Raw genomic sequence first — 57,671 nt, forward strand, 5'->3', positions numbered from 1 at the left:
GATGGTCGCGCATAACGGTGAGATCAACACCCTGCGCGGCAACGTCAACTGGATGGCGGCGCGTCAGGCGTCGGTGTCGTCCGCGTTGCTTGGCGATGACATCTCCAAGCTCTGGCCGATTTCCTATGAAGGCCAGTCCGATACGGCCTGCTTCGACAATGCGCTCGAATTCCTGGTCATGGGCGGTTATTCGCTCGCACATGCGGCGATGATGCTGATCCCGGAAGCCTGGGCCGGCAACCCGTTGATGGACGACAACCGCCGGGCTTTCTACGAATATCACGCAGCCCTGATGGAACCGTGGGACGGTCCGGCAGCCGTTGCCTTTACCGATGGCCGCCAGATTGGCGCGACGCTGGACCGGAACGGCCTGCGTCCGGCCCGCTACATCGTCACCGACGACGATTTTGTCATCATGTCCTCCGAGGTTGGCGTTTTGCCGGTTGAAGAAGAGCGCATCGTCCAGAAATGGCGTCTGCAGCCGGGCAAGATGCTGCTGATCGACCTGGACGAAGGCCGGATCGTTTCCGACGACGAAATCAAGCGGCAGCTTTCCACCGCCAACCCGTACAAGGACTGGCTGCACCGGTCCCAGATCGTTCTGGAAGACCTTCCGGGCGTGCGCCAGCGCGCGCCGGTTGCCGGTGAAAGCCTCCTCGACCGCCAGCAGGCCTTCGGCTACACGGAAGAAGACATCAAGCTTCTGATGACGCCGATGGCGACCGTCGGCCAGGAAGCCATCGGCTCCATGGGCACGGACACGCCGATTTCCGCGCTCTCCGACAAGTCGAAGCTGCTTTACACCTATTTCAAGCAGAACTTCGCCCAGGTCACCAACCCGCCGATCGACCCGATCCGCGAGGAACTGGTGATGAGCCTTGTATCCTTCATCGGTCCGCGTCCGAACATCTTCGACCTGGAAGGCATGTCGACCTCCAAGCGTCTGGAAGTGCGCCAGCCGATCCTCACCAACGAGGACCTGGAGAAGATCCGCGCCATCGGCGACATTGCCGACAACCAGTTCTCCGCCAAGACGCTGGACATCACCTACAATTCCGAAAAAGGCGCCGTCGGCATGGAAGGCGCGCTGGACGAATTGTGCGAGCGTGCCGAAAAAGCCGTTCTGGACGGATACAACATCATCATCCTGTCCGACCGTCTGATCAGCCGGTCACGCATCGCGATCCCTGCCCTTCTGGCAACGGCGGCCGTGCACCATCACCTCATCCGCAAGGGTCTGAGAACCTCTGTCGGCCTGGTGGTGGAAACCGGTGAAGCGCGCGAAGTGCACCACTTCTGTGTTTTGGCCGGCTATGGCGCGGAAGCGATCAACCCCTATCTGGCGTTCGAAACGCTGCTTTCCATGCACATGGAAATGGATTTCCCCGAGGAAGTCGATCAAGACGAAGTCGTCTACCGCTACATCAAGTCCATCGACAAGGGCATCCTGAAGGTCATGTCCAAGATGGGCATTTCGACCTACCAGTCCTATTGCGGCGCGCAGATCTTCGACGCGGTCGGCCTCGGTTCGGAGTTCGTGAAGAAGTACTTCTTCGGCACGGCAACCATGATCGAAGGCATCGACCTTGCCGAAGTCGCCAATGAAACCGTCTTGCGCCACGAGCAGGCCTTTGGCGATGTCGCCATCCTGCGTCGCTCGCTGGAAGTTGGCGGTGAATACGCTTACCGGACACGCGGCGAAAGCCACATGTGGACGCCGGACTCCGTCGCCCTTTTGCAGCATGCGGTGCGTGCGAAACTTCCCGAGACCTATCGCGCTTTCGCCAAGGAAGTGAACGAGAAGAGCGGTCGCTACGCCATCCGCGGCCTCTTCCGGATCAAGTCCGCGGACGAAATCGGCCGTTCGCCGATTTCGCTCGACGATGTGGAACCGGCCGAAGCCATCGTCAAGCGCTTCGTCACGGGCGCCATGTCGTTCGGCTCGATCTCCCGTGAAGCTCACACGACGCTGGCCATCGCGATGAACCAGATCGGCGGCAAGTCGAATACGGGTGAAGGCGGCGAGGAACCGGAACGGTTCAATCCGCTGCCGGACGGCTCGTCCAACCCGCAGCGCTCTGCCATCAAGCAGGTTGCTTCCGGCCGTTTCGGCGTGACCACGGAATATCTGGTCAACTCCGACATGATCCAGATTAAGGTTGCCCAGGGTGCCAAGCCCGGCGAAGGCGGCCAGTTGCCGGGTCACAAGGTGGATGCGGTCATCGCGAAAGTGCGTCATTCGACACCGGGTGTCGGCCTGATTTCGCCGCCCCCGCACCATGACATCTATTCCATCGAGGATCTGGCGCAGCTCATCTACGATCTGAAAAACGTCAATCCGGAGGCCGACATCTCGGTCAAGCTGGTGTCGGAAGTGGGCGTGGGCACGGTTGCGGCAGGCGTTGCCAAGGCACGTGCCGACCACATCACGATTTCCGGTTACGACGGCGGCACCGGCGCTTCGCCGCTGACCTCGATCAAACACGCGGGCTCTCCGTGGGAAATCGGCCTTGCCGAAACCCAGCAGACCCTGGTGCTGAACGGGCTGCGTTCGCGCATCGCCCTTCAGGTCGACGGCGGCATCCGCACCGGCCGCGACGTCATCATCGGCGCCCTGCTCGGCGCTGACGAATTCGGCTTCTCGACCGCACCGTTGATCGCCGCAGGCTGCCTGATGATGCGCAAATGCCATCTCAACACCTGCCCGGTCGGCATTGCCACCCAGGATCCGGTCCTGCGCAAGCGCTTCAAGGGCACGCCGGAACATGTCATCAACTACTTCTTCTTCGTCGCCGAGGAAGTTCGCGAGCTGATGGCAAATCTCGGCTTCAAAACGCTGGAAGAGATGATCGGCCGGTCCGACTTCCTCGACAAGGAAGCTGCCCTCGATCACTGGAAGGCAAAGGGTCTCGATTTCTCCCGTATTTTCTTCCAGCCGGAAGCAAAGCCGGAAGAAACCCGCTGGACCGCCCGTCAGGATCACCCGATCCACGACATTCTGGACCGGCGCCTGATTGCAGCCGCCAAGCCTGCTCTCGACAACAAGGAACCCACGATTGTCGACGAGACGATCTGTTCCGTCGACCGCTCGGTTGGCGCCATGCTCTCCGGCGAAATTGCCAAGCGCTATGGCAACAAGGGCCTGAAGCAACCTGACACGCTCAAGATCAATCTGAAGGGCACCGCCGGCCAGGCATTCGGCGCCTTCGTCGCCCGCGGCGTCACCATTGATCTTGTCGGCGACGCCAACGACTACGTCGGCAAGGGTCTTGCCGGTGGCAAGCTGATTGTCCGTCCGCCGGAAAACACCCGGATCGTGCCGGAAAACTCCATCATCGTCGGAAACACGGTGCTGTATGGTGCCACCGAGGGTGAATGCTACTTCCGCGGCGTTGCCGGGGAACGGTTCGCGGTTCGCAACTCCGGCGCTCTTGCGGTTGTCGAAGGCGTGGGCGACCACGGCTGCGAATACATGACCGGCGGCGTCGTCGTCGTGATCGGCCAGACCGGACGCAACTTCGCGGCCGGCATGTCCGGCGGCATTGCCTACGTGCTCGACGAAGACGGCACATTCGGCTCTCGCTGTAACCTGGCCATGGTCGAACTGGAACCGGTGACCGAAGAAGACGATCTTCTGGAGAAGCTGCACCACCATGGCGGCGATATCGAGCACAAGGGCCGTGTGGACCTGTCCTGTGACATGACACGCCACGATGACGAGCGCCTGCGCCAGATGCTGACGAAACATCTGGAACTGACCGGCTCGACAAAGGCCAGGGAAATCCTCGACAACTGGGCACAGTACCGCCCCAAGTTCGTCAAGGTCATGCCGGCCGAATACCGCCGGGCCCTGCGCGAAATGGAAGAACAACGGCTCGGCATGGTCGCCGCAGAATAATCCGGCCAAACACACGAACAGGCTCTCGGCCGCTTGAGGCGGCCGATTGCAGCCACTCTGGACAGACGCATGACATTTTGAGGAGGTCGCCTTGGGCAAGGTAACCGGTTTTATGGAAATCGATCGGCAGGAACAGAAGTATCAGCCTGCCTCTGACCGTATTCGCCATTTCCGCGAGTTCACCATTCCGCTGAACGACCAGGACGTCATGAATCAGGCGGCCCGCTGCATGGATTGCGGCATTCCGTTCTGCCATGGTCCGACGGGCTGTCCGGTCAACAACCAGATCCCGGACTGGAACGATCTGGTCTATCAGGGCGACTGGGACTTCGCGCTCAAGAACCTGCATTCCACCAACAACTTCCCCGAGTTCACCGGACGCATTTGTCCGGCCCCGTGCGAGGAAGCCTGCACGCTGAACCTGGAAGACATTCCGGTCAACATCAAGAGCGTCGAACAGGCGATTGCCGACAAGGGCTGGGAAGAGGGCTGGATCGTCCCGGAACTTTCCGCCACCAAGACCGGCAAGGCGGTTGCCATCATCGGCTCCGGCCCTGCTGGCATGGCAGCGGCCCAGCAACTCGCCCGTGCGGGCCACACGGTGCATGTCTATGAGCGCGAACCGAAGGCCGGTGGCCTGATGCGCTACGGCATTCCCGACTTCAAGATGGAAAAGCACTACATCGACCGCCGCGTGAAGCAGATGGAAGCGGAAGGCGTGACCTTCCATTACGGCGTCAATGTCGGCGTAACGGTTGCCCTCGAGGAACTGGCCGAGCGTCATGACGCAGTCATCCTGTGTGCAGGCGCCGAACGCCCGCGTGACCCGGGAGTCTCCGGCATGGAGCTGGAAGGCTGCCATTGGGCAATGCCATATCTTGTCCAGCAGAACCGCCGCGTCGGCGGCGAGCCGGAAGGCGACGAAGCTCCGATCTGGGCTGGCGGCAAGCATGTTGTCGTCATTGGCGGCGGCGACACCGCCTCCGACTGTGTCGGCACGGCTTTCCGTCAGGGGGCCCTTTCGGTTACTCAGCTCGACATTCGTCCGATCCCGCCGCTGAAAGAGGACAAACTGGCTATCTGGCCCTATTGGCCAACCAAGTTCCGCACGTCCTCCTCGCAGGCCGAAGGCGCCGAACGTGAGTTTTCCGCTGCGACCCTGGCCCTCGTCGGCGAAGACGGCAAGATCATCGGTGTCAAATGCGCGCGCGTCGATGAAAAGCGCCGCCCGATCGAAGGCACCGAGTTCATCCTGCGCGCCGACCTTGTTCTGGCCGCCATCGGCTTTTCCGGCCCGTTGCTGGAAACCTACATCGCCGAAGCCGGCGAGAAGCTGGAACTGGACGGCCGCACCAACGTCAAGGCCAACACCGAGGACTATAAGACCAGCATGGACAAGGTGTTCGCCGCCGGTGACGTCCGCAAGGGCCAGTCTCTCGTTGTCTGGGCCATTCGCGAAGGCCGCCAAGCCGCACGCGCCGTCGATGAATTCCTGACCGGTTCCACCGACCTGCCGCGGTAAGCTCTTTCCGGACAAAAACAAAACCCCCGCAGGCAATTGTCTGCGGGGGTTTTTGCTTTTTCAGGTCCTGATCGTGTCTCAGGGCATCCCGGGTCGCACCGTCACCGAGACCCGGCCTTGTGCATCCTGACTGGCAGCACCGCTCAAAGGTCCCCTCAGGGCGGCCCCTGCAGGGAAAGCTCTATCCTCGTCGGCAGCCACGGGTTCAGATTTCACCACCACAGGCATGCGCGGATCATCCACACGCCCCTGCATCGGCGGCAAAGGCTCACCCTTCACGAAAAAACGATAGGTTCTGGTCGCCGGGTCGATTTCCTCATCGTCCTCCCCCCCCAGAAGCAATGCCTCCGGGGAGGTGGTGCGTCCGGTCAGAACGATGAAGTTGGGGTCATCCTCCACACCCTCGAAGGCAAGTCCGCCATAGCCCCCCAGCAGACGCGAGAGTTCCCGTTCAACGAAGAATGCGACCTTCCGATAACCGGCCCAGGTGAAACCGATCTTGTTGTTGGTGCGCAGTCGTGTGTTCTTGCCGTCGACATCCGGCCCATATGACGAATAGCTGCCGTCTTCTGCCAGGAAGATATCCCAGATATCAACATAGCGAACGCGCCTGTCTTCCGATGCACTCTGGAAGATCGAGTTGAGCTGGGTGAAATCGGCATTCACCAATTCATCGCTTGTCGGCGGCAGGCCGGCCCAAACAAGCGGCTTCTTTTCCTGGCGCACCACGCGTACCAGCGCATCCACCTTCTTGCGGTAGCTGTCCAACCATTCGGCGGTCATGAATTCGACGGGCGGGTCGCCGGGAAACGCTTTGCCAAGATCCTGCCGGCCGATCATCACCACGACGGCCTGAACATCCGCCCCCCGAATTCTGGAGACCACCTGCGTTGCCCAGTCGGGCGATCCCTCGCCCACAAAACCTTCCTTGTCCTCGGTAATGGCCTCGACACGGATCTGCGGTTTTTGCGCGAGCGTGTATTTCAGCCCATCGGCCACACCGCGTGCCATCCGGTCTCCAACCACAAGGATCAGACCGGCGTCTGGGTCTTTTTCGAGAACGTCGAATTTGGGCGGAGCCCCGGCGGGCCGGGAAACCCTCTGTTTTCTCTGGGTCTTTTGTGGCTTCTTGACGCGTTTTTCCGCACCGCCGCCAAACAGACGCTGAAGAGGAGCGAACGGATTGAAGCCCCGGAAGGGCCCGTTCTGCGCAACCACGATCTCACCACGCGGCACATCCTGTGCGGCGGAAATACCGGCAGAACAGAAAACCAGCACAAGACCGAGAGCAACGGCAAACCGGAGCGAGGCGGGGAGCCCGCCTTTGCCTTCCTCTTGCCGTGTCCGAATTCTCACGCTGCGCTCCTGCTGCGGCTGAACTCCACTCAGTTTAGCTGTCCAGCTTCAACCGTGCCAGCAAAACAATGGATGCATAACCGTCGGGAACCATCCCCCGGGAGCGCTGATAGGCACGGATACCCTTGCGGGTAGCCGGTCCGATCCGGCCATCCGCCGTGCCCACGGAAAATCCACGCTGGTTCAAAAGCGCCTGCAGCTCCGCAGTTTCCGAGCGGTTGAGCGGAAGGTGCTCGCGCGACCAATCCCCCTCGATTGGACCGCCGCCGATGATCCGGTCGGCAAGATGTCCGACGGCAAGTGCATAGGCGGTTGCGTTGTTATAACGCTTGATCACGTAGAAGTTCTTCAGCATCAGGAAGGCAGGACCACTTGCACCGGCCGGCAGAACCAGAATGGCGTTATCGGAAGGACGCGGAAACCCTCGACCGTTCGTCCGTTGGACGCCGTATTTGCTCCATTCGCGAAGGGTCAGCGTCTTGTCGCCATCGGCCAGATGATAGTCGAACCCGCGAGGCAGGTTCACCTCGTACCCCCAGGTCTTGCCAGTTTGCCAGCCATGCTTTTGCAGATAGGCGGCGGTAGAGGCAAGCGCATCGGGAATGGACGTCCAGATGTCCCTTCGGCCGTCGCCGTCGTAGTCGGCAGCATAGGCCTTCCAGCTCGACGGCATGAATTGTGTGTGCCCCATGGCGCCGGCCCAGGACCCTTCCATGTCCTGGAAGCGCACGTGGCCGGCCTGGACGATCCCAAGCGCGGTAACGAGTTCCTTTTCCCAGAAGCTCTTCCGGCGCGGCGCGGCATAGGCCAGCGTTGCCAGCGCCTGAATGACATTGTGGCGCCCCATGAAGCCGCCGTAGTTCGTTTCCATGCCCCAGATCGCCAGCACGGCTTCACGGTCGACGCCATAGCGGTTTTCGATGACCGCAAGCACCTGACTGTATTCCTTCAGCATCTCGCGGCCCTTCTCGACCCGCGCGTCTGAAACGGCACTGTCGAGATATTCCCAGATCGGCTTCACGAACTCGGACTGCTTGTTCATGAGGCGCAAGGTGTCATCGTCCGGCTGCATGCCGGTAAACACCGCATTATAGGTCTGGGATGAAATGCCTGCAGCCCTGGCCGTTGGCCAGAAACCGGAAACGAACCGGCTGAAACCCTGATCGGCCTGTGCCGGCAGCGAAACCGCCAGTAATGTGCCTGTCGCAGCGGCTGCGACAAGCAGCCGGCGCCCAAGGGTCCTCAGTCTTCCAGAGAGGGGCAGTAAAGTTTTCACGTTCGCAGTCAGCCGCGCAAGGTTCAGCATCAGGGCCTCCTCGATGCCCAGGTCCGTAAGTTTCTGCCCCCGCCCCATGAATGATGTGAATTTGGTTACCGTGACGTTAATGCCGGAATCTTAAGCCGGCTTCAACAGCGTTTTCGGTATAGTCGTTTCCCTGCTGCGAACTGTCGAAACGCCGGTGGGTGTAATTCCCTGTCACCGCAATGTTTTTGGTAACCGCGAATGTCAGCCCGCCAAACCCTGTCATGGTCCGCTCCTCGATCGAAACACCTTCATAGGTCCGGTAACTGTATCCGACACCGGTTTCCCCGACCAGCCGATCGCTGAAGGCGTGGGCAAGGCGCAGGTCGCCGGAATAGATGATCGACCCGCTGGAGCCATCAATGTCGGTCGCCTCGAAGGAAGTTCCAAGACCAGCCGTGACGGTCGTCAGGCGGCTTGGCGACCAGACCAGGGACGCATCGACAATCAGGCCCGACAGGTTGTCCAGCCGGTCGTCCTCAATGTCTTCGATGCGCCACCCCGCCCCCAACTCGCCAGTGAGCTTGGGACCGGAGGCGATCGTAACACCGCCCACGACCTGATACCCGTTGGCGTTTCGTTTTTCACACAGGGCATCGCTGCAGGTGTCGTCATACCGCCTCAAGAGCAACGACCCCTCCACGAAGGGTGAAATCACACTGCTGGTATTGCCGTCCAACCGAAGGCTGGTGGAATAAAGCGTGTTGTTGCGTCCTGATTCCGAACCGCTTTCCGATGTGTAAAAATTCCGGTCCACGCCAACCGCAGCTGTGGCCGCGACAATGCCGACCGCGCGCGTCCCGCTGAGACGCCCCGATAGTTCATGATCGTAGTCGGTGCCGGAGACGGATTCGGCACTGCCATCGTCTTCCTGGGTAAGCGAGTAGGATATCGTGGTGGTGACCTGCGTCGCTTCGCTGATATCAAGTCTCAGGTTCGTGGCGGCAAAGACGTTCGCTTCATTGTCGTCGCTCTCTCCGGGATACCCGGTAAAGGACCCTCGCAGCGACGCATCCAGTTGGTGCCGGGACCAGTTAGAGGTCAGGGAAACATCGGGAGAAATCTGGTAAAACGTGCCAGAGGTGCCGTCTGCTGTCTGAGATCTGTTGTCGGTCCAGCCCGACGACACGGTCAATTGAGGGGTCAGGGTAAAGGCTCCAAGCCGAATGCCCTGCGGAGCATCAAAAGTCGTATCGCCTCCAAAGACGCTGTCGTCGATACCGCTGCTGGTCAGGGGAACCGCCCTGTCGACCGCTGTTATCCTGTCGGCGAAGGGCCTGACCGGCGCAGCTCTTCCGTTGGTCCCAAGACCGCTTGATCCGCTTTCCGCCGTGGCGGAGTTCAGCGTTGAACGCAGGGAAAAAACATTGGTCTGCGTCGGATTACGGTCCGCTGCCTGTGCTGCCTGATCGGAAGGGTCGACTGATTCTTGCGCTCCATCCGGATCGTCGGATCCTCGCAAATCGTCAAGCGTCGTTTGTGCAGCCGCGGAAACGGCCTGCAAAACGGCAAGAAAGATGATCAGGGGCAGAAAGCTGCGCATGAAATTCGGGACCAGTCGACGTGGTATGTCAGGTCCAACCTGAAGAAGGATGGTTAATCCTTCGTTTCTTTTTCGCAAATTGAAAGGTTACACTAGGATACATAAAGTCACCTGACCGAGTGCAATTAGTAGATCACCGGTTCTTGATCCCCGTCAGCGACTGGCATAGAGGTAAGGCTGCCTTCAATGAAAAAGAAAAATGTTCATGACCACTGTGTTGCGTGACCCGATTTCCGAAGAAAATTCAGACATGACCTCCCTGTGCCTCGTCTCCGCAGAGCGGACCCTGGAAACGGAAATTGCCGGCCTCAGCGCCGTCCGCGCAGCGCTGAAGAACGGACTTGCCGTCCCGTTCCAGAAGACCTTCGAACTCATTCAGAAAAGCAAGGGCCGCGTTGTCATCACCGGCATCGGCAAGAGCGGTCATATCGGCACCAAGATCGCCGCCAGCCTCGCCTCCACGGGAACACCGTCCTTCTTCGTTCACGCCAGTGAAGCCAGCCACGGCGACCTTGGCATGATCACGGAAGGCGATGTCGTGATCGCACTCTCCTGGTCGGGCGAAACGCAGGAACTTGCAGGCATCGTCAGCTACACCCGCCGCTTCAAGGTGCCCCTGGTTGCGATCACATCGCGCAAGGACAGCACACTCGGCCGCGCTGCTGACATCGTCATGAACCTGCCGGCAGTCACCGAGGCTTGCCCGCATGGTCTGGCCCCGACGACATCCGCTCTCATTCAGCTCGCGGTCGGCGACGCACTCGCTGTGGCACTTCTGGAAGGGCGTGGCTTCACCGCTCAGGACTTCCGCGTATTCCACCCGGGCGGCCGCCTGGGCGCCAGCCTGAAAACGGCCAAGGACATCATGCACACGGGCGAACGCATGCCGCTGGTGTCCGCAGACACCTCGATGAGCGAAGGCATCGTCCTCATGACCCAGCGCGGGTTCGGTGTTCTGGGTGTTGTCGATGAACTGAAACAACTGATCGGCATCATTACCGACGGTGACTTGCGCCGCCATGTTTCGTCAAATCTCCTGGCAAAATCCGCCGGAGAGATCATGACACGCGCTCCGAAGACGGTAACGACGGACACGCTGTCCGCATCGATCCTCGAACTGGCCAACAGCCTGTCGATCACGTCCGTTTTCGTGATCGAGGACGGCCGCCCGGTCGGCATCGTTCACCTGCACGATCTACTTCGGATCGGCGCAGCCTGACCTGCGTTCGAATCGGCCAATATTTCTTCAGGAAGTCGAAAAAGACTCTTTTCCAGCCCGCAACTGGCGCGCTATTAGGATTTGATTAGCCATACGCCACTTACACTGCCCCAAAGTTTCATCGGCTTGACGCCGCAGACCTTGGTGTGTGTACAGAATGGATCTGGCGACATTAATCGGCATTGTGGGTGCCTTCGGCATCGTTACGACCGCTATTTTTCTCGGCGGCAGCTTCGGCCAGTTCATTGACGTGCCGTCGGTCCTCATCGTGGTCGGTGGCGGTCTCGCCGCCACGCTGATCCGTTTCCAGATCTCCGACATCGCAGCTGCATTCGTCACGGGCTTCAAGGTTGCCCTTGCGGGCAAGAACGCCAGTCCGCGTGACCTCATTACAGAAATTAGCAACCTGGGAGAAATCGTCCGCAAGTCTGGTCCGCTCGGGCTGGAGAACGTTGACGTCTCGGACCCGGTGCTGGCCAAGGGCGTACAATACATTGCGGATGGCTACGAGCTGGAATTCATCAGGGAATCGATGGAGCGCGAGCGAGATCTGCAGCTTTCCCGCTTGTCGGAAGGCAAACGCGTCTTCAAGGCTCTTGGCGATTCCGCACCGGCATTCGGCATGATCGGGACGCTGGTCGGTCTGGTGCAGATGCTTGCCAACATGGACGACCCGGCCGCAATCGGCCCCTCCATGGCTGTCGCCCTGTTGACGACCCTTTACGGCGCATTGATCTCCAACATCCTCTGTCTACCCCTGGTGGACAAACTGGATGCCAAATTCGACGTCGACGACCTCAACCAGACACTGATCATCGACGGCGTTTGCCAGATCCGCGAATCCAAGAGCCCGGCCCTGATCAAGGAAATGCTGATCGCATATCTGCCGGACAAATTGCGCGGCGACCTGGCGGATGCAGCCTAGAGCGAATTGCGATCCGATGCCCCGGGCAGAGCATTCGATAACCTGGAAATGCGAATGGATGCGGTTCAGTTGAAATCGATGGAACCGACGCTGATCCGGACCTGACAAAAGAGCGACACCAGCGCGATGGCAAAGAAAAAGAAACCTGAAGGCGGCGGCGGAGCACCCGACTGGCTGGTGACCTTTGCCGATCTGATGTCCCTGCTCGTCTGCTTCTTCGTTCTGATCATTTCCTTTTCCATTCAGGACAAGGAAAAGCTTCAGGTTGTCGCCGGGTCCATGCGCGAAGCCTTCGGCGTGAAAGATACCTCCCGCAAGACTGGCATCATCGAGGTCGAGGGCATTCCGATCCGCGACTACATGAAGGATATCAGCCAGGTCGAACAGGAAATGGACTCCGATTTCTCCCAGGTGCGCCATGAACAGCGGCGCAAACAGGGGCCGGAAGCCAATACGCACGACACGCTGGAAGCTGATATCGAAAAGCCGCGGCAATTCGCGACGGCCGCCGCCTCGCTGCGTCAGGCCTGGCAGGAAATGCCGGAAATCACCGAGATTTCCAGTAACATCATTCTGGAAGAATCCGAGGACGGCCTGAACATCATGCTGGTCGATCAGGACGGTCGCTCGATGTTCCGGGAAGGTTCGAAATATCCTTACGAGACCACCCGCCGCCTGCTCGCCAAGATGGCGCCGGTGCTTTCGCAAATGCCCAATCGCATCGAAATCACCGGCCATACAACGGCCGGACGCCAGTCCATCGACCCGAGTTATACCGGTTGGGAACTCTCCAGCGAACGCGCCAACATCGCCCGGCAGATCCTGTCTGAATACGGAGTGCCGGACAATCAGTTCTACTCTGTGGTCGGCAAGGCCGACACGGAACCGCTGTTCCCCAACGACCCCTATCTGGCAGCGAACCGCCGGATTGGCATTCTGCTGAAGGCAGAAGAACCGCCGCTGCCTGCAGGGCACAAGCTCTGAGAAAGCAGCGGCTCAGCAAGCGCTTCGGCGGGCGGTATGCGGGTCCGGTCTAGCTGACCTGCGAAACAACAAGCCGCGCACCATCGATTGAATCGACACGCACCTTTGTACCAGCAGGCAGATCCGGTCCGGTGATGCGCCAGATGGTGTCATCAATGGAAAGGTTTCCGGCTCCCTCCTTCAGCGGAGAGGCAAGCGTGAATTCCCGGCCGACATAACGGCTTCCACGCTGGTTGAGCCCCGGATCGCCCTTCTCCGATGCGAGTTTCTGCATCAGCCTTCGCCCGATCAGCAGGCTGACGAGAGAAAGCACCAGAAACAGCCCAACATTCACCTGCCAGGCGAAGTCGAAGAGCAGCGCCACACACCCAACGATCAGCGCCGAGAGGCCAAACCAAAGGAAGATCGTGCCGGGCGCCAGTATTTCGAGCCCCAGCAGCAAGAGCCCCAGAACGAACCAGCTCCAAGGCCCCAGGGCCGCGATTGTGCTTTCAATAAGGCTCACCGGTTCTCTTCTCCCTCGTCACTGCGGGTATTGGGAATACGGGAAGATGACCGCTTGGAAGATCCGTTCTCGCCGAAAGCTTCCTTCGCAATGGCGCCGATGCCGCTCAAGGAGCCCAGCAGCGATGTCGCTTCCATCGGCAAGATAAGCGTCTTCTGGTTGTTCGAGGTTGCCAGTTCCTTGAAAGCTTCAACGTATTTGTTGGCAACGAAATAATTGATGGCCTGGACGTCTCCGGAGGCGATGGCCGCACTTACAAGCTGCGTTGCCTTGGCTTCCGCTTCAGCCTCGCGCTCGCGGGCTTCTGCATCCCGGAAAGCGGATTCGCGGCGGCCTTCGGCTTCGAGGATAAGTGACTGCTTCTCCCCTTCCGCTTTCAGGATTTCCGACTGACGCTTGCCTTCGGCCTCGAGAATGTAGGCGCGCTTCTCGCGTTCCGCCTTCATCTGGCGGGCCATGGCATCCACCAGGTCGCGCGGCGGGTTGATGTCCTTGATTTCGATACGGGTGATCTTGATGCCCCAGGGCTCTGCCGCCGCATCGACAACCCGCAGGATCTGGGCGTTGATTTCGTCGCGGTTGGACAGAAGGTTATCGAGGTCCATCGACCCCATGACCGAGCGGATGTTGGTCATGGTGAGGTTGAGAATGGCATTCTGCAGGCCGAGCACTTCATAGGCTGCCCGGGCAGCATCGAGCACCTGATAGAAGGTCACACCATCCGCGCTCACCGTCGCATTGTCGCGGGTGATCACTTCCTGGGTTGGCACGTCCAGCACCTGCTCCATCATGTTGAGCTTGTGGCCGATCCTGTCGATGAACGGGATGATGAAGTTCAGGCCCGGCGTCAGCGTCTTCCGGTACTTTCCAAACCGCTCGATCGTATAATTGTAGCCTTGCGGCACCGTCTTTACGCCGGCGAAAAACACCAGAATGACCAGCACGACAAGGCCGATCAGAAAAATGTCGAATCCCGCGATTGGCATATACGTCTCCCGTAATTTTTAAAAAAGTGCTGTCACTATGCGACGAACTCCAAGGCGTTTCCAGCGTATTCGCGGCCTTGAGTTCGTGCGGACGCACGTACGCAGCCCGCCCCGCGAACACCTGTGGCGTTCGTCGGACGGGCACATGACTTATGGGCAGCCTGTCGGAATTTTACGAGTGTTTTCCACCGGCAAGGTTAAACGCCTGTGGATGGGCGGCTGATCAGATCCAGCCACCGAGTTCGCGCCGAACGATGTGGGTCAGCACGTCCATACCAAGATCGCTGTCATTCAGGCAGGGGATGTGGCTGAAATGCTCGCCGCCGCTTTCCTCGAAGATTTCCCCGGCCTCACCGGCAATTTCTTCCAGCGTTTCAAGGCAATCGGCGACAAAGCCCGGGTTCATCACCGCGACGTTCTTCACCCCGTCCTTGGCCAGTTGCTCAACGGTCTTGTCCGTATAGGGCTGCAGCCACTCTTCCGGCCCGAACCGGGACTGGAACGTAACCCGCAGTTTTTCTGCATCCCAGCCGAGAACCTCGCGCATCAACCGCGTCGTTTTCATGCAATGGCAGTGATAGGGGTCCCCGCGTCTGAAATAGGACTGCGGAATGCCGTGATAGGACGTCAGCACCACATCCGGCTTGAAATCCAGACTTTCCACGTGACGCTCCACCGACTTTGCCAGGGCCGTCACATAGACCGGGTCATCATGATAGGGCGGCACGGTCCGGATCGCGGGCTGCCAGCGCATCTTCAAGAGCGTCTTGCAGACAACGTCATTGACCGTCGCCGTCGTGGTTGCCGAATATTGCGGGTAGAGGGGGAAGACCAGGATCCGGTCGCAGCCTTCATCCTTCAGGGCTTTCAGCCGGTCCGGAATGGACGGCTGGCCGTAGCGCATCGCCCAATCGATCTTCAGCTTTCCATCCGCATCCCCCAGCACCTCTGACAATTTTTCCGACTGGCTGCGCGTGATCGTGCGCAGGGGCGACTCGTCCTTTTCCTTGTTCCAGATTTCCTCGTAAGCCTTGCCGGATTTGCCCGGCCGGGTCATCAGAACGATGCCATAGAGGATCGGATACCAGATCGCCCGCGGCCATTCGATAACACGCTTGTCCGAAAGGAACTCGCGCAGATACCTGCGCATGGGCCAATAGTCCGTGGCATCCGGTGTGCCCAGATTGACCAGAAGCACCCCCACCTTGCCACTCTTGACCGAAGGGTGATCTTTCGGCAGGTCGAGTTTTCTGAATGCGGCTTCCTGATCGGCTGCGATCGGCGCGGTCGGTTGAACGGTCATCTGCGGGGTAAGTCCTAAAACGGTCTGTCTGCGTTAAAACGGTCTGTCTGATGCCATACATAGGCCAAGCAAGAGCCTTGGCCAATGCGGCATTTGTCATACGCAGATACCCGGTTGCAGATCACCGGAAACTCAGATGGAAAAGCAACGACCCAGGACCTCATCCTGTGGCAGACCGTCAGGTCCGTCTCGAAGACAATCTCAAAAGAAAAGGATGGGCAACTTGCTCCAGAGTATGCAGCCCACCTTTCGAGACGGCGCTTGCGCGCTTTCTCAGGACGAGGCTGAAATCTGCATTAAGCCGGAAGCACGTCTACACGCCGCCAGCCTCAGCCATACTCCCGCTCATCCGCAATCACCTTGCCGTCATTCGGCAACGCCCCCGGCGCAACGGTCAGGACGTCCCCCTTGAGATGGGTAACCTCGCGCAGTGTTTCCGCGACCCGCTCCGGCAGACCATTGCCGCCGGCCTCGGTTTCCACCGTCAATGTCATGGCGTCGGCTTCACCAACACGGCTGACGGCAAGACGGGCCTTGCTGATTTCCGGGTGGGCCGCGACGATTTGCGCAATCTGGGCGGGGTCGACGAACATGCCCTTGACCTTTGTGCGCTGATCCGCGCGTCCCATCCAGCCGGCAAGCCGCATGTTGGTGCGCCCGCAGGGGGATTGACCCGGGATGATCTTGGACAGGTCGCCCGTGGCGAAACGGATCAGCGGATAAAGGCTGTTGAAGTTGGTGACAACCAACTCTCCGACCTCGCCCTCTGCCACAGGCTCACCGGTGCCAGGCCGCACAATCTCGACGATGTAATCCTCGTTGACGACCATGCCCTCCCTGGCATCCGTCTCATAGGCGATGACGCCAAGGTCCGCGGTCGCGTAACACTGGCCAACCTGGATCCCGGCAGCCTCATATTCTTCGCGCAACGACGGAAACAACGCACCTCCCGAGACCAGGGCCTTTTTGATGGAGGAGACATCCCGGCCCTGGTCCCGGCCGCGATCGAGGAGGATTTTCAGATAATCCGGCGTGCCGACGAAACCGGACGGTTTGAGCACCTCGATCGCTTCGACCTGACTGTCGGTATTGCCGACCCCGGCGGGAAACACCGTACACCCGAGCGCAATCGCGCCCTGGTCCAGAATGAAACCGCCAGGCGTCAGGTGATACGAAAAGGCATTGAGAACAACGTCGCCCTTGCGAAAGCCGGCCGCAAACAGGCTGCGCGCCCCGTTCCAGGGATCGAGCCCGGGCGCCTGCGGTTCCCAGATCGGGCCGGGCGACATGAAGACCCGGGCCGCGCCCGACAGGTCACCTGCCAGAAATCCGCCAAAGGGCGGTTGCGCGCGCTGCTTTTCCAGAAGGTCGGACTTGCGCAGAACCGGCAGACCGGCCAGTGCGGCCCGGTCGGTAACCGCCGCAAGATCGCATCCCTCCAGATGCGTGGCCCACCCGGTGGCACTACCGGTGGCATGGGCCAGAAGGTCCGGCAATCGGGCAAAAAGATCCCGTTCGCGCAGAGCGGGGTCCTGCCGCTCGCGCGCGTCAAACTGAATGTCGCTCATGGTCGTCTCCGCCTGTTTCGGCCCTGTGTCTGAAACCCCGTCAGGCCAGCCAGCGCTTCCTTCGCTTGTAATGTTTGACATTCCGGAACGAGCGACGGCCTTCGCCGCCAACGCCCAGATAGAATTCCTTGACGTCCTCGTTCTCCCGCAATGCCTTGGCATCGCCATCGAGCACGATACGGCCGGATTCCAGGATGTAGCCGTAGGTCGCGTATTTCAGCGCCACATTGGTGTTCTGTTCGGCAAGCAGGAAGGACACACCCTCATTGCTGTTGAGCTGGCGGACGATCTCGAAGATTTCCTCCACGAGCTGAGGCGCCAGCCCCATGCTCGGCTCATCCAGCAGGATCATCTTAGGCCGGCTCATCAAGGCACGGCCAATGGCGCACATCTGCTGTTCGCCGCCGGAGGTGTACCCCGCCTGGCTACCGCGCCGTTCTCGCAGGCGCGGAAAGTAATTGTAGACCATCTCAAGGTCCGCCTTCACGGCACTGTGCCCGTCTTTGCGGGTGTAGGCGCCTGTCAGCAAATTCTCTTCAATGGACAGGTGGCCGAAACAATGCCGCCCTTCCATCACCTGGATGCATCCCCGGCGAACCAGATCGTTGGGCGACAGGGCCTGAACTTCTTCACCCTCGAACACGATCTTGCCCTTGGTCACTTCGCCGCGTTCGGCACCAAGCAGGTTCGAAATCGCTTTCAGCGTGGTCGTCTTGCCTGCGCCGTTCGCGCCGAGCAGCGCCACGATCCCGCCCTTGGGAATCGTCAGCGACACGCCCTTCAGCACAAGGATCACGTGGTCGTAAATGACCTCGATATTGTTGACCGACAGGATCGTCTCGGCAGCTTCACGCACACCCTGCGAACCGGGCTGTTCTACATCCAGCAATGCCATTCCCTCTTCTCCCTGGAAGCTCCGCCGCACGTTGATGCGGCGCGGCGGAGCGGACTGCCTATCAGTTCGGGCAGGGTTCGGTGCGCGCCGGCCACGGCGCGTTCTTTTCTGCATATTCCGCAGCGGCTTGTTCCAGCAGCGGACGGACCACATCGGTCATCGGCTCGATCCAGTCCGAAGCCTGACGCCACTTCTTGCCGTCCCACTCCTGGATGAACACCGGATTGCTGCCGGCATGGTCTTCGCAGGTCACTTTCATCGGATGGGCAAAGCCCTTCAGACCGAGTTCAGCCAGCCGCGCCTCGTCCAGATTGAGTGCCTCAAGACCAAGACGCATGTCTTCGCCCGTGATGACCTTCTTGCCGGTCAGTTCCTGCGCGGTGCGAATGCCTTCCGCGATGATGACCGAGTTCAGGACGCCGCGATTGTAGAGCGTGCTGCCGATGGAGCTCGCATCGGTGGAGGACTTGCCCGCGTCGACAACAAGCTTCTTGATGTCGTCGAGAGCCGGGAAATCGGGACCGACACCGGAGAAGTTCAGAGCCTTGTAGCCTTTGGCACCTTCGCCGCCGGCTGCGGCATCGTCATCTCCTGCGGACCACCACACACCGATGAACTTGTCCATCGGGAAGCGGATCTTGACGGCTTCCTTGACAGCCGTCGGGTTCATCGCACCCCAGCCCCACATGACCATGTAGTCCGGACGATCCCGGCGAACATTGAGCCACTGCGAGGACTGGTTCTGCATTTCCGCACCCGGAACCGGATACTGCAGCAGCTCGAAGCCGTATTTCTCGGCAAGCTGTTCCAGCAGCGGCAAGGGCTCACGGCCATAACCGGCGTCGAGGAAGATGTAGCCGATCTTCTTGCCCTTCAGGTTTTCAAGACCGCCTTCCTGCTCACCGATGTACTTGATGACCACGGAAGCGCCGTCCCAATAGGTGTCAGGCACGTTGAAGATCCAGGGGAACGTGGAGCCGACAGCGGCAGCCGAAAGGCCGTAGCCCATCGACAGCACCGGGATCTTGTCGACACCGGCTTTCGGGATCAGCTGCAGCGTGATGCCGGTGGAATACGGGTTATAGACCAGTGCGCCCTTGCCCTTGGTGGCTTCGTAGCACTCGACGCCCTTCTGGGCGTTGTAACCGGTTTCACACTCTTCAATCGCCAGCTTGACGCCACCGATACCGCCATCGCGCTCGTTCAGCATCTGCAGATAGTCATGCATACCGTTGGCGATGTGGATGCCGGAACCGGCATAAGGCCCTGTCCGGTACGTCAGGAGCGGCACGTAGTTGCTGTCTTCTGCCTGGACCGCGGTCGTCATGGCGCCGGAGAGACCGACCCCGAGCGCAACAGCGGTTCCCAGCGCAAATTGCTTTATGTTTTTCATATTCTCCTCCCACGCGGCATCGAAAGGACTACCGCCGGACCGGTTACGCCATTCCTCACCGGATCGGTCCATGTCCGGATGGCGGGTGAAAAGGCTGGCGCCCCTAGTAAGGGAACGGCCAGACCCTGAGCTTCTGCTTCGCGATCTGCCAGAGCCGCGCAAAGCCGTGCGGTTCGACAATCAGGAAGAAAATGATGAGCGCGCCAATGATCATGAAGGTCGCGTGCTCCACCGTTTCCGCGGCCAGATCGAAGCCGAGGAGACCCGGAACGAATTTCAGCACGACCGGCAGGATCCAGATGAAGGCAGCCCCCATGAAGGCCCCACCGAGACTGCCGAGACCGCCCAGGATGACCATGAACAGGACCTGGAAGGACAGCCGGATGGAATAGGACGACGGCTCGGCCGCATTCAGCCAGAAGAACACCATCATCGCACCGGCGACGCCGCAGATGTAGGACGATACGGCAAAGGCCATCAGCTTGGTCTGAAGCGGACGGATGCCCATCAGTTCGGCTGCAATATCCATGTCGCGGATCATCATCCACGACCGGCCAATGCGACCACGCAGGACGTTCGCCATCAGGAAGGTAATCAGAACGGTGATCCCGAGAACGATGAAGTAGCGCGCCAGCGGCGTTGCCTCGGCCCCTGTGGCGACAATGCCGAAGACTTCGCGGTGCGGCACCTCGATTGCCCCCGAGGCGTTGTAATTGTAGAGCCACGGGATGCGAATGAAGCACCATTCCAGAAAGAACTGGGCTGCAAGCGTCGTAACTGCCAGGTAAAGCCCCTTGATGCGCAGGCTCGGCAGACCGAAGATCGCGCCGATGGCAGCCGAGAACACGCCGGACAGGAGCACCATCACGATGACATTGGCATCGGGAAAGATCGACGTCAGCTTGTAGGCGGCATAGGCGCCAACCCCCATGAATGCCCCGGTTCCGAGTGACAGCTGCCCGCAGAAACCGGTCAGGATGTTCAGCCCGATCGCCGCCAGCGAGAACACCAGAAACGGGATCATGATGGAGGTCAGAAAGAAGTCGTTGGCAAGGGCCGGTATGACGGCAAATGCGGTGATGAGGATGACGGCCAGACCGACGCGGTCCTGGAGGATCGGGAACAATGCCTGATCCGCCTTGTAACTCGTCTTGAATTGGCCAGCTTCGCGATAAAACATGGGTCAGAAATCCCTAGATCCGCTCGATGATACGTTCGCCGAAGAGGCCCTGTGGCCGGAACAGAAGGAAGATCAGGGCGATGATGTAGGCGAGCCAGGATTCGACCCCGCCGCCGACAAGACCACCCCAGTAGAGTTCGCCGATCTTCTCGCCGAAGCCGATGATCAGACCGCCGACGATGGCGCCCGGGATCGACGTGAAGCCCCCGAGGATCAGCACCGGCAGGGCCTTGAATGCGACGATTTCCAGCGCGAAGGACACATCGGAACGCGCGCCCCACATGATGCCGGTCGCCAGTGCCACGAGGCCGGCTGCGAACCAGACGATGGCCCAGATCTGGTTGAGCGAGATCCCGACGGAAAGAGCGGCCTGGTGGTCGTCGGCCACGGCGCGCAGGGCGCGGCCAATCCGCGTCTTGTTGAAGAAGATGGCGAGCGCCGTCACCATCAGCACCGCAATCACGGCTGCGGCAATATCGATATGCTGCAGGATGACCAGACCCCGGTCGCCAATTTCGAAGGCGGTCGAACCGGTGGGCAGCCCCAGTTGCTCGGTGATCATCTGCTTGGGTTCACCACCGAAGACGAACTCACCGAAACCGACGAGGAAATACGTCAGGCCGATGGTGGCCATCAGCAGGATGATTTCCGGCTGGTTGACCAGGGGTCGCATGACCACCCGTTCAACACCATAGGCCAGAACCCCCATCACGCCGATGGTCAGGATCAGCGCCAGATAGGCAGGCACCCCGTTTTCGTTGAGCCCCACCAGCGTCAGGCCGGCGAACACCACCATGATGCCCTGGGCGAAGTTGAACACACCGGACGCCTTGAAGATCAGCACGAAGCCGAGCGCGATCAGTGCGTAGAGAATACCGGCGACAAAACCTTCCCACAGGACCTGCAGGAAGAAATCCGGCATCTGGTACATCTGTACGAAGGGATCGATGAAAATATCGTAGAGCATGGTTCGTCCCTCCTAGTGGCTCACACCGAGATAAGCGTCGATAACGGCCTGGCTGGCCTGCACTTCCTCCGGTGGCCCATCGGCGATCTTCTTGCCGTAATCGAGCACGACCACCCGGTCGGAGAGATCCATGACGACACCCATATCGTGTTCGATGAGGGCAATCGTCGTGCCGAATTCCTGATTTACGTCGATGATGAACCGGCTCATGTCTTCTTTTTCTTCCAGGTTCATACCGGCCATCGGCTCGTCGAGCAGCAACAGGTCCGGTTCCATCGCCAGCGCGCGGCCGAGTTCGACCCGCTTTTGCAGGCCGTAGGGCAGACGCCCGACCGGTGTCTTGCGAATCGCCTGGATTTCCAGGAAGTCGATGATGTCCTCGACCTTGCGCCGATGGTCTATTTCCTCGCGTTCCGCGGGCCCGCGCCACAGCAGTTGCCAGAAAAAGTTCCTGTGCATCCTCAAGGATCTGCCGGACATGATGTTGTCCAGCGTGGTCATGCCCTTGAACAAGGCCACGTTCTGGAAGGTCCGGGCGATGCCCTGGCTGGCAGCTTCGTAAGGCTTCATCTTGCGACGCACCTGCCCCTGCCAGGTGATCGTGCCTTCCTGGGGGTGATAGAAACCATTGATGACGTTCAGCATTGACGTTTTGCCGGCCCCGTTCGGACCGATGATCGCGCGGATCTCGCCCTTCTGGATGTCGAACGAAATGTCGGTGATCGCCTTCACCCCGCCGAAGGACAGCGAGACGTTGTCGACCCGCAACAGCAGCTCTCGCTCCGTCCCTTCGTTGGCGTCCGCCGGCGGCAGCGTCTTTTCGGTCACAAGGGCGTTCATTCGGCGGCCTCCTGTACGCCCGCACCGGCGTCATGGGTGGTCATGTCGCGGATCTCGACAGTGGCTTCGATGATTCCCTTGCGGCCATCTTCGTAGGTCACTTCCGTGCGCACATGCTTGGAGGTGGATCCATCGTAAAGCGCATCGATCAGCGGACCGTAACGTTCGGCAATAAAGCTCCGGCGCACCTTCTGCGTCCGGGTCAGTTCGCCGTCATCCGCATCCAGCTCCTTGTGCAGGATCAGGAACCGCTTGATCTGCGCACCCGCCATCATCGGTTCGCGGGCAAGATCCCGGTTCACCTGATCGACATGGCTTTCGATCATGCCGTAGACATCGGGGTGGGCGGCAAGTTCCTGGTAGGACGCATAATTGACGTTGTTGCGTTCCGCCCAGGAGCCTACCGCGGTCAGATCGATATTGATGAAGACCGCCACCATGTCCTTCTCGTGACCGAAGGCAACCGCCTCCTTGATGTTCGGGAAGAACTTCAGCTTGTTCTCGATGTATTTCGGCGCAAACAGCGCGCCGTCATTGAGCTTGCCGACATCCTTGGCGCGGTCGATGATCTTCAGGTGGCCGTTTTCCGCGATGATGCCCGCATCGCCCGTGTGCACCCAGCCGTCCGGCGTCTTCGTGCTGGCGGTGGCTTCGTCATTCTTGAAATAACCGACGAAAACGCCCGGCGAGCGGTACATCACCTCACCGCTTTCGGCGATCTTCAGCTCCACATCGGGGGCAGGTTTGCCAACCGTATCGCCGAAGATCTCGCCATCCGGCTGCAGCGTGATGTAAACGCTGGCCTCGGTCTGGCCGTAGAGCTGCTTGAGGTTAAGCCCGAGCGAGCGGAAGAACTGGAAGATCTCCGGTCCGATGGCCTCGCCGGCGGTGTAGCCGACTTTCACCCGGGTAAGACCCATACGGTTCTTGAGCGGCCCGTAGACGCAGAACTCGCCAAGGGCATAAAGCACCCGATCCTTCAGGCCGACGCTCTCACCGTTCAGGATCTTCTCACCCACCTTGCGGGCAACGCCCATGAAATAGTCGAACATCGCGCGCTTGGCCTTGCCGGCATCTTCCATGCGCACCATGATCCGGGTCAGCATGTTCTCGAAAACGCGCGGCGGCGCGAAGAAGTAGGTCGGCGCGATTTCAAGCCGGTCCACATCGATCGTATCCATGCTTTCCGGACAATTGACGCAATAGGCGGCCGTAAAGGCCTGCGCCAGAGAGAACACATGGTCGCCGATCCAGGCCATCGGCAGATAGGCGAGCACTTCCTCGGTCTCGTTCAGATGGTCGAACTTGTTGCCGTTGCGGGCCGAGATAACGAGATTGTCGAAAGACAGCATCACGCCCTTGGGCCGCCCGGTGGTGCCCGAGGTGTAGAGCATCACCGCCACATCGGAGCCCTTGGCATCCCTGAACCCGGCTTCCCAGTCGGCCGCCAGCGAAGGTGTCGCCGAAATCAGGTCACGGCCCTTGTCCTGCACCGAGGCGTAGCTGTGCAGATGCTCGTGATCATAGCCACGCAGCCCGCGCGGCTCGTCATAGATGATCTCGCTGAGTGACTTCACCTCATCGGCCATCGACAGCAGCTTGTCGACCTGCTCCTGATCCTCGACCACCGCGAAGGTGACTTCGGCATGCCCGAGCACAAAGGCCATTTCCTCGGCAACGCTGTCCGAATAGACAGGCACCGGAACGGCACCGATCGCCTGAGCAGCGACCATCGCCCAATAAAGCCTTGGGCGGTTTGCGCCAACGATGGCGATCTTGTCTCCGGTTTTCAGACCCAGAGATTTCAAACCGATTGAGAATGCGCGGATTTCTTCACACACCTCGGACCAGGTCCAGCTTTGCCAGATCCCGAAATCCTTTTCCCGGAACGCCGTCCGGTCACCGAAGACTTGCGCATTGCGCATGAGAATCTTCGGAAAGGTGTCCTCCTCGCGCGGTGAAGCGCTGGCCGACCCTACCATGAACTGTTTCTTCCCCTGAAGCACCCTGCATTCGGATGAACACAGACGATATGCCTCTACATTTTTGTCGTTCGACAGTCCGCTGTCCGGCGCGTTTGGCCATCGGCGGCTTGATCTGGAAGGCGCCCCAATTGTTCGGGGTCATTACCTAAAGGGTATGAAACAATCTGACGCGGCAACCTTCAACCGGTAAATTATTAAAGGTGGACAGGCCAAGCGTTCCAAACCCGATGAACGCAGGCTAGGAGGCCGGATTTTCAGCAATATGTTTCAATCATGTCGAATTGTTGCAATTGCGCTGCAGGTGCGAGAGGCACCGCGGACCTAACCCTCTAGGCCAACGGCACTGCACTCTTGCGCACGACCAGCCATGGCTCCAGCTGAACGCTGCCATTGTCAGGTCTGGCGCCGCCGAGAAGGTTGAGCAGCAGCTTCGCCGCCTGTTCGCCCACCGCGCGGCGCGGCTGATGGATCGTCGTCAGCGGCGGCAGATAATGCCCCGCAATGTCGATATCGTCGAAACCAACCACCGAAACATCTTCCGGAACGCGAATACCGGCTTCGCTCAACGCGGAAATGAAGCCGAAGGCTGTCCGGTCGCTGGCACAAAAAACCGCGGTTGGCCGATCCGGCAGCGCCATCCAGGCGTGCGCAGCCCTGACACCGGCATCCAGGGTGTAATCCCCCTCGAAGGTCCAGGCTTTCGCCGGATCGAAGCCGGCGCCTGCCAATGTGGCGCGGAACCCGTCGCGCCGGTCACGTCCCGGCTTGTGCGACAGCAGCCCCGTGACATGGCCGATATTGGTGTGTTTCAGGTCGAGCAGGTGAGACACCGCCAGTTCCGCGCCAAGCAGATTGTCGACAACAGAGATTGGAACGGCCGGATCGTCACTCCACTCGCCGGCAAGAACGATCGGCGGTGCTTTGGGGTTCGACGACCTGATCCGGGAAATCGAGAAATGCCCGTCCAGAATTACGATCCCGTCGCAATTGTTCTTGCTGAAGTAATCGCTCACGCGCGAATGCGACATGGACGGTTTTCGGGTGTCGGCAATCAGAACCTTCAATTGCTTTTCCGCGCAAACCGTTTCGATGCCCTGCAAGATATTTGAAAAGTGGGAGTTGCCGATATCGGGAACGAGGGCAACGATTGTGCCCGTATCGCGGCGCCGGAGATTGCGCGCGGCATGATTGAGGACATAGCCGGTCTTCTCGACCGCTTCCGACACGCGGCGTCTTGTTTCAGCCGACACCCTGTCTGGCGTCGTCAACGCGCGACTGACCGTGGCCGTCGACACATTGGCTGCGCGGGCGACATCCTGAACTGTCGGGTTTTTCTTTTTGAATTCGGACTGTGGCATTGCGCGAATGTTAGCCGAGAACATTCTGGCGCCGCACGTTTTTTCAAACGCGATGGAAAAGAATTTTGCCGGTGTGCTGCTTCCAGGGTCCGGATGCGCATCTGCCAGGCACGGTCTTTGCTGCAGGACCACTGCGCCCCGCCCTAAAACGGGGGAGGCCCGGCAGTTTGGAGTCTGCCGGGCCGGTTGACTGACTGGAGGTCAAAGTTAGTCAGTCAGAGTCTAACCGTAAGATTAGAAGGTACGCTGCATACGAACACCGAAGAGGAGTTCGTCCTGGTCGTCCTGGGTATCCACATCGGTGTTTGCGTAACCAACGTCAGCACCCATGATGAAGCCGGAGACCGGCTCCCACTGAACCGAGCCGTCGATTGCGTAACGGGTAACGTCGTTCAGGCCAGCAGCGGCGTCGATGTCGGCGTAGGAACCGTCAAGCGCGAGGCCGATCGTGGAGGTTGCCTGGATGTAGGCACCAGCAGACAGCGAGTAACCGGTGGAGGTGTCGCCGTTGTTGAAGTCCGCTACGCCATCATACGTGGTGATGTAGGACAGAGCGCCATCGGCATAGAAGCCCTGGAAGAAGATGTTCGAACCGGAGTTGAGCATCGGCAGATTGATGACTGCACCACCGCCGACGGCAAAGCCGAGTTCATCTTCGCCACCATTGTTGGTCCGGTTGGCTGCGGCATCCGGGTAAACCTGATGCAGAGCACCGGACAACTGTGCGGAACCCCAACCCTGGGAAACGCCGAGAGCTGCAACGAAGTCAGGAGCACGGGTGCCGCCGTAGTTGCCGTATTCACGATCGGAACGGTCTTCCAGAGCGATGGTCGCGGAGAAGCCGTTGCCGAACGCTGCGGTGTAAGCGATCTGGTTGGTGGTCACGTCGGACCAGTCACGATCCACGACACCGATAAAGGCCTGACCGGTGAAGATGTCGAAGTTCGAGGTCAGACGACCAGCGGTCAGACCGCCCCACTGGATGTAAGCGCTATCCAGAGTGGTGCTGGTTTCACCGTTCGTGACCGTCGTGTAGGTGGACACGTAGGTACGCAGGGTGCCGAACTCGGTAGCCGTGCGAGCGTCCAGGTACAGGTAACCGCGGGACAGCCAGGAGTAGCCGTCAGAGTTACGGTCACTGAAGGCGCCGTCGTCCAGGACGTTGTTGACAACAACCTGGGTACGAACACGGCCGCCAACGCGGAGGCAGGTTTCGGTGCCCGGGATGTAGTAGAAGCGCGCGCCGTAAGCGTCACAGACACGAACGTAGTCGACCGGCTCCGGGGCTACCGGAAGGTCAGCCGCCTGGGCGGTGGTAGCAGCAGCAGCTGCGGCCGCGCCGAGCATCAGACTCTTGAGTTTCATTACATTACTCCAGTTTCAAATTCAGTCGGAAGGCTGAAGGAACGGATTCGAATACTTCACGCGACCCCTTCAAACTAACCTCTAGACTACCAACAACAAGCATTTACTTGCACCCCGCTGGCCGTCTCCGCATCAAAAAGCCAGTTCCAACTCTGGAATTCAAGCGCAAATTTCGCCTCTAAAAATATTGGTTTTCCGAGTCATATTTTTGCAACACATTGAATTTCCGCCGTTTTTTACAATTTTTCACTTTCGCGTTTTTGCCCTTGAACTCTCGCCATCTCATCCCCATATGGCCTGCCCCGACATTACTTTAAATACTAAACGAATATTTGAGCCATTTTTCTTTCATTTGCTTCGGCAGAAATGAAGAAAATTGTGACTACACTGTTTAGTTTACAGCCTCTGGAGAGAAGTTCGTCAAGAAAGAAGAAATAGCGACCTTGATTTTGTCCGTTTTTCCTGCGGTTTTTCGCGGTTTTTGAAACAATGAGGAATTGAAGACCAGTATTTCTTGAAAACTACAGTCAAAATTACGGAACGAAAAAACCCACGGGTTTCCTAAATCGGCGAAAATACCTCATTGAAATTTTTATTTGCCAATATCGTGATAGCTACTTGAAAAATTAAGTCGTTGGGGAAATATATCCAGCACGGACTGCATGCGCGCGCAGCACCACCTGCCCACGCACCTCGCCAGCCCCGCTCAATTTCGAAAAAGGAACTCCCATGGCTGAATCAGAAGAAGGCGCGGCATACGATTCGCCAAACCTGATGGAACTCACCGCGGGAATCGTTTCCAACTACGTGACGAACAATCCGGTACCGCAACAGGACCTGATCGAACTAATCGTCGATGTCCACGTCGCTCTGGAAACCGCAACCAACAACACGCCGACCGTGTTTCGCGCGCCCCTCGTTCCGGCGGTGCCGATAAAGCACTCGGTCACACCGGAGTTCATCATCTGCCTCGAGGACGGAAAGAAATTCAAATTTCTGACGCGTCACCTGAAAACGAAGTTCAACCTGACGCCTGCCGAATACAGACGCAAATGGGGCTTGAGCGCGGATTACCCGATGGTTGCGCCAAACTATGCGCAAAAACGTGCCGAAATGGCCAAGGCCGCAAAGCTGGGTCACCGGAAACGCTGACCGCCGACAAGGTTTTGAGGACTGGCCGCGCGGTGCTATATTGTCCCTATGGACTTCAGCCAGATGAAACTCAGCCCGCAGGCGCGCAAGGCGATCATGAAAAACGATCCCTTGGCGCAAATGAAGGCCATGGTCGAGCTTGCTCCGGGCAAGACTCCTGATGACCTGACCATGCGCAGTGGCGGCACGGGTGGTCCAGAGCTTTTGTCCTGGAGCCCGAAAAGCCACATGATGACGCTTCTGGTTACCGCTGAAAACCTCAACGCGCTCGCCGAGGATACCGCCGTCACCTACATTCAGGTCGGCAGTGCGATGCGGCGCTGAGAGCGCCGCATCCTGCTATCAATCCTTCAGGACATCAGATAACCGCGTCCGTACGTCCGGGTTGATCCGGATCGCGCAGAAGACGCAGGGCGCGTGCCGCATTCACCCTGCCGAAGCCCCACGCGACGTCAAAACCCGGTGCGCCGTCCGGATTGTCCGACGTTGCCATGAGGAGGTTTGCAACCTGAGGCGCTGACAGCGACCGGGCTTCCTGAAACAGCAAGGCAACGATACCGGCAACGTGGGGCGCAGCCATGCTGGTGCCGGATTTGGTCACCCGCATCGGATGAACGCCGCCACTGCCATTGCTCCGTCCGCCTTGCGCCCCGGATGCAACGATATTCGTTCCAGGTGCGGCAACCTCGGGCTTGTTTCGGTTGTCCCGTGTCGGCCCCCGGCTGGAGGAAGCTGCCGGCGCCAGCGAATGGTGGCTGTAATTGGCAACCGCGATGGCCCGCCGCGTTGTCGCCGGTGTCCCAAGCGTGCGAACGGGATCGAAATCCCCCCCCTGGAAGAACGATTGATCGGCATAATTATTTTTCTTGTCCCGCAGGTCCCGCTCGATCCAGGCATCGAACTGTCCGTTTTCCCCTTCCAGAGCTTCCAGCTTCACGGTCCAGACCCCGGATCTGAGCATTCCAAGGCCGAATGGCGCTTCAAGTTGCATGTAAATGCGCGCTTGCCCGTTCAGGCTCGAGAACCGCTCCGAATCGATGAAAACCTCGTCCTTGAGCATGGTGTTTCCCGGTGTCACAGGGCCGTATTCTGCCCCGTCCGGTGCAATCAGTGTCACGGCGAACCTGTCGACACTGGAATACCAGATCTCCAGTTCACTCGACGTCCTGTCTGTTCCCGTCTGCGTGACAGAGCCATCGGGCAGTGGCATGCCGCCACCGGTCTTCCAGCGCAGTTCCCGGCTTTCGCCCGTTTTGATGGTCCCGGCCGCGTGCCCATGCCAGACATGCTCGTTGCCTGCCGCGCTCACGAATGCGCGTCCCAATGGCTCCAGCAGTCGGTCGATGGCGCGTTCGACAAGGCTTTCCCCGTCATGGCTGCCGCCGTTCTGCCCAAGGCTCATGTTGATGACACAAGGCATATCGAGTGCATCCGCCTTGCCCATGATGTAGGCGACGGCATCAACCACATGGCTGGAATCGGTGAATGTATCCGACCCGTCGTTCGTGTCCGGCTGAACGAAAATCAGCGTGGCTTCGGGGGCAGCTCCAAGATGCGTGCCTTCCACGAACGTATCGTCATGCGACCTGCCATTGCCTGCCGCGATGCCTGCAACATGGGTGCCGTGCGAGCCCGCATCCGCCCTATGGCGGACGACGCTGAAGGGATCCTGCGCATTCAGCGCCTGGTTGATCTGATCGGCGCCATATTCCACCCCATAGGAGAAATCATCCGGCGCGTGTTCGCCCTGCCGGGCATCCAGACGCTGATCCCAGAGAAAGGCCAGCCTCGTGGTGCCGTCCGCATTGCGGAAGTCGTCGAGCGTGAAATCCATACCGTAGTCGATGATACCGACCAGAACGCCTGCCCCCGTGCGGCCCGGAACCCCGACGCTCCCCTGATGAACCGTGTCCGCCTTCGTTTCGGGCAGAGAGCTGTCCAGCATGGGGAACCAGCGCCGTCCGGCCTCAACCGTCTCGACCAGCGGATGCCCGTTCAGCTCCACCATGCGGTTCATGGGCAGGGACACGGAATAGATCTTCCCGGCCACATGCACCCAGTTGAAATCGGCAAACGCTGCTGGGGGTTGCTCGGTCTGAAGTTCGACGAGAACGCGCCTGACCTCCCCGAGAGGAGCCGCGCCGGCAGTCTCCAGCGATGCAGGACCGGACGGAAGGGCGTCGAGAGGGGATTCGTTTTCAAATGAACTCAGTTCTGCCTCGGCTGCATATCGGCGCAGCCTCGGATCAAGTTTCTTTAATTGCATGGAGACCTCCATCGCAGAAAAAACAAAGTCAAAATACCCGGCCACAATATCACGAAAGGCGAAGTTTTTCCGCCTACACGTCAAGCCTCGTTACCTCTTGCGACCCCGGCCTGTCATTCTCTCCTTGGACGAATGGTCAAACCTGTTTTTCGGGCTTAATCTCACCTCATGGAGGAGACACAGCAGCTCAAGACGCAGCTTGATCTGATGCAGGCAGCGCTTGACCATATCAATCAGGGCTTTTCGGCTTTCGACGCCGACCTCAGACTTGTCGCGTGGAATCGGGGCTTGTGGGAAATGCTAGATTTCCCTCAGGAACTGGCCCGGCGCGGCACGCATCTGGAAGCCTTCTTGCGCGTGAACGCAGAACGGGGTGAATACGGCCCCGGCGATATTGAAGGCAAGATCCAGCGCAGGCTGGAACGGGCCAAGCTGTTCGAGCCGCATTATTTCGAACGCATCCGGCCCAACGGCCAGGTGATCGCCGTTTCAGGCACGCCCCTGCCCCGGGGAGGATTCGTCACCACCTATTCCGACGTCACCGAAGATCGCCGCCGGCAGGAAAAGCTGGAACGCACGGTGGAAGAGCGCACCCGCGCCCTGCAGCAGTCGGAGGACTGGCTGCGGCTGGTGACGGACAATATTCCGGCCCTGATTGCCTATCTGTCGCCCGGCCCGGTCTTCCGCTTCGCCAACCGTCGGTATGCCGACTGGTTCGGCCACTCCGTCGCCTCCGTCGCCGGCCGGCCGGCGCCTGAAGTGGTCGGCGAGGAGCTTTTCAAGGAGCTGGAGCCGCACATCAACCGCTGCTTCGAAGGCAACGCCGTCAGCTACGAATATCAGCGCAATCGCTCGGATGGCAGCATCGCCTATATGCGCTCCACCCTCATCCCGGACATGACGAAAGACGGCCGAACCCTCGGGATCTTCGTGCTTTCCCTGGACGCCACCGACCAGAAACAGGCGGAAGCCGCACTCGTGCAGTCCCAGCGCATGGACGCTGTCGGCAAGCTGACCGGCGGCCTTGCCCATGACTTCAACAACCTTCTCGCCATCCTGATGGGCAACCTTCTGTCCCTCGGACGCACGGAAACACCGCTCGACCGGGAAACGCTCGACAGCAAGCTGTCACCGATGCTTGAGGCGACCAAGCGCGGATCCGACCTGATCCAGCGTCTCCTCGCTTTCAGCCGCGGCAAGGCCATCGATCCGCAGAACGTATCCCTGGCCAAGGTGATTGCCAGTGCGGGCCGTCTCCTCGAAGGGTCCCTGCCGCCCTCGGTCGACGTCACGATCACCACCGAGAATGCGGAAATCGGTGCCTGCATCGACCCGACACAAATGGAAACCGCGCTGATCAACCTGGCTTTCAACGCCCGCGACGCGATGCCGGAAGGCGGCACGCTGACCATCGCGCTGGACATGTGCGAGCTCGATGCCCGCGGAGCGGACGATTTGGGCATTCCACCCGGCAAATTTGCGCGCATCACCGTTGGCGACACCGGAAGCGGCATGGATGCGGAAACGCAGCTGCGGGTCTTCGAGCCCTTCTTTACCACCAAGACCTTCGGCACCGGCAGCGGCCTCGGCCTGTCCATGGTCTATGGTTTCATTCACCAATCCGGCGGCGCGATCCACATTTCCAGCACGCCGGGAGCAGGCACCTGTCTGACCCTCTATCTGCCCTACCGACGCATTGCCACGTCCATTGGCGCGGACACGGACAAAGGTGACGCAGAACCGGTAAGACCCGGTCGGGGCGAGCTTCTGCTTCTTGTTGAGGATGACCCGGATGTCGCCAACACGGTGACGGATCAGTTACAAAACCTCGGGTACGCGGTTCTGCGGGCCGAAAACGCGGAGGATGCCCGCAGCCTGGCCCTGGACCTTCCGGAACTGCGTGCCGTTCTCAGCGACATCATCATGCCCGGTCAGATCAATGGTCTTGCCCTGGCACGGGAAATCCAGCAGAAGCGGCAAGACCTCGGCATCGCGCTGATGTCCGGATATGCCGACTGGTCGGACCTTGCAGGACAGGCAAGCGCCTGCGAATTTCCGGTCTTGGCGAAACCTTTCGCAGATGCTCAACTTGCAGACACGCTGCAGAAGATTCTCTCTCCCGCACCAGACTCAGCTTGATGGTTATGCAACGATCATTGCTTATGATCCATCCGACCGGGTCTGGAGACCCTTTCCCGCTTGCCGGGCAAAGATGTCAGTCTTCTGCGGTCAAGCCATCCTCGCGATGGATCGAAACCGGCACTCTTTGAATCAGGACACAGGAACGCGCCTTGCAGACACGCTCCCTCCAGGCAGTCAAACGCACCGTTTTCATTGTCGACGACGAACCGGAGATCGGTAACCTGCTTCTGGATGCCCTTCTTCAGTTCGAGATGGAGGGCAAGGTCTTTGCAACGGCTGCGCAGATGCTGACCGCACTCAGTCTGGAAACGCCGGACGCCTGCATCGTCGACCTTGGTCTGCCCGACATGGAGGGCATGGCCCTTATCAACGAGATCAGGCGCCAGTCGTCGGTGCCGATCATTGTTCTGTCGGCACGCGGCCATTCGACCGACCGTGTGATGGGGCTGGAACTTGGCGCCGATGATTATGTGGTCAAGCCCTTCGACCCGCGTGAAGTGGTTGCGCGCATCCGCTCGATCCTGCGTCGCTCGTCCGACCAGCCTTCGAAAAAGGCGAGCGTCGATTGCGCCAGGTTCGAGGGCTGGAGCTACCTGCCCGCCTCCCATTGCCTGATCTCTCCGGAGGGGGAGGAAACGTTCCTGTCGACCGGCGAGGCCTCCTTGCTGGAAGCACTCCTGAGAGCGCCCAAGCGCGTGCTCTCACGCGATTATCTGCTGGAGCATGGCGGTCGGGACGAGAGCCTTGACCGGTCAATCGACGTGCGCATTTCGCGCATCCGCAAGAAGCTTAACCGCAAGAACGAACCGGCCCACATCCGAACCATCTACGGGTCCGGCTACATGCTTGCCTGCGATGTAAAGTGGAGCTGACGCGAGGCCCGATCTTTCAGGCTCCACCGCCTTTGGCCGCGCCCTCTCTGGCTGCGTGGCATCGGCGCAGGTAGCGCCTCTGATCACCCCAACAGTTTGAGAGTTCTCAAACAAAAAGCGGGAGGATTTCTCCTCCCGCCTTTCATTCTTTGTGTCCTCAGGATCAGAAGCTCAGGCTGATGTCCCGATGGTCGGAAAGACATGCGGCAACATCAAGCGCCATATCCGTCGGTAGACGGTTCTGCGCTCTCAAACCGATGTTTGTCGCAACCACGTCATCGAAGGCTTTCAGCTTCGGCAGGATCTCCTCGGCACCTTTCCGGCGCCAGGCGAGATCCGCGTCGAGCGCCGCAATCGCCTTGTCGATTTCCGCAACAGCTTCTTCCGCATTCGGTTCACGGCTCCGCATGATCTTGCGGGCATTGTTCAGCTCATCGCGAATATCGCGTGTGCCTTCCGCATCTCCCACCCGCGAGCGCATTGCCGAAATCGCATCTTCCGCAGCCTTTGGTTCAAGCGTCGGCACTTCGGCCTTCAGGGCTTCCAGTTCCGGCTTGAAGCTTGCGACCAGATCGGCCTGATCGAGGATCGTTTTCAGCTCCACGATGGGCTCATAGGCCTGATCGACAGTCCGTCGGTAAGACACCCGGGCGGTATTCTCCGCCTTCTGGATCTTGGCAAAGGTTGTGTAGGTGTCCTTCCAATCGGACGGGATCTCCGCCATCAGGGCTTCATGCCGGGCTTTCAAATCGTCGATACGAGCCTGAGCACGTTCGCCCTGTTCGGCGGTATAGATACCTGTCTCACCCGAGCGATCAACGATCACCTGAAGATCGGCAATCCGATCATCAAGTCGGCGGGCATCACGTTCGATGGCACGAACCTCGGTGTGAACCGGCTTGTAGGCCCCAGCCGCTGCCGCAACATCCGCCTCAGCAGCATGGATCGCCTCCATTTGCGGCAAGGCTTCCTTCGCCTTTTCCAGCCCTTCCATGACATCATCGCGCAGATCTTCCGGCAGATAGCTCATGTCAACGGATTCCATGGACTGGATGGCCGACAGGATCTTGTCGCCATTCTTCTGGAAGTCCTCATAGACGAGAGCTTCCATGCAGTATTGCAGACGCGGGTTCTTGGGAGGTGGTGCGGTCTCCGACAACAGGGACGAGCGGTTCGGCAGGTAGTTCACAAGCTGCGGATACAGCCCGACGATACCCAGCGCCAACAACTGCAGGCAGATGAACGCAATCACGCCCTTGTACATGTCCAGCGTCTTGACCACCGCCGGGGCAACCCCGCGCAGATAGAACAGCGCGAAGCCGAACGGCGGTGTCAGGAACGAGGTCTGGATATTGAGGCCGATCATCACGCCAAGCCAGACGGCGGTGACGTTCGCTTCCGGATCCGCGAGCAGGATCGGTGCAACGATCGGCACGACAACCACCGCGATCTCGATGAAATCGAGGAAGAAGCCGAGGACGAAGATGACCAGCATCACGATTAGGAACTGAGCCCAGAACCCTCCCGGCAGGCCCTGCAGGAAGTTTTTGACCAGCTCTTCCCCGCCGAAGGCACGGAAGGCCGATGTCAGCATGGCCGCGCCCAGAAGAATGATGAACACCAGCGCGGTGGTCTTGGCGGTTTCCACCATCACGCCGCGCAGCGTGTTCTCGAACTTCAGCGTGCGCCAGCCCGACCACAGGATCGCGATCAGCAGTAGCGAAACGGCGATGATTGCCAGGATCAGGGCAACCACATCGTCGCTGGTCTGGATCAGCTTGATGTTGACCGAGCCGAAGAAGCTGACCACCACGGCCAGACAGAGCAAGGCCAGAATGGCGATGATCGCCGGGCTGTAGGCCCCGCGCTTGCCGTCCCGAAGCCGGTACCCGGCCATGACCATCGCGCCAACGGCACCGATGGCGCCGGCCTGGTTCACGGTGGCAACACCGGCGATGATCGAGCCCAGAACGAGGAAGATCAGAGCCAGCGGCGGCACCAGGGTCAGCACCACCTTGCCCGCGAACGCACGGGTGAAAGTGCCTTCTTCATGGACTGCCGGTGCCGACTTCGGGTTCATCAGCGCGAAGCCCAGGATGAACAGCATGTAAAGGCCGACCAGGACGAGGCCCGGCAGGAAAGCCCCCAGGAACATTTCGCCGGCACTGGTCGAGACCACCGAAAAATCCGAGGGCATCGAAAGTTCGCCGGTGCTCGCCTTGTAGAGCGTCTGGCGCAGCGAGCCGGCCTGATCGACCGCGCTGGCAAGCTGGTCGGCCAGAATGATCAGCACGATGGACGGCGGAATGATCTGCCCCAGCGTCCCGGACGCGGCGATGGTGCCCGTTGCCAGAGGCACCGAATACTTGTTGCGCAGCATGGCCGGCAGCGAGATCAGGCCCATGGCAACGACGGTTGCCCCGACGATGCCGGTGGTGGCGGCCAGAAGCGCGCCAACGAAAACCACGGAGATCCCAAGGCCGCCCGGCACCGGGCCAAACAGCCGCGCCATCGTGACCAGAAGGTCTTCAGCGATCTTCGACCGCTGCAGCATGATGCCCATGAACACGAACAACGGAATGGCTATGAGCGTATCCCGCTCCGCCTCCCAGTAGATGCCGCGGAAGTTCGTCACCCCCGCGCTGAGCCACTGGCTTGGCCCGCCGTGCGAGAAATAGGCACCGGGATCGCCGGCAAACAGATAGCCCGAGCCGGCGGCGATGCCGATCGTCAGGATGGCCGACCCAGGGAGCGAAAAGGCAACCGGGAAACCGGACCCAAGCGCAATCGCCATCAGGACGACCAGGATAAGAAGGAAAAAAAGTTCCATATCAAGCGGTCTCGTCAGGCTCTATTGAATCGTGTGGCTGTCATGATCCCGGCCGCCCGGTTCACCGCGAATATCGGCAACCGCTTCCAGGAAATACGCCACGAACTGGATCATCATGGTAACGGCGAAGACGCCAAGGAATCCCGCCATGAGATACTTCACGTAAAGACCGAAACCAGCCTGCGTGGTCTCGTAGGTCAGGATCGGGCTGTTGATGATGTTCTGCTTGCCGCCCAGACCGACGATCAGGATGACGGTACAAAGGCTCATGCCGAGCACGACGGACCCGACGGCATTGACGATACCCTTGGCCTTTGTCGACATGCCTGCATAAAGGATATCGACCCGAACGTGCCCTTCCTCATGCAGGGTGTAGGCACTGGCAAAGAGGAACAGCGCCGCATACCAGAACCGGACAAGATCGGCGAGGAAGGCCTGCTCATAGGAGAACACGAAGCGGCCGATAACGATAAGCAGCTCCGCCGCAACCACCAGAAGTGCCAGCCAGGTGAAGCCGAGCGTGCGCGTGAAGGCTGCGATCACGAACGACAGTGCGATCAGCGGCATATGTACATAGGGACCACGGAACTGTGACCTGCCGAGGTCGTCGGCCAGTGTCTGTCCGACAAAATCGGGCAGAAAGCCCTCGATCCGCAGGAAAGAGATCGTGCTGTCGACCAGCCCGACGATCAGCACGGCAAAGAAGCAGGCCCTGATCAGATAGGCGTTTATGTTGCTGATGCGGGCGCTGTCTTCTCGCAGCGTGTTTCCGTTCGTCCTTACATAGCCGAAGGCCAACAGGATCATTGCCGCATAGAGCGCCAGCTGCAGCCAGGACCAGAAGATCGGCATGGAGCCATTGGCCGCGCCGCCAAAAATGGGCGCGATACCTGGAAGATCTTGCCAGTAGGTCAGGTAGTTGTTGAGAAGAAACGCCGTCATGATCGCCAATACGACCCAGCCGCACAGGCGGAAGAAGCGGGCGCTCTCCGGCGAGGCTTGACCACCGGAATTCATAACAGGCGAGCCGTCTTGAACATTGTCCAAGGCCGTCATCGTGGCTATGCCTTTTTGTCTTTGTCAATGAAGAAGGGACGGGATTCCTCCCGCCCCCTTAATCGCTCAGCCGATTACTTCGGAATGCCGAGGTAACGGTTACGCTTGTTGCTGTAGGCGATATCGGAAATGGCCATGTAGCTGCCGATTTCCTGACGCGCATTGATCACGCTCTCGAAGATCTTCTTGGACAGCGCGGAATGATCCATCGCTTCTTCCAGAACTTCCTGAGCGGCTTCACCGAAGCTGTCGTAGATCTCGTCGGAGAACTCGCGCAGTTCGACGCCATGCTCGTTGATCAGGCGGTTCAGGTACTTACCGTTGTTGGCATTGGTTTCAGCGATCGTGTTGGAATTTTCTTCCGCACACGCTGCAACGATGATCTGCTGATCAACCTTGTCGAGGCCGTCCCAGAATGCCTTGTTCATGCCCAGAGCAAGCATTGCGCCCGGCTCGTGCATGCCCGGATAGTAGTAGTATTTGGCCGCTTCGTAGAACTTCATGAAGTAGTCGTTGAACGGACCAACCCACTCGGTAGCGTCGATAGCGCCGGAAACAAGGTTTTCATAGATCTGGCCACCCGGCAAGGACACCGGAGACGCGCCGAGTTTCGCCATGACGTCGCCGCCCTGACCCGGAATACGCATCTTCAGACCCTTCAGGTCGTCAGCGGTTTCGATTTCCTTGTTGAACCAGCCGCCCATCTGGACGCCGGTGTTGCCCATGGCAAGGTTCTTCAGGCCGAATTCACCAGCCAGCTCATCCCACAGTTCCTGGCCGCCGCCGTACTTGATCCAGGCGTCCATTTCAGCCTGGGTCAGACCGAACGGCACGGCAGTGAATGCTGCCCAACCCGGATGCTTGCCTTTCCAGTAATAGTCGGCGCCGATGTAGGCCTGCGCGTTGCCGGAAGCGACTTCGTCGAAGGAGTCAAATGCTCCAACGCGTTCGCCAGCGGCGAAATACTGAACATTGAGGCGACCTGCGGTCAACTCTGCAATACGAGCTGCCAGACGCTGTGCGGGAATACCGAGACCCGGGAAATCGCGCGGCCAGGTGGACACGATGACCATTTCCTTGGTGCCCTGCGCGATTGCAGGAGCAGCAAGCATAGATCCAGCAGCAACACCACCGGCGCCAATACCAGCCTTTTTGATAAACGAACGACGATCCATTAGTTTCCTCCCTAACCGGATCCGAATTTAGACCGGGTACACACTTGCACCGATCCCGAAGTATGTCTAGTTGACCGAGCGTCTGAAGCGCTATTCGTGGTTCTGCGCAGCTTCTCGGTATTACTACCGAGAACACGCAAGTGAGACGATCATTTGGCGCGCATTTGCGCAACAAGAGAGCAAAATTCGTGACCTTCAAAACCAAGTTGCTTCTCATCACGATACTGCCATTGATAGCCGTTTCCGTGCTGATCGGTGCGGCCACCTATTATCAGTCGCGGGAACTGATCAACACCCAGACGCAGGCTGTTGACCAGCGCATCCTGTCCTACAAGCGCCAGGAAATTCGAAACTACGTCAGCCTTGCCCTGACCTCGATCGAACAGATCTACAAGGAAGAGCCCGGGGGCCGGGAAGCCGCGCAGCAAAAGGTCAAGGAGATCCTCCAGAACCTGACCTTCGACTACGATGGCTATTTCTTCGTCTATACGCTCGACGGCACAAACCTGGTGCACCCCAAACTGCCCAAACTTGTGGGTGGCAACTGGTGGGACCTTCAGGACGACAACGGCGACTTCGTTATCCGCAACCTGATCGAGGCCGCCAAGAAGGGTGGCGGCTTCCACCAGTACGTCTGGCACAAGCCCTCGACGGGCACGGTGGAGGAAAAGCTCGGCTATGCCATCCTGCTCGAAAAGTGGGGCTGGATGCTGGGAACAGGCCTTTACACCGACGACATCGCCCGCGAAGTCACCGCCATTCGCACGGATTTTGCCCGCTCCATCCGCCAGACCCTGTTCGTGACCTTCATGATCACGCTCGCGGCCATTGTGATTGCCGGCTTCCTCATTGCCGGAGTGCGTTTTTCCGAACAGCGTTTTGCCGACAGCAAACTGAAGGAGCTGACCAACCGGATTTTCCAGGTGCAGGAACAGGAGCGCAAGCGCGTGTCCACCGAGCTGCATGACAGTATTTCCCAGCTCCTGGTGTCTGTCCGCTATGGCGTGGAAATGATCCACAGCGAGGCAAACCGCGAACCTGAGCTTCAGTCCCAGGCAGCCAAATGCCTGAAGACACTGGACGGAACCATTGCCGAGGTCAGGCGGATATCACGCGATCTCAGACCCAGTGTTCTCGATGACATGGGCCTTGCAGCCGCGCTCGGCAGTCTCGGCAAGGAGTTCCAGAACCAGTCCGGCATTATCGTCAACGTGGAGGCAGAGCAATGTCACAGCCGCTTGTCGGAAGGTGCCAAGACCGCGCTCTATCGGGTTGTTCAGGAGTGCATGACAAATGTCGCCCGCCACGCCCACGCCAGCGAGGTCGCAATCTCCCTCAAGGTCGGCGCGCAGCAACTCGTCCTCTCGGTGGAAGACAACGGTGTCGGCCTGCCACGCCCGTTGCCGAAATCCGGCGGCCTTGGATTCCGTAACATGCGGGAGCGGATCGAAACCTACGGCGGCCGGTTGACCCTGAGCCGTCGCGCCTCCGGCGGAACCCGGATCAAGGTCCAGATGCCGCTCGACAATGCGGCTGCAAAAGCGGCATGATGCAAAGATGACAGTGCGTTCACCTTCACCTCGGTCATTATCGCGACCCATCCGCGTTCTTCTGGCAGACGACCATGAACTGGTTCGCGATGGTATCCGGGCCCGGCTGCAGAAGGTGGCTGAGCTGGAAGTGGTCGGTGAAGCAACGAATGGCCGCGAGGCCTTGACGCTCGCCCATGATCTGCGCCCGGACGTTCTCTTGATGGATGTCTCCATGCCGGTGATGAACGGACTGGAAGCGGCCACCCAGATGCGCAAGTCGCTGCCGGAAATCGCAGTTCTGATCCTGTCGATCTACGATAATCCGGAATACGTACGCGGCGTCGTTCAGGCAGGGGCGCGCGGATATATCCTGAAGGATATTTCAGCCGCCGAGATGATCACCGCCATTACCAGCGTCGCCAACGGCGGTTACTATTTCTCCTCTGCAGTCGGCCCGACACTCGTCGGCGCCAGCACCTCCGCCCCCGTCGAAGATCCTTACGGCCTGACCGACCGCGAGCGCCAGGTTCTGACGGCCATTGCCAAAGGCCAGCCCAACAAGGAAGTCGCCCGGGAGCTTGGCATCAGCGTGCGCACCGTCGAATCCCACCGCCTGAACCTGCGCGAGAAAGTCGGCAACAAGAATGCCGCCCAGCTTTACAAGGTCGCGCAGGATCTGGGATTGCTGGACTGATCCGGCTCAGCTAAATCTGTTGGCCAAACTCTCCCGGAGACGCTTCTCTCCCATCTGACAGGCTTGAAATGACCAAACCACTCGTCCTGGTAACCGCCGATGTGAAAACCGTCGAAGGCTATAACTGGCACGCCGCAACCTCGATTTATCTGCAGGCCGTCGTGAAAGGTTCCGATGCCATTCCCATGATCCTGCCGTCCCTTGGCGCCGATCTGGACCTGGATGCGGCGCTGGATCAGGTCGACGGTGTGCTGGCGACCGGGTCCCGCTCTAACGTCAATCCGGAACTTTATGGTGAGGAGCCGACGGAAGAGAATGGGCCTTACGACCCGTCCCGCGATGCGACGACGCTGCCCTTGCTCAAACGCGCTGTCGAACGCGGCATTCCCGTTTTTGCCATCTGCCGGGGTATGCAGGAATTGAACGTTGCCCTCGGCGGTACGCTCCTGACCGAAATCCAGACCCTTCAGGGCCGTGACGACCACCGCGCCCCGACATCCGAACAACAGGACGAACGTTTCCGGATCGCCCATCCGGTGGAAATCGCTGAAGGCAGCTGCCTGGCGGCCGTTGTGGGCGATGAGCCGATTGAAGTGAACTCGCTCCACCGCCAGGCCCTTGGCACACTTGGCAATGGAATGATCACGGAAGCAGCTGCCGAGGACGGCACGATCGAAGCCGCTTCGATCAAGGACAGCGCCGGCTATGTGCTGGCGACCCAGTGGCACCCGGAATATTGGGTTTCCACGGACGGCCCGTCACAAAAACTGTTCGCCGCCTTCGGCGATGCCGTTCGTGCCTACCGGGTGAAGCGTCTGGGACTTTGATCTCGCCCTGACGCGAGACAGCCTCAGCCCCAGCCGAACGTTGCAATCAGCAATGTGAGGCCCAGCAGGAAGACAATGGTTGCCCCGGCGATCTCGATCGTCCGGTGCACCTTGCGCGCCATCGGGCTGCCTTCGCCGAATATCCGCACGGCAAGCTCCTTGGCCCCGACGGCCATGCCCGCAAGCAGGGAAACGGTGATGCCGGTTCCGACCGCCATCGCCAGAGTGGAAGCAATGCCCGCGGCAATCATGCCCTGGGAAAGAGCAAAGACCAGAACCACGAGCGCGCCGGTGCAGGGCCGCAGACCCACCGCGAAAATGATCGACACCGCCCGGCCAAGGGTAATCCGGCCTTCCAGCATGTCCGGTGTCGGCGCATGGGCGTGACCACAGCTCGCGCAGACGCCATCGGCACCGATTTCGTGGTGATGGTGGTGGTCATGGTGATGATTATCGTGACCATGATGGTGGTGGTGATCATGGCCGTGGTGACCGGCAGCCCCGGCAACAGCGAACTGCGAACCCGAAAGCCGCGCGGCCATGCTGACCGCAAGGGGACGGAGCGCTTTCTGCCACAACAGCCAGCCCCCCAGACCGGTGATCAGCAAATAGGAACCGATTTCAAACCACCGCGCCGTATCCTGGATCGCGATGCTGGTGAGATTGAAGATCGCAGCCAGCCCGCCAACCAGCAGGATTGCGGTCACCGCCTGTGCGAAGGCCGAAGCAAACGAGAGAACAATCCCCTTGCGAAGGGTCTCGTTGTTGGCAACCACATAGGAAGTGATGATCGCCTTGCCATGCCCCGGGCCGGCCGCATGGAAAATGCCATAGGCGAAGGAAATCCCCATCAGCAGCCAGGCCGCATGCGGATTGCTGCGGAAGGACCTGAGGCTTGAGACCAGCGCCTGATAGAACTCTTTCTGCTTGACCGCAATCGTCCCGAAAATCGTGTCGAGCAAGCCGGCCTTCGGCGCCGCCACCTGTTGTTCTGCCGGTTTTGCCGTGTCGAGCGCGGCCGTGATTGCGGCATGCCCATCACTTGGCGCGCTGGCGGTGGTCTCCGTGGAGGTGGATGGCGTGGTTGTAGTGGTAGAAGAAGCCGTTGAAGCAGCGTCCGGTGTCACCGCTTGCGGCGTATCCGGCGTGTCCGGCGAGGTGGTCGCGGCAGCAACTGCATCGCCGCAGGCAACCAGCATCTGGTTGACCTGGGTAGCGGCGACGGACTGTAGCTCGGGCGGCAGGTCTCTCTGATCGGCGCCGATCTGCGCAAGCGCATAAGCTTCGGCATCATCCAGCGGTGGCGGTTCCTTGCGGCTCACATGGCAGGTGCCGGGCGCGTTTTTCGTTCCCAGGGCGTCATCGCCATCACTGAAGCGAAAATCGACATAATAAGTCGGATCATAGACGTCGAGCGTGATCAGGTTCTTGGCATCGCTGGGCTGTTTGAACGGCAAGGTGAAATGCAGTTCCAGCAGGTTCACGTCTTCCGGCATGGAGCCGCCGTTCATACGGACATCTTCTTCCATCGCCTCGAAGTCCTCGGGTTTCATCACCCAATAGTCCTTGAGGGGAACCGTGACCACTTCCAGCCAATAGTCCGTCGGAGCGTCGAAATCGAATTCGTCACGCGTGTTGTCGCCGAACGTGAAATAGCCGTAGTCGGCCATGCTTTCCACATTCACCTTCGCCAGTTCACTCAGCTCCTCGCGGGAGTAGTGACCATCGCCATCCTTGTCGAAGCCCTGGATTGCAAATGCGGTAAAGGCATCGTCGAAACGAAACACCTGCTGAAGAGCGACCGCCTGGCCGGCATCGTCGAACACCAGCTTGCTCCTGGCCTCCACGAAGACATGCGGATGCGCGCTGGCGCTCGCGACAGCCCCCATCAACAATCCCAGTGCGAGCAGAAAACGGCGAGAGGCCGCAGGTAAAACCTTGGCCGTGAGGGCGGAGAGCAAGCGCAACGGGATCACCACTTAGCAGATGTAATAAGTTTACATGACATGCAGTGAGGGTGTTTGACCAGAGAAGACGGCAGGAAGATGACCGCGACTCTTTCGCAGCGCAATACGCGCTGGGAAAGAATTTCACAGTTAGCCTCACTTTGAGGAATGTTCATGCTCAAAGCATGGTTTTGATCGAAAAATACAAGACAATATTCCGGACTTTTCGCCCAAAATATTCACAACAACAACTCAACGATCGAGCCAGCCATGAACGCCTTGCATAAATCAGTTGGTCACAGCGCCGTCTTCGACCATCCCGAAATGGGTGATCACGAAGACATTGTTTTTGTTCAGGACAAGGCCACTGGCCTCAAGGCCATCATCGCCGTCCACGACACCACGCTTGGTCCGGCTCTTGGCGGCTGCCGCGTCTGGCCCTACGAACATCCTGCAGATGCCCTCACGGATGCCCTGCGCCTGTCCCGCGGCATGACCTACAAGAACGCTCTCGCAGGCCTCGATCTCGGCGGCGGCAAGGCCGTCATCATTGCGGACCCGCGACGTGACAAATCCGAGGCGTTGATGGAAGCGTTCGGCCGTCATGTGGAGCGCCTGTCCGGCACTTACATCACCGCGGAAGATGTCGGCGTATCACCGGATGACATGGAAGCCGTCGCCCGTCAGACCGACCATGTCCGTGGTACAAAGGCGACCGGCCTTGGCGATCCGTCCCCCTACACGGCCCTCGGTGTTTTCGAAGGTATCAAGGCATCCGCCAAATTCGTTTTCGGCAGCAGCGATCTTTCCGGCAAGACCGTTTCCGTGCAGGGCCTTGGCCATGTTGGATTTGACGTAGCCCGCCAGCTTCACGAAGCCGGCGCAAGGCTCATCGTTTCCGACATTCACGCACCGGCCGTGCTGCGCGCCATCGATGCCTTCGGCGCCACCGCCGTCGATCCGGCAGAAGCGCATATGGTTGAGGCAGACATCTTTGTGCCGTGCGCTCTTGGAGCGGGATTGAATGCCCGCACTGTTCCGCAAATCCAGGCGAAGATCGTTGCAGGTGCAGCAAACAACCAGCTGCAGACCCCGGCTGATGGCATTGCGCTGAAAAAACGCGGCATCCTCTACGCTCCGGATTATGCCATCAATGCCGGAGGTGTCATCTCCATCGCGCTGGCAACCGCGAACAGCGGCGACAACATTGTCCGGGACAAAACCATCGCGATCGGGGAAACACTGGCAAAGATCTTCGACCGGGCAGCGCAAGAAGGCACCACGCCGGAACATGTGGCAGACACAATGGCCGAAGAGCGTCTGGCGAAAGCAAAGGCAGCCTGATTGCGCCGCTGACACCAATCAATGGCGGACACGAGCCGCCATTGAAGGGTTGCTTCGTTTAAAGGCCTTGAATGATCGGAACATTTTTCGGGAACGCAGAAACAAGCACCTCAAATCCTGAAGGCTTCAGGAGAACTGGCTCTCGTTCGAGGCTTTGAACATCTGCTTCACAAGGACTTTCGCGTCTTCCACGGCCACTTCTCCCATTTCCGCATAGCAGGCCGTGACGCCTTCATGCAGCAGGTAGAGCCGCGAGGCGAAGCTTTCCTGCCCGCTCAACTCGCCGAAGAATTGCAGAAGCTCACCCTTGTGCCGCTTGACCATTGTCGCGATTTCGGTGCTGTCGGGACTGGCTGCCAGAGCTTGACGAAACATGCATTCCTTGCCTGCAGTCATGCGCATCCAGCCCCCAAGCTTGTCGAACAGCTGAACGGCTGCCTCCAGTCCGGGAGAGCTCACACCTTCGCGCACATAAGACAGATACCGCCTGTGCCGGTATTCAAGCGCTCCCAGCACCATGGCTTCTCGCGAGGGAAAATGACGGTAAAGCGTGCGCATGCTGACACCGGCGCCGGCCCTGAGCTCGGGAACGCTCGGTTCGGCGAACCCGCGGCTCCAGAAGACCTCTTCCAGACGAGCGGCAATGTGTTCCTGCGCGTTTTCCATGAGTAAGTCTTGGGATTTACATACCGCTTTTGCAAGGAAAACCTTCACCTAAAGGTAATCTAAGTAATTTCCCGTAAGCGAAAAATGAAAGTAATTTTCGAAACTTAATCGTCAAGTAAAGTAAAAATTGTCAGCAACGTTATTGCCGCAAGGATTTTCGAACGCCTTTAAATTAATTCACATGATAAAAAAATTTTCAAACGCCATTTTGGCCCGACGAATACCATTCGAGCAAAAAATCAACAAAGGCCCGCACCTTTGCACTTAGATGCCGTCGATGCGGATACACTGCATAAATACCACGCATCGGCTCTTCATAGGCCTCAAGAAGCAGAACCAGTCTGCCATCGCGAATTTCCCTGGAGACGAAAAACAACGGCGTCCGCAGAAAACCAAGGTTACAGAGCGCCGCCTCACGTGCCGCTGCGGCACTGTTGACTTCCAGCGGGCCCTTGACCGCAACCGAGGTGCGCTCTCCGCTCGTGTGGAACACCCAGTTCTGCTTGTAGCGGTAGTTCGTGTCGATGATACAGGGCCGCGAGGAAAGATCGGCAGGCACGTTGGGTGCACCATAGGTCTCTATGGTCTTGGGCGTGGCACAAACCACGGTACGGAAGGGCGCGATCTTTCGGGCAATCAGGCTGGAATCCTCCAACTGCGCGACCCGAACGGCGAGATCGAAGCCTTCCTCCACAAGGTCGACAAAGCGGTCTTCCAGCCGGAGATCCAGGTTGATCTCCGGATAGCGGACAAGAAATTCCATCATGGCCTGGTTCAAAAGGTCGTCGCCCATCGAACGCGGCGCAGATACGCGCAACCGGCCACGCACTTCCTGATGCGAGGACTGAACGGACGCTTGCAGATCATCGATCCGCTGCAGGATATCCGTTGCTTCCTTGTAATAGACCTCCCCGACTTCGGTGAGGGATACCTGACGCGTGGTCCTGTTCAACAGACGCACGCCCAATTCGTCTTCCAGTTCACCCACATATTTGGAAACCAGAGCCTTGGACCGCCCCATTTCACGGGCCGCTGCGGAAAATCCGTTTGAATCGACAACTTGAATGAAGCAGCGCATCCGCGTGATTGCGTCCATCCGGCATCCTTCCCGTTCGGGCCATTCCGAAGACCCTGATTAGCGTATTTTCCAGCGGACGGTCAAAATTCTCGCCGGGCGAGACCCGGCAAACGATCAGTTCCGGACGGGCCTTGCGCGGCGGCCGAGACGGGCCGCACCGATCAGAAGGCGCATGACCAGAAACCCGCCAAGCGCCCCGGTCCCGGCACTGGCAAATCCGGCTGGCGTCACCGGCACGGCCGGCTCGAAGTCTTCCGCAGTTGCCTGCGCCAGTGTTGGATCGAAGCCGCGCGCGAAAATGACCATACGATCCAGCGGCCCGGCGGTTTCCAGCTCTTCACGTTGCAACTTCAGCCGGCTCAGGCGGATTTCCGCATTCAGCATGCTGTCGCCGCGCGATCTGATGAAGGGATCCTCGGAGGATTTCTGGCGCGCAATGGCTTCTGCCGGTGTCAGCCCGTAAAGAGCCGCATCCCGGTTGAAGTCGGCAAGTATTTCTTCCAGAGCATCGATGGCCCCGCCAAGCCGCTGGCGGTATTGCTGCGTGAACTCCGGCAACTGGGACGTTGCGGTTCCACTCAGCAACACGACGATCAGCATCATGATACGTGCCATCGTATGTCAGGACCTCCCTTGCCCGTCCCTGGCGATCAGTCCTGCAGACTGATAATCCCCGCTTCCGCGGTTTCCGTTCCAAAGACCAGCCGAACTCCATCCGCGTCCCAGGCCATGGTCGACACCGGGCCCAGGCCCGGTCGACGCAGCAGCACCTCGGCATTGTCCTCGAACCGGCACATCAGGATCATTCCGTCCTGATAGCCGACCGCGACAACATCTTCCTTCGGATGGCAGACAACGGCGCTGACAAGGCTGTCGCTCCGGGTCCCCAACTGCAAGGGCGCCTGCCCCATGGGTCCGGTCTTGCCGAAGAACGGCCAGAGGATCGCGGCATTGGCACCGGACGTTGCCAGATACCGTCCCTTGACCGACCAGCTGAACGATTTGACCTTGGCCGGGTAACCCGTCATGCGCATGTCCTGGCTGTCCGACAGGCGCCAGCCGTGCAAGGCGTTTTCCTGCATCGCGGACACAACATACTTGCCGTCGGGCGAGAAACTCACGCCCAGATGCGCGCCCTTCCAGCTCAGGTCGACCGGTGCTCCATCGGTACCGGCCCACCAGAGTGTTACGCCATCGTAGCGCGCGACCGCGAGCCGCATGCCCTTGGGAGCGAAGGCCAGGCCGCCAACGGCCCGTTCGTGCGCGAATTCCTTTTCCTGCCCATCGGCAAACCGAACCCAGGCTGTCCGCCCGCTGGCAAAGGCCAGCGCACCGGAGGGTCCGGCAGCAATCAGATCGATCCACTTGCGCGGCCGCTCGGCAACGCATTCGCTGGACCCATCCACCGAATTCAGAAAGATGCAGCCGTCGTCGCCGGAGGTGATCAATCCCTTTCCGTCGACAGTCGGCTCAGCCGCCAGAAGCCCCGCCTTGTGAGGTCTCAGTTTTGTTTCGCCCTGCCCGGAAAGGACGATGTCGCCTTCTCCGGACGCAAAAAAGGCGGTGTCTTTCAGATAGCCGGCGCGGACGACGTAGCCATCCACCTCAACGGGAGCAACTGTCGGCAAGTGTCTTCTTCCTTATTGTGCAACGCAGGCCTGGAAACTGTCTTTCAGAACTTCCCAGTTGAGATCCCGGCCAATGAACACCAGACGGCTTTCGCGCGGCTCATCGTCTTTCCAGTCACGCTGATGATCGCCTTCAACAATCATGTGAACGCCCTGAATGACATAACGTTGCGGATCGCCCTTGAAGGCAAGGATGCCTTTCATGCGCAGAATGTTCGGACCCTGAATCTGCGTCACCTGATTGACCCAGGGGAAGAACATATTGGGGTCGAGATCGCCCGCCTTCAGGGAAATGCTCTTCACCGAATGAGGGTCTTCATCGTGATGATGATGGTGGTGTCCGTGATCATGACCATGCCCGTGATGATGATCATGGTCATGATGGTGGTGGTCGTGGTCGCAATCGGGTCCGCATTCATCGGCATGGTGGCCATGCTCCAGAAAATGCGGATCGAGCGACAGGATCCTGTCGAGATCGAACGCACCCCGGTCGAGCACCTTGGCGATGTCGATACTGCAACGCTCGCTCCGATGAAGCACGGCATACGGATTGATCGAGCGGATGCGCGCCTCGACAGTGGCCAGTTCTTCCGCCGATACGAGATCGGTCTTGTTGATCAGGATCACATCGGCAAAGGCGATCTGGTCTTCGGCCTCTCCGGTGTCTTCCAGCCGCTGGAGGACATGCCGGGCATCGACCACGGCAACGACCGCGTCGAGTTTCGCAGAGGCGCGGACATCGTCATCCATGAAGAACGTCTGCGCGACGGGGGCCGGATCGGCAACGCCGGTGGTCTCGACGATGATCGCGTCAAAGGCATTCTTGCGCTTCATCAGGTTCTGCACCGTGCGAATGAGATCGCCCCGAACCGTGCAGCAGATACAGCCGTTGTTCATTTCGAAGATTTCTTCATCGGATTCGACAAGCAGATCGTTGTCGATGCCGACTTCGCCGAATTCGTTGACGATAACGGCGTACCGCTGACCATGATTTTCGGTCAGGATACGGTTGAGAAGGGTGGTCTTGCCGGCCCCCAGATATCCCGTCAACACGGTAACGGGAATCTGTGCCTGGCTGTCCTGGGTCGCAGTCATTGCGCGCTTTCCTGGCAGGAGATGAAGGGTCGCCCGCCGGTTAGCGGGCCGCTTGGGCGGGAATATAAGCATTTCACCGACGTATTGGGAGTGCGCCAGGGAAATTTCCCTCAACTGCGCAAGCCTGTGGACACTCACCCGAACGTTTTGTCCGTTGTTCAGCCTTTTCAAATCCTTGCCTGCCGCATTAACGTCGCCGGCAGGAAACGCGCACAGGCATGGAGACCGAAATGCTGCACACGATTAGCGGATTTGACCGGATCGGCGAGGAAAATGCGTTTGCCGTGCTGGCGCGGGCAACGCAACTGGCCGAACAGGGACGCGACATCATCAATCTGGGCATCGGTCAGCCGGATTTCAAAACACCGGATCACATCGTGGAAGCGGCCATCAAGGCCCTGCGTGACGGTCAGCACGGCTACACGCCCGCAACGGGCATAGCGCCCTTGCGTGAAGCGGTTTGCGCCGACCTGCTGAAACGTCACGGAGTGGAGACCGACCCCGGCAACGTTCTGATCGTTCCGGGCGGCAAGGTCACCATGTTCATGGCGATCCTGATGTTTGGCGAACCGGGCACCGAAATTCTCTATCCCGATCCGGGCTTCCCGATCTACCGCTCGATGATCGAGTTCACCGGCGCCCGTCCCGTGCCGGTTCCGATCCGCGAGGAAAATGACTTTGCCTTTTCTGCCGAAGAAACGCTTTCGCTCATCAACGACAAGACGCGGCTTCTCATTTTGAATTCTCCGGCCAATCCCACGGGAGGCGTCACGCCACGAGCGGAGATCGAAAAACTCGTTGCCGGACTTGAACGGTTTCCCGATGTTGCCGTTCTCTCGGACGAAATTTATTCGCAGATGACCTATGACGGCATGGAGCACGTGTCTTTGCTCGGCTTTCCGTCGCTGCGCGACCGGCTCATCCTGCTCGACGGCTGGTCCAAGACCTACGCCATGACCGGCTGGCGCATGGGATTTTCCCTCTGGCCCGACGGCCTGATCGACAAGGCGCGCAAACTGGCGGTCAACGCCTGGTCCTGCGTCAACGCACCGGCCCAGTTCGGTGCCCTTGCCGCACTCACCGGACCACAAACGGCTGTCGCCGACATGGTTCGGGAATTTGACGGCCGGCGCAAGGTGACGGTTGACGGTCTCAATGCCATCGAAGGCATTTCCTGCCGTGTCCCACTTGGGGCCTTTTACGCCTTCCCGAATATCAGCAAGACAGGCTGGAAGGCCAAGGAACTTGCGTCTGCCCTGCTGGAAGAAGCTGGCATTGCAGTCATTGGCGGCCCCGACTTTGGCGTATTGGGCGAAGGATACATCAGACTGTCTTATGCGAACTCGACCGAAAACATCCGCGATGCGCTTGGACGGATCGAAACATTCCTTGACGGAAACCGAAAGTCCTGATTTCTCGGAAAAATTACGGATTAACTGACCCATCAAAGGTTAACAAGAACGCTTTCTTCAGGGTGTCTTCACTCACGTATCCCTTTTATTAAACTTTTATTGCGTTGAATGGCCCTCAGGCCCGCGCAATGGCAAGAAAACGGGGACGCATATGAGCGAGAACATCACTCTGGATCTTGAACAGACGTTCGGTGAACTCAACGAGTGCGTCATCGTCACCAGCCCTGAGCGTGTCATTGTTTTCGCAAACAGGGCCATGGCCGAACTGCTCAAGGTCGACCGGGAAGAAGTTGTCGGCACGACGACAAAACGATTTTTTGCCGACGCTAACCAGTTCGACCGCATGGCAGACCTTTACCGGGCACCCACCGATCAGCGGCATCGCAAGGCCTATTCAATCGATCTGGTTACCGAAGTCGGTTCAACCGTATCCGTCGAGGTGGTCAGTGCGCCCCTGTTTGATGAAGCGCACAATCTGACCGGTATCCTGTTCATCGCGAGAGACCTGGCGGAACGAAGAGCCCTCGAAACCAAGCTCAGCGATATTGCCCTGACGCTCGAAGACGCCCTTGACGCGATTTCGGAAGGGTTTGCGCTTTACGACCAGGATGACCGGCTGATCATCTGCAATGACAATTATCGCGAAATCTATGCCGCATCGGCACCGGCCATGTTCCCCGGAAATCGCTTCGAGGACATTCTGCGCTTTGGCCTGAACCGCAAACAATACGATACCGGCGACTTGTCGGATGACGAATGGCTGCAGGAGCGCATCGACCGGCATCTGGCAGGTGACGGTTCCATCCTGGAACAAAACCTCGCTGACGGCCGCTGGCTGCGCATTGCTGAAACAAGGACCCGCAGCGGCGGCATCGCCGGCATCCGCTTCGACATCACGGAACTCAAGGAAGCACGGGCGAAGGCGGAAAATGCCTACAAGAACCTGTCTCTGATGGCCGACAACATTTTCGCCAGCGTCACCGAGGTCGACCTGGACGGCAAATGCGTCTTCATCAACAAGACTGCCTGTAAATGGTTCAATGACACACCGGAAAATCTGATCGGCACTCGGCTGCGCGACAGGCTGACCTGGAAGGAGCGCGAAACCATCCGCGCAACCTTGGAAGAAGCCAAAAGAGGCGAAAAGGTTGAAACCGAAATCAGCCTGAATTTTCCAGACGGCATTTTGCGCGAATGCATGGTGAGCTGTAACCCCCGCTTCGACGACAATGGTTCGGTCGAAGCGATCGTGCTGCTGGTTTCCGACATAACCGAAAGGAAGAAGACCGAGCGCACGCTGGCCGAACTATATGGCATCACGTCGACGCGTGAACTTGGCCACGAAGACAAGATCGCCGAAATCCTCCGTCTTGGCACGGAGCATTTCGAAGTTCCCTTCGGCATCATCAGCCATGTGATTGATGACCACTACACGATCACGCACGCCCACAGCCCGAACGGCGAGCTCGCGCCCGGTACATCGTTTCCGCTGCAGGACACCTACTGTCTGCTGACACTCACGGGTGATGAGCCGATCGCGACTGCCAACGCTGCAAACTCGGAATTCGCCAAGCATCCGTGCTATCAGATCTTCAATCTGGAGACGTATATCGGCGCCCCGCTTCTGGTCGATGGCGAAGTCCATGGCACAATCAACTTCACGGCTCCGGACGTACGCAAACGGCCATTCACAGCATCCGATATTCAGATCGTCCGGCAATTTGCCGATTGGGTCGGGCACGAGATTGCCCGCCAGCGCGATCATCAGGCCTTGATGAATGCCAAGATCAACCTGGAGCGGGTTGCCAGCATCGATGACCTGACCCAGATCCTGAATCGCCGGGCTTTCCTGGAGCGCGCCAATACTGAAGTTCAACGGTTCCGCCGCACCAAACGCCCCTTCACCGCCGTCATGATAGACATCGACAAGTTCAAGCAGATCAACGATCTGTACGGCCACGCAACCGGCGATGAAGTTCTCAGGAAGTTCGCAGATACCGTCAGCGGCGCCCTGCGGTCGGTCGATATCTTCGGCCGCGTCGGCGGCGAAGAATTCTGCATGATCCTGCACAACGCCGAACTGGACGATGCCATGCTGGTATGTGAGCGCCTGCGGGAGCGGATCATCGCGGAGTGCCAGCTCGACATCGTCAAACAAACTGTCACCTGCAGCATGGGTCTTGCCGTTGTCGCAAGGGAAGACCTGGAATTTTCGACACTCATGCAAAAGGCCGACACGGCACTCTATGAAGCCAAGTCGACCGGCCGCAACAAATGTGTGGCCTGCAAGGCCCCGCAGCCGGAAGATTTGCCGGCGCTCTGAACGCTCCCTCCGTTGCAGCGCGCCCCACGGCACCGCAGTGCACAATTTTTTAGCATTTCCCGGCGCGCGCATTAAATTCAGGCGTGTTTTTGATTAAATACGCAAAAGTGTCGCACCACAGCGTGTCCATGCCGTTCTTTTGACGCCAGCCTCTGCATATGCGACAGTAGCCTGAGCTTGGCGGAGCGGGACAAAAAGACATTACCTTTATATGTACTAATGATACGGACCCTCCGTGCAAGGACCTCTATGGCTTGAATCTTGAAGATTCTTGCCCGAACAGATCTTGGAGGGACATTTGTTCACAAAAATACTAGTTCCTATCGACTTGGGTCATGCAGATAAACTTGAAAAAGCTATCTCAACAGGCGCTTTCCTAGCGAAAACAAACAGTATTCCTGTGGTATTTGTGGCCGTGACCTCAAATACCCCAAGCGCCCTTGCCCACACGCCAGACGAGTTTCGGGAAAAGCTGGCGGCTTTCGCAGCCGCTGAAGGCGAGAAACACGGGATCGAAGCATCCAGCCATGCTGCGTTTTCTCATGACCCGGCGATCGACCTTGAACATGCGATACTCAAGGCCGTTCATGACACGGGCGCGGACCTTGTCGTCATGGCGACGCACATCCCGCATGTGCCGGATCATTTCTGGCCATCGAACGGCGGCCGAGTGGCGAGCCATGCGGACGTATCCGTCTTCCTCGTGAGATAACCCCTTTCCAAAACAAAAGGAGCGCTCCCATGAGCGATAGCGCCAACAATCAAGGCATACCGGATCCGGAAGGCGCCGCCAATATCATCGACACCGAGTACGAGATTGGCCAGGACAACATCGAAACCTCCGTCGGTCCTTTCAATCTCGATATCCACAATCCGGTCTTCCTGATCTCTGGCCTGACCATCGTTGCTTTCGTCTTTTTCACTCTTGCGTTTCAGACCGAAGTCGGCCCGATGTTCGACCATCTGCGCAAATGGCTGACGTCGAACCTCGACTGGTTCTTCATCATCTCCGGCAACATCTTCGTGCTCGTCTGCCTGGCGCTGATCGTCACCCCCCTTGGCAAGGTTCGCATCGGTGGCAAGGACGCCGAGCCCGACTATACCTATTTCGGCTGGTTCGCCATGCTGTTCGCCGCGGGCATGGGCATTGGCCTGATGTTCTTCGGTGTGCTGGAACCGGTCTATCACATGGCCTTTTCCGAACCGATTGGCGTGCCCAAGCCCTTTGACGCGGACGGCAATATCATTCCGGAAAACGTTGCGGCTGCGAAAGCCATGGGCATGGCTGCAACGATCTTCCACTGGGGTCTGCACCCCTGGGCGATTTACGCTGTGGTCGCACTCGCGCTTGCAATCTTCTCCTTCAACAAGGGTCTGCCGCTGACCATGCGCTCGGTGTTCTATCCGATTTTCGGTGAACGCACCTGGGGCTGGCCGGGCCATATCATCGATATCACGGCAGTGCTCGCCACGCTGTTCGGTCTCGCCACCTCACTCGGTTTCGGTGCCCAACAGGCAAACGCCGGTCTCGATTTCGTCTTCGGCATTCCTGTCAGCACCACGGCACAGGTCGTGTTGATCATCGGCATCACCGGCATCGCCCTGGTGTCGGTGCTGCGCGGTCTCGATGGCGGTGTGAAGGTGCTGTCGGAAATCAACATGCTGATTGCGGCACTGTTGCTGGTCTTCGTGATTGCTGCGGGTCCAACGGCAACGCTGTTCTCCGATTTCTTCTCCAACATTGTTGCCTACGGGAAGGAAATCATACCGCTGTCGATGCCCTTTGGCCGCGAGGACGACGGCTTCCGTCAGGGCTGGACAGCCTTCTACTGGGCCTGGTGGATTTCCTGGTCGCCGTTTGTCGGCATGTTCATTGCGCGCGTCAGCCGTGGCCGGACCGTTCGGGAATTCATCGTCTGCGTCCTGATCATTCCGACAATCGTATCGGTTATCTGGATGACAGCGTTCGGCGGCACCGCCATCGAACAGGTTCTGGCCAGCAACGACAGCCAGGTGCATGAATATGTGATCGCAAGCTACAGCCCGGAACTGTCGCTATTCGGCATGCTTGCCGATCTGCCGATGGCCTCGATCACCTCGTTCATCGCCATCATTCTTGTCATCGTGTTCTTCGTCACCTCCTCGGACTCCGGTTCGCTGGTGATCGACACGATCACGGCAGGCGGCAAGGTCGATGCTCCGGTGCCGCAGCGCGTGTTCTGGTGCACCTTCGAAGGTCTGGTGGCCATCGCGCTTCTGCTCGGCGGCGGCCTCGGCGCCCTGCAGGCAATGGCGGTCTCGACCGGGTTCCCGTTCACGATCGTCCTGTTGCTGGCCTGCTACGCCATCTTCAAGGGCCTCGCGGACGAACCACGCTAGCTCATAGCGATAACGCTAAGTGCAACGGGCGGCCCTGGCCGCCCGTTTTTGCGTCTGGAGACGCCCCACAACGGTGTGGTCATCCGGGTCAAACGAAGCGCGCAACGGGATCAGGAAACCCCGGTCATGGCAGTCTTGGGATTGGTCGAAATTCATTTAGTGCGCCGGATCTGGACCTGCTCCGCACTTCGTTTCGCACGACCAGGCAGTAGACGGCCTGAAACGCACTGAAAATCGGGCGGCAACCGCCACCCGTCTTGCCTAGTCAGCCAGCTTCGGAGCCAGCCGCACGCCTGGAGGCGGCGAGCTTTCACGGATCCGCAAGTCGGGCTCGATCACGATGGGCGTATTGGGCACGCGGTCGCCCGCGATCTGGCGCAGCAGGGTCAAGGCCGCCAGACGGCCGATCTTGTCGGGCTGAGCCGATACCGTTGTCAGTGCAGGCGTGCGCGCATCAGCGCCGTCGATATCGTCATAACCGGTAATCGCCATGTCGGGACCCGGCTCGACCCCAGCCCGTCGGAACGTGGTCATCATTCCAAAGGCGACGAGATCATTGAAGCCGACGATGGCTGTGGGGCGATTTTCAGCTTCCAGGATTTGCGGCACTGCGGCCCGGCCGTCAGCCTGTGACATCATTTCCGGCAGGTCGAGCTGGTTGGCGGGATCGATTCCCGCTTCTTCCAGCGCCTTGCGCCAGCCGGCATTGCGGTAGCGCCCTGTCGAGCTGCCACGGCGGCCGCCTACCATGGCAATGTCCTGGTGCCCCTGTTTGATCAGGTGTTTGGTAATCTGGTAGGTCCCGGCAAGATCGTCGCCGCGCACGCAGGGCGCCCAGACGCCCGGAACCTCACGCGCCACCAGCGTCACGGGAATTCCCTGATCCACCAGCCTGTTGATCTCCTCTGCGGAGGTTCCTACCGACGGACACAGGATCAACCCGTCCGCCCGGTGCTGGAGCAACGTGTTGACGAAAGCGCGCTGGCGTTTGACGTCATCCCGGTGGTTGCAGATGAAGATCATCTGCCCCTGCTCTTCCAGCACGTCCTCGAGCGCGGAGAAGACTTCCGCGAAATAGGGGTTCAGGATGTCATGAACGGCAACGCCGACGATCTGGCTTCGGGCAGTGCGCAGGGAGGCCGCCGACCGGTTATAGATATACCCGATCTCTTCCGCGGTCTGCTTGACCTTTACCCTGGTTTCCTCGGCAACAAGCGGACTGTCACGAAGTGCCAGCGACACGGTTGCCGTGGATATCCCGAGCTGGTCGGCAATATGCCCGAGCGTCAGCCTTTTACCAGGCTTTTGCGGAAATTCCGGCTGGGAGGGAGGGGAACCGTTGTCTTCAGACATTCCTATTTCTCGATAACCGCAGCGGCGATGGGAGAGACCGTTATAGCTCTCTCCCCTCTGGGTAAACAGGTTTTTCTGTTTTTCCGTGAATTGCGTTCGCAGTGCAACACCGAGATCAACGCCGTCCCGCAGGGGCGGAATCGTCAAATTCCTCACGCAGATTGACGACAACCCTGCGGTTTTGCGACTTGCAAGTCACCTCATCGCAGTCGGTCACCGGCCGCTCCACGCCATATCCCTTTACCCACATGCGCTTGGGATTGACCCCCAGTTTGACCAGTTCGGCCATGACAGCGTTGGCCCGCTGGGTCGACAACGTCTTCTGCGCGGCCTCGCTGCCCGGATCATCGGCATGACCCTGGATCTTGACCAGCCACTTCTTGTTCTTCTTCAGCCACTTGGCCTGATTTTCGATTGTAATGCGGGCTTCATCCGTGATGACGGCCGATCCCTGATCGAAGTAGATCCGTCGGCCCACATTGAGAATGAATTCCTCTTCCGAACCCGGCGAAATAGTGCCGAAACCTGCGGCTGGTGCGTTGGTCACATCCGGTGAGGACAATCCGCCGGCACTGTTACAGCCGGCCAATCCAAATCCAATCATGAGCGCAAATACCGCGCCCCGGCCGATTCGGCCCAAATTCTTTTCCAAGGAAGCCCCCAAATCCTTTTACTGTTTCCCCTCGACCGGCAGCACTCAGTCCCCAGAACTGAAGCCCCGCCGGCCGATTGCAAATCGCTGCGGATCAGCGGACCTCAGCCCGCGTTCTCGCCCAGATGCTCCAGCACCAGAACGCCGGTCCCTT

The 57,671-nt window shown here is 59.2% G+C and carries 45 protein-coding genes (2 of these 45 only partly in view); 17 read left to right on the forward strand and 28 right to left on the reverse strand.

The genetic code is table 11. From position 1 onward, the window contains the following. Window positions 1-3,898: the 3' portion of a glutamate synthase large subunit gene (gltB, locus tag AC2A6O_RS07410; RefSeq protein ID WP_498926303.1), read on the forward strand. Its footprint begins 779 nt before the window's first position; the window shows 3,898 of its 4,677 coding nt (coding positions 780-4,677); the start codon falls outside the window, past its left edge; the stop codon is at window positions 3,896-3,898. Between the two features lie 91 nt (window positions 3,899-3,989). Further along, window positions 3,990-5,420, forward strand: a complete 1,431-nt coding sequence (locus AC2A6O_RS07415) for a glutamate synthase subunit beta (RefSeq protein ID WP_148582995.1) — start codon at window positions 3,990-3,992, stop codon at window positions 5,418-5,420. A 78-nt stretch (window positions 5,421-5,498) separates the two neighbouring features. Here AC2A6O_RS07415 and AC2A6O_RS07420 read toward each other — a convergent pair whose 3' ends face one another. The 3 genes from AC2A6O_RS07420 to AC2A6O_RS07430 form a co-directional block, all read right to left on the reverse strand. Beyond that, complete coding sequence (locus AC2A6O_RS07420; protein WP_498926304.1) at window positions 5,499-6,776, reverse strand: SGNH/GDSL hydrolase family protein; 1,278 nt, start codon at window positions 6,774-6,776, stop codon at window positions 5,499-5,501. A 34-nt stretch (window positions 6,777-6,810) separates the two neighbouring features. After that, the gene (locus AC2A6O_RS07425; RefSeq protein ID WP_498926305.1) at window positions 6,811-8,082 is read right to left on the reverse strand and encodes a lytic murein transglycosylase; all 1,272 of its coding nucleotides are present in this window, start codon (window positions 8,080-8,082) and stop codon (window positions 6,811-6,813) included. Between the two features lie 76 nt (window positions 8,083-8,158). Then, a complete protein-coding gene (locus AC2A6O_RS07430; RefSeq protein ID WP_498926306.1) occupies window positions 8,159-9,622 on the reverse strand; it encodes an outer membrane beta-barrel protein in 1,464 nt (487 codons plus the stop codon). Window positions 9,623-9,827: 205 nt separating this feature from the next. Here AC2A6O_RS07430 and AC2A6O_RS07435 point away from each other — a divergent pair, with 205 nt between their 5' ends. From AC2A6O_RS07435 to AC2A6O_RS07445, 3 genes are all read left to right on the forward strand, one after another. Then, on the forward strand, window positions 9,828-10,841 hold the full coding sequence (locus AC2A6O_RS07435; protein ID WP_148582999.1) for a KpsF/GutQ family sugar-phosphate isomerase: 1,014 nt from the start codon (window positions 9,828-9,830) through the stop codon (window positions 10,839-10,841). 157 nt (window positions 10,842-10,998) lie between these two features. After that, window positions 10,999-11,766, forward strand: coding sequence for a motility protein A (locus AC2A6O_RS07440; protein WP_148583000.1), 768 nt, complete (start codon window positions 10,999-11,001; stop codon window positions 11,764-11,766). Window positions 11,767-11,892: 126 nt separating this feature from the next. Then, entirely contained in the window at window positions 11,893-12,750 is an 858-nt protein-coding gene (locus AC2A6O_RS07445; RefSeq protein ID WP_148583001.1) for an OmpA/MotB family protein, read from the forward strand. Window positions 12,751-12,799: 49 nt separating this feature from the next. On the opposite strand, the gene AC2A6O_RS07450 is transcribed toward AC2A6O_RS07445, so the two are convergent. The 12 genes from AC2A6O_RS07450 to AC2A6O_RS07505 form a co-directional block, all read right to left on the reverse strand. After that, the gene (locus tag AC2A6O_RS07450) at window positions 12,800-13,255 is read right to left on the reverse strand and encodes an NfeD family protein (RefSeq protein WP_498926307.1); all 456 of its coding nucleotides are present in this window, start codon (window positions 13,253-13,255) and stop codon (window positions 12,800-12,802) included. Beyond that, window positions 13,252-14,235 carry an SPFH domain-containing protein gene (locus AC2A6O_RS07455; protein WP_286192551.1) on the reverse strand — a complete coding sequence of 328 codons (984 nt, stop codon included), beginning with the start codon at window positions 14,233-14,235 and terminating at the stop codon, window positions 13,252-13,254. The genes AC2A6O_RS07450 and AC2A6O_RS07455 overlap by 4 nt, the downstream gene beginning before the upstream one ends. Before the next feature lie 229 nt (window positions 14,236-14,464). Next, the gene (gene hemH, locus AC2A6O_RS07460; protein WP_148583004.1) at window positions 14,465-15,544 is read right to left on the reverse strand and encodes a ferrochelatase; all 1,080 of its coding nucleotides are present in this window, start codon (window positions 15,542-15,544) and stop codon (window positions 14,465-14,467) included. Window positions 15,545-15,873: 329 nt separating this feature from the next. Beyond that, window positions 15,874-17,112, reverse strand: a complete 1,239-nt coding sequence (locus AC2A6O_RS07465; RefSeq protein WP_498926308.1) for a phenylacetate--CoA ligase family protein — start codon at window positions 17,110-17,112, stop codon at window positions 15,874-15,876. Between the two features lie 40 nt (window positions 17,113-17,152). Next, entirely contained in the window at window positions 17,153-18,007 is an 855-nt protein-coding gene (locus tag AC2A6O_RS07470; protein WP_498926309.1) for an ABC transporter ATP-binding protein, read from the reverse strand. A gap of 61 nt (window positions 18,008-18,068) precedes the next feature. Next, complete coding sequence (locus tag AC2A6O_RS07475; protein ID WP_148583007.1) at window positions 18,069-19,400, reverse strand: ABC transporter substrate-binding protein; 1,332 nt, start codon at window positions 19,398-19,400, stop codon at window positions 18,069-18,071. 103 nt (window positions 19,401-19,503) lie between these two features. Next, entirely contained in the window at window positions 19,504-20,580 is a 1,077-nt protein-coding gene (locus tag AC2A6O_RS07480) for a branched-chain amino acid ABC transporter permease (RefSeq protein WP_148583008.1), read from the reverse strand. 13 nt (window positions 20,581-20,593) lie between these two features. Next, on the reverse strand, window positions 20,594-21,547 hold the full coding sequence (locus tag AC2A6O_RS07485; protein ID WP_148583009.1) for a branched-chain amino acid ABC transporter permease: 954 nt from the start codon (window positions 21,545-21,547) through the stop codon (window positions 20,594-20,596). Between the two features lie 12 nt (window positions 21,548-21,559). Then, window positions 21,560-22,387 carry an ABC transporter ATP-binding protein gene (locus tag AC2A6O_RS07490; RefSeq protein WP_498926310.1) on the reverse strand — a complete coding sequence of 276 codons (828 nt, stop codon included), beginning with the start codon at window positions 22,385-22,387 and terminating at the stop codon, window positions 21,560-21,562. After that, window positions 22,384-24,312 (reverse strand): AMP-binding protein, encoded by a 1,929-nt coding sequence (locus AC2A6O_RS07495; RefSeq protein ID WP_498926311.1) that lies wholly within the window; start codon window positions 24,310-24,312, stop codon window positions 22,384-22,386. The genes AC2A6O_RS07490 and AC2A6O_RS07495 overlap by 4 nt, the downstream gene beginning before the upstream one ends. Before the next feature lie 389 nt (window positions 24,313-24,701). Beyond that, complete coding sequence (locus tag AC2A6O_RS07500; protein ID WP_498926312.1) at window positions 24,702-25,730, reverse strand: LacI family DNA-binding transcriptional regulator; 1,029 nt, start codon at window positions 25,728-25,730, stop codon at window positions 24,702-24,704. A 234-nt stretch (window positions 25,731-25,964) separates the two neighbouring features. Beyond that, a complete protein-coding gene (locus tag AC2A6O_RS07505; protein WP_498926313.1) occupies window positions 25,965-27,095 on the reverse strand; it encodes a porin in 1,131 nt (376 codons plus the stop codon). A 729-nt stretch (window positions 27,096-27,824) separates the two neighbouring features. On the opposite strand from AC2A6O_RS07505, the gene AC2A6O_RS07510 reads away from it, so the two are divergent. After that, a complete protein-coding gene (locus AC2A6O_RS07510; RefSeq protein WP_148583014.1) occupies window positions 27,825-28,247 on the forward strand; it encodes a Ros/MucR family transcriptional regulator in 423 nt (140 codons plus the stop codon). 63 nt (window positions 28,248-28,310) lie between these two features. Then, a complete protein-coding gene (locus tag AC2A6O_RS07515; RefSeq protein ID WP_498926314.1) occupies window positions 28,311-28,571 on the forward strand; it encodes a hypothetical protein in 261 nt (86 codons plus the stop codon). Window positions 28,572-28,605: 34 nt separating this feature from the next. On the opposite strand, the gene AC2A6O_RS07520 is transcribed toward AC2A6O_RS07515, so the two are convergent. Then, the gene (locus AC2A6O_RS07520; RefSeq protein WP_498926315.1) at window positions 28,606-30,513 is read right to left on the reverse strand and encodes a S8 family peptidase; all 1,908 of its coding nucleotides are present in this window, start codon (window positions 30,511-30,513) and stop codon (window positions 28,606-28,608) included. A 168-nt stretch (window positions 30,514-30,681) separates the two neighbouring features. Between AC2A6O_RS07520 and AC2A6O_RS07525 the strand changes: the two genes are divergently transcribed. After that, the gene (locus AC2A6O_RS07525) at window positions 30,682-32,652 is read left to right on the forward strand and encodes a PAS-domain containing protein (protein WP_498926316.1); all 1,971 of its coding nucleotides are present in this window, start codon (window positions 30,682-30,684) and stop codon (window positions 32,650-32,652) included. A gap of 152 nt (window positions 32,653-32,804) precedes the next feature. Continuing rightward, window positions 32,805-33,527 carry a response regulator transcription factor gene (locus AC2A6O_RS07530; protein ID WP_148583018.1) on the forward strand — a complete coding sequence of 241 codons (723 nt, stop codon included), beginning with the start codon at window positions 32,805-32,807 and terminating at the stop codon, window positions 33,525-33,527. A gap of 163 nt (window positions 33,528-33,690) precedes the next feature. On the opposite strand, the gene AC2A6O_RS07535 is transcribed toward AC2A6O_RS07530, so the two are convergent. The 3 genes from AC2A6O_RS07535 to AC2A6O_RS07545 all read right to left on the reverse strand — a co-directional run bounded on the left by AC2A6O_RS07535 (window position 33,691) and on the right by AC2A6O_RS07545 (window position 38,588). Next, window positions 33,691-36,357, reverse strand: a complete 2,667-nt coding sequence (locus AC2A6O_RS07535) for a TRAP transporter large permease (RefSeq protein ID WP_148583019.1) — start codon at window positions 36,355-36,357, stop codon at window positions 33,691-33,693. A gap of 21 nt (window positions 36,358-36,378) precedes the next feature. Then, window positions 36,379-37,374 (reverse strand): TRAP transporter small permease subunit, encoded by a 996-nt coding sequence (locus tag AC2A6O_RS07540; protein WP_498926317.1) that lies wholly within the window; start codon window positions 37,372-37,374, stop codon window positions 36,379-36,381. A 113-nt stretch (window positions 37,375-37,487) separates the two neighbouring features. Continuing rightward, window positions 37,488-38,588 (reverse strand): TRAP transporter substrate-binding protein, encoded by a 1,101-nt coding sequence (locus AC2A6O_RS07545; protein ID WP_148583021.1) that lies wholly within the window; start codon window positions 38,586-38,588, stop codon window positions 37,488-37,490. A gap of 188 nt (window positions 38,589-38,776) precedes the next feature. Between AC2A6O_RS07545 and AC2A6O_RS07550 the strand changes: the two genes are divergently transcribed. The 3 genes from AC2A6O_RS07550 (at window position 38,777) to AC2A6O_RS07560 (ending at window position 41,641) form a co-directional block, all read left to right on the forward strand. After that, entirely contained in the window at window positions 38,777-40,138 is a 1,362-nt protein-coding gene (locus tag AC2A6O_RS07550) for a cache domain-containing protein (RefSeq protein ID WP_148583022.1), read from the forward strand. Window positions 40,139-40,145: 7 nt separating this feature from the next. After that, window positions 40,146-40,814 (forward strand): response regulator, encoded by a 669-nt coding sequence (locus AC2A6O_RS07555; protein ID WP_498926318.1) that lies wholly within the window; start codon window positions 40,146-40,148, stop codon window positions 40,812-40,814. A gap of 68 nt (window positions 40,815-40,882) precedes the next feature. After that, window positions 40,883-41,641, forward strand: a complete 759-nt coding sequence (locus tag AC2A6O_RS07560; protein WP_148583024.1) for a gamma-glutamyl-gamma-aminobutyrate hydrolase family protein — start codon at window positions 40,883-40,885, stop codon at window positions 41,639-41,641. Between the two features lie 23 nt (window positions 41,642-41,664). Here the strand turns inward: AC2A6O_RS07560 and AC2A6O_RS07565 are convergent, their stop codons facing one another. Then, complete coding sequence (locus tag AC2A6O_RS07565; protein WP_498926319.1) at window positions 41,665-43,608, reverse strand: HoxN/HupN/NixA family nickel/cobalt transporter; 1,944 nt, start codon at window positions 43,606-43,608, stop codon at window positions 41,665-41,667. 249 nt (window positions 43,609-43,857) lie between these two features. Here AC2A6O_RS07565 and AC2A6O_RS07570 point away from each other — a divergent pair, with 249 nt between their 5' ends. Continuing rightward, window positions 43,858-44,931 carry a Glu/Leu/Phe/Val dehydrogenase dimerization domain-containing protein gene (locus AC2A6O_RS07570; RefSeq protein ID WP_498926320.1) on the forward strand — a complete coding sequence of 358 codons (1,074 nt, stop codon included), beginning with the start codon at window positions 43,858-43,860 and terminating at the stop codon, window positions 44,929-44,931. A 126-nt stretch (window positions 44,932-45,057) separates the two neighbouring features. Here the strand turns inward: AC2A6O_RS07570 and AC2A6O_RS07575 are convergent, their stop codons facing one another. From AC2A6O_RS07575 to AC2A6O_RS07595, 5 genes are all read right to left on the reverse strand, one after another. Next, the gene (locus AC2A6O_RS07575; RefSeq protein WP_498926321.1) at window positions 45,058-45,597 is read right to left on the reverse strand and encodes a TetR/AcrR family transcriptional regulator; all 540 of its coding nucleotides are present in this window, start codon (window positions 45,595-45,597) and stop codon (window positions 45,058-45,060) included. A 196-nt stretch (window positions 45,598-45,793) separates the two neighbouring features. Next, window positions 45,794-46,693: a LysR family transcriptional regulator gene (locus AC2A6O_RS07580; protein ID WP_148583028.1), complete on the reverse strand. Its 900-nt coding sequence runs from the start codon at window positions 46,691-46,693 to the stop codon at window positions 45,794-45,796. 96 nt (window positions 46,694-46,789) lie between these two features. Further along, the gene (locus AC2A6O_RS07585) at window positions 46,790-47,290 is read right to left on the reverse strand and encodes a DUF2937 family protein (protein ID WP_498926322.1); all 501 of its coding nucleotides are present in this window, start codon (window positions 47,288-47,290) and stop codon (window positions 46,790-46,792) included. Between the two features lie 35 nt (window positions 47,291-47,325). Next, the gene (locus AC2A6O_RS07590; RefSeq protein WP_498926323.1) at window positions 47,326-48,303 is read right to left on the reverse strand and encodes a WD40 repeat domain-containing protein; all 978 of its coding nucleotides are present in this window, start codon (window positions 48,301-48,303) and stop codon (window positions 47,326-47,328) included. A 12-nt stretch (window positions 48,304-48,315) separates the two neighbouring features. Continuing rightward, on the reverse strand, window positions 48,316-49,398 hold the full coding sequence (locus AC2A6O_RS07595) for a CobW family GTP-binding protein (protein ID WP_498926324.1): 1,083 nt from the start codon (window positions 49,396-49,398) through the stop codon (window positions 48,316-48,318). A 230-nt stretch (window positions 49,399-49,628) separates the two neighbouring features. On the opposite strand from AC2A6O_RS07595, the gene AC2A6O_RS07600 reads away from it, so the two are divergent. The 4 genes from AC2A6O_RS07600 to AC2A6O_RS07615 all read left to right on the forward strand — a co-directional run bounded on the left by AC2A6O_RS07600 (window position 49,629) and on the right by AC2A6O_RS07615 (window position 55,512). Next, window positions 49,629-50,810, forward strand: coding sequence for a pyridoxal phosphate-dependent aminotransferase (locus tag AC2A6O_RS07600; protein ID WP_498926325.1), 1,182 nt, complete (start codon window positions 49,629-49,631; stop codon window positions 50,808-50,810). A gap of 151 nt (window positions 50,811-50,961) precedes the next feature. Then, entirely contained in the window at window positions 50,962-53,133 is a 2,172-nt protein-coding gene (locus AC2A6O_RS07605; RefSeq protein WP_498926326.1) for a sensor domain-containing diguanylate cyclase, read from the forward strand. A gap of 298 nt (window positions 53,134-53,431) precedes the next feature. Further along, window positions 53,432-53,845, forward strand: coding sequence for a universal stress protein (locus AC2A6O_RS07610; protein ID WP_498926327.1), 414 nt, complete (start codon window positions 53,432-53,434; stop codon window positions 53,843-53,845). Between the two features lie 29 nt (window positions 53,846-53,874). After that, on the forward strand, window positions 53,875-55,512 hold the full coding sequence (locus AC2A6O_RS07615) for a BCCT family transporter (protein WP_498926328.1): 1,638 nt from the start codon (window positions 53,875-53,877) through the stop codon (window positions 55,510-55,512). Between the two features lie 261 nt (window positions 55,513-55,773). Here the strand turns inward: AC2A6O_RS07615 and AC2A6O_RS07620 are convergent, their stop codons facing one another. The 3 genes from AC2A6O_RS07620 to AC2A6O_RS07630 form a co-directional block, all read right to left on the reverse strand. Next, complete coding sequence (locus AC2A6O_RS07620) at window positions 55,774-56,865, reverse strand: LacI family DNA-binding transcriptional regulator (protein ID WP_148583036.1); 1,092 nt, start codon at window positions 56,863-56,865, stop codon at window positions 55,774-55,776. A 115-nt stretch (window positions 56,866-56,980) separates the two neighbouring features. Continuing rightward, window positions 56,981-57,469, reverse strand: a complete 489-nt coding sequence (locus AC2A6O_RS07625; protein WP_148583037.1) for an OmpA family protein — start codon at window positions 57,467-57,469, stop codon at window positions 56,981-56,983. A gap of 152 nt (window positions 57,470-57,621) precedes the next feature. Further along, window positions 57,622-57,671 carry the 3' portion of a L,D-transpeptidase gene (locus tag AC2A6O_RS07630; protein ID WP_148583038.1) on the reverse strand. It continues 595 nt past the right edge of the window, so the window shows 50 of its 645 coding nt (coding positions 596-645); its start codon lies beyond the right edge, outside the window; it ends in the stop codon at window positions 57,622-57,624.

The organism is Labrenzia sp. ATLA3 (assembly GCF_057180185.1).

What these genes read in the sequence shown, in the direction of transcription:
- AC2A6O_RS07485 (WP_148583009.1), bottom strand. Translation starts at nt 21,547, where the DNA reads ATGCTCTACGATATTTTCATCGATCCCTTCGTACAGATGTACCAGATG.
- AC2A6O_RS07575 (WP_498926321.1), bottom strand. Translation starts at nt 45,597, where the DNA reads ATGGAAAACGCGCAGGAACACATTGCCGCTCGTCTGGAAGAGGTCTTC.
- AC2A6O_RS07435 (WP_148582999.1), top strand. Translation starts at nt 9,828, where the DNA reads ATGACCACTGTGTTGCGTGACCCGATTTCCGAAGAAAATTCAGACATG.
- AC2A6O_RS07545 (WP_148583021.1), bottom strand. Translation starts at nt 38,588, where the DNA reads ATGGATCGTCGTTCGTTTATCAAAAAGGCTGGTATTGGCGCCGGTGGT.
- AC2A6O_RS07475 (WP_148583007.1), bottom strand. Translation starts at nt 19,400, where the DNA reads ATGAAAAACATAAAGCAATTTGCGCTGGGAACCGCTGTTGCGCTCGGG.
- AC2A6O_RS07555 (WP_498926318.1), top strand. Translation starts at nt 40,146, where the DNA reads ATGACAGTGCGTTCACCTTCACCTCGGTCATTATCGCGACCCATCCGC.
- AC2A6O_RS07615 (WP_498926328.1), top strand. Translation starts at nt 53,875, where the DNA reads ATGAGCGATAGCGCCAACAATCAAGGCATACCGGATCCGGAAGGCGCC.
- AC2A6O_RS07425 (WP_498926305.1), bottom strand. Translation starts at nt 8,082, where the DNA reads ATGCTGAACCTTGCGCGGCTGACTGCGAACGTGAAAACTTTACTGCCC.
- AC2A6O_RS07560 (WP_148583024.1), top strand. Translation starts at nt 40,883, where the DNA reads ATGACCAAACCACTCGTCCTGGTAACCGCCGATGTGAAAACCGTCGAA.
- AC2A6O_RS07500 (WP_498926312.1), bottom strand. Translation starts at nt 25,730, where the DNA reads ATGCCACAGTCCGAATTCAAAAAGAAAAACCCGACAGTTCAGGATGTC.
- AC2A6O_RS07465 (WP_498926308.1), bottom strand. Translation starts at nt 17,112, where the DNA reads ATGAGCGACATTCAGTTTGACGCGCGCGAGCGGCAGGACCCCGCTCTG.
- AC2A6O_RS07585 (WP_498926322.1), bottom strand. Translation starts at nt 47,290, where the DNA reads ATGGCACGTATCATGATGCTGATCGTCGTGTTGCTGAGTGGAACCGCA.
- AC2A6O_RS07520 (WP_498926315.1), bottom strand. Translation starts at nt 30,513, where the DNA reads ATGCAATTAAAGAAACTTGATCCGAGGCTGCGCCGATATGCAGCCGAG.
- AC2A6O_RS07505 (WP_498926313.1), bottom strand. Translation starts at nt 27,095, where the DNA reads ATGAAACTCAAGAGTCTGATGCTCGGCGCGGCCGCAGCTGCTGCTGCT.
- AC2A6O_RS07540 (WP_498926317.1), bottom strand. Translation starts at nt 37,374, where the DNA reads ATGAATTCCGGTGGTCAAGCCTCGCCGGAGAGCGCCCGCTTCTTCCGC.
- AC2A6O_RS07600 (WP_498926325.1), top strand. Translation starts at nt 49,629, where the DNA reads ATGCTGCACACGATTAGCGGATTTGACCGGATCGGCGAGGAAAATGCG.
- AC2A6O_RS07470 (WP_498926309.1), bottom strand. Translation starts at nt 18,007, where the DNA reads ATGGCATTGCTGGATGTAGAACAGCCCGGTTCGCAGGGTGTGCGTGAA.
- AC2A6O_RS07595 (WP_498926324.1), bottom strand. Translation starts at nt 49,398, where the DNA reads ATGACTGCGACCCAGGACAGCCAGGCACAGATTCCCGTTACCGTGTTG.
- AC2A6O_RS07625 (WP_148583037.1), bottom strand. Translation starts at nt 57,469, where the DNA reads ATGATTGGATTTGGATTGGCCGGCTGTAACAGTGCCGGCGGATTGTCC.
- AC2A6O_RS07580 (WP_148583028.1), bottom strand. Translation starts at nt 46,693, where the DNA reads ATGGACGCAATCACGCGGATGCGCTGCTTCATTCAAGTTGTCGATTCA.
- AC2A6O_RS07525 (WP_498926316.1), top strand. Translation starts at nt 30,682, where the DNA reads ATGGAGGAGACACAGCAGCTCAAGACGCAGCTTGATCTGATGCAGGCA.
- AC2A6O_RS07510 (WP_148583014.1), top strand. Translation starts at nt 27,825, where the DNA reads ATGGCTGAATCAGAAGAAGGCGCGGCATACGATTCGCCAAACCTGATG.
- AC2A6O_RS07515 (WP_498926314.1), top strand. Translation starts at nt 28,311, where the DNA reads ATGAAACTCAGCCCGCAGGCGCGCAAGGCGATCATGAAAAACGATCCC.
- AC2A6O_RS07445 (WP_148583001.1), top strand. Translation starts at nt 11,893, where the DNA reads ATGGCAAAGAAAAAGAAACCTGAAGGCGGCGGCGGAGCACCCGACTGG.
- AC2A6O_RS07495 (WP_498926311.1), bottom strand. Translation starts at nt 24,312, where the DNA reads ATGCGCAATGCGCAAGTCTTCGGTGACCGGACGGCGTTCCGGGAAAAG.
- AC2A6O_RS07570 (WP_498926320.1), top strand. Translation starts at nt 43,858, where the DNA reads ATGAACGCCTTGCATAAATCAGTTGGTCACAGCGCCGTCTTCGACCAT.
- AC2A6O_RS07430 (WP_498926306.1), bottom strand. Translation starts at nt 9,622, where the DNA reads ATGCGCAGCTTTCTGCCCCTGATCATCTTTCTTGCCGTTTTGCAGGCC.
- AC2A6O_RS07620 (WP_148583036.1), bottom strand. Translation starts at nt 56,865, where the DNA reads ATGTCTGAAGACAACGGTTCCCCTCCCTCCCAGCCGGAATTTCCGCAA.
- AC2A6O_RS07480 (WP_148583008.1), bottom strand. Translation starts at nt 20,580, where the DNA reads ATGTTTTATCGCGAAGCTGGCCAATTCAAGACGAGTTACAAGGCGGAT.
- AC2A6O_RS07440 (WP_148583000.1), top strand. Translation starts at nt 10,999, where the DNA reads ATGGATCTGGCGACATTAATCGGCATTGTGGGTGCCTTCGGCATCGTT.
- AC2A6O_RS07490 (WP_498926310.1), bottom strand. Translation starts at nt 22,387, where the DNA reads ATGAACGCCCTTGTGACCGAAAAGACGCTGCCGCCGGCGGACGCCAAC.
- hemH (WP_148583004.1), bottom strand. Translation starts at nt 15,544, where the DNA reads ATGACCGTTCAACCGACCGCGCCGATCGCAGCCGATCAGGAAGCCGCA.
- AC2A6O_RS07535 (WP_148583019.1), bottom strand. Translation starts at nt 36,357, where the DNA reads ATGGAACTTTTTTTCCTTCTTATCCTGGTCGTCCTGATGGCGATTGCG.
- AC2A6O_RS07605 (WP_498926326.1), top strand. Translation starts at nt 50,962, where the DNA reads ATGAGCGAGAACATCACTCTGGATCTTGAACAGACGTTCGGTGAACTC.